This is a genomic window from Streptomyces sp. NPDC050263, assembly GCF_040655955.1.
GTDB lineage: Bacteria > Actinomycetota > Actinomycetes > Streptomycetales > Streptomycetaceae > Streptomyces.
In genome coordinates this window covers 1-56,908 of record NZ_JBFAKW010000048.1, presented here as the reverse complement: position 1 = coordinate 56,908, position 56,908 = coordinate 1, and the positions used below count along the sequence as shown (strand labels likewise).

At 70.8% G+C, this 56,908-nt stretch carries 51 protein-coding genes and 1 pseudogene (1 of these 52 cut by a window edge); 15 read left to right on the top strand and 37 right to left on the bottom strand.

What is annotated here, in order from left to right; translation table 11 throughout:
* Positions 1–1,256, bottom strand: partial view of a glutamine synthetase family protein gene (locus AB0J04_RS22240; RefSeq protein ID WP_363170272.1) — the 5' portion only. It extends 115 nt beyond the left edge of the window; only the first 1,256 of its 1,371 coding nucleotides appear in the window; it begins with the start codon at positions 1,254–1,256; the stop codon falls past the left edge of the window.
* Positions 1,257–1,351: 95 nt separating this feature from the next.
* On the opposite strand from AB0J04_RS22240, the gene AB0J04_RS22235 reads away from it, so the two are divergent.
* Complete coding sequence (locus tag AB0J04_RS22235) at positions 1,352–2,098, top strand: FCD domain-containing protein (RefSeq protein ID WP_363170271.1); 747 nt, start codon at positions 1,352–1,354, stop codon at positions 2,096–2,098.
* An 83-nt stretch (positions 2,099–2,181) separates the two neighbouring features.
* Positions 2,182–2,934: a gamma-glutamyl-gamma-aminobutyrate hydrolase family protein gene (locus tag AB0J04_RS22230; protein ID WP_363170270.1), complete on the top strand. Its 753-nt coding sequence runs from the start codon at positions 2,182–2,184 to the stop codon at positions 2,932–2,934.
* Positions 2,935–3,038: 104 nt separating this feature from the next.
* Here AB0J04_RS22230 and AB0J04_RS22225 read toward each other — a convergent pair whose 3' ends face one another.
* Entirely contained in the window at positions 3,039–4,013 is a 975-nt protein-coding gene (locus tag AB0J04_RS22225; protein WP_363170269.1) for a LysR family transcriptional regulator, read from the bottom strand.
* Positions 4,014–4,083: 70 nt separating this feature from the next.
* Here AB0J04_RS22225 and AB0J04_RS22220 point away from each other — a divergent pair, with 70 nt between their 5' ends.
* Complete coding sequence (locus tag AB0J04_RS22220) at positions 4,084–5,220, top strand: TDT family transporter (RefSeq protein ID WP_363170268.1); 1,137 nt, start codon at positions 4,084–4,086, stop codon at positions 5,218–5,220.
* On the opposite strand, the gene AB0J04_RS22215 is transcribed toward AB0J04_RS22220, so the two are convergent.
* From AB0J04_RS22215 to AB0J04_RS22200, 4 genes are all read right to left on the bottom strand, one after another.
* Entirely contained in the window at positions 5,120–5,857 is a 738-nt protein-coding gene (locus tag AB0J04_RS22215; protein WP_363170267.1) for a helical backbone metal receptor, read from the bottom strand. The two genes, AB0J04_RS22220 and AB0J04_RS22215, sit on opposite strands and share 101 nt — an antisense overlap.
* Positions 5,857–6,459 carry an XRE family transcriptional regulator gene (locus tag AB0J04_RS22210; protein WP_363170266.1) on the bottom strand — a complete coding sequence of 201 codons (603 nt, stop codon included), beginning with the start codon at positions 6,457–6,459 and terminating at the stop codon, positions 5,857–5,859. The genes AB0J04_RS22215 and AB0J04_RS22210 overlap by 1 nt, the downstream gene beginning before the upstream one ends.
* Positions 6,460–6,875: 416 nt before the next feature.
* Positions 6,876–8,696, bottom strand: a complete 1,821-nt coding sequence (locus AB0J04_RS22205; protein WP_363170265.1) for an ABC transporter permease/substrate binding protein — start codon at positions 8,694–8,696, stop codon at positions 6,876–6,878.
* Positions 8,689–9,789, bottom strand: coding sequence for a betaine/proline/choline family ABC transporter ATP-binding protein (locus AB0J04_RS22200; protein ID WP_363170264.1), 1,101 nt, complete (start codon positions 9,787–9,789; stop codon positions 8,689–8,691). Before AB0J04_RS22200 ends, AB0J04_RS22205 begins: the two co-directional genes overlap by 8 nt.
* Positions 9,790–10,011: 222 nt before the next feature.
* On the opposite strand from AB0J04_RS22200, the gene AB0J04_RS22195 reads away from it, so the two are divergent.
* Together AB0J04_RS22195 and AB0J04_RS22190 are read left to right on the top strand one after the other, a co-directional pair.
* Entirely contained in the window at positions 10,012–10,950 is a 939-nt protein-coding gene (locus AB0J04_RS22195) for a 5'-3' exonuclease (RefSeq protein WP_363170279.1), read from the top strand.
* A gap of 148 nt (positions 10,951–11,098) precedes the next feature.
* Positions 11,099–11,944: a siderophore-interacting protein gene (locus tag AB0J04_RS22190; RefSeq protein ID WP_363170263.1), complete on the top strand. Its 846-nt coding sequence runs from the start codon at positions 11,099–11,101 to the stop codon at positions 11,942–11,944.
* A 114-nt stretch (positions 11,945–12,058) separates the two neighbouring features.
* On the opposite strand, the gene AB0J04_RS22185 is transcribed toward AB0J04_RS22190, so the two are convergent.
* The 3 genes from AB0J04_RS22185 to AB0J04_RS22175 all read right to left on the bottom strand — a co-directional run bounded on the left by AB0J04_RS22185 (position 12,059) and on the right by AB0J04_RS22175 (position 14,655).
* The gene (locus AB0J04_RS22185) at positions 12,059–12,835 is read right to left on the bottom strand and encodes an ABC transporter permease (RefSeq protein ID WP_363170262.1); all 777 of its coding nucleotides are present in this window, start codon (positions 12,833–12,835) and stop codon (positions 12,059–12,061) included.
* Complete coding sequence (locus AB0J04_RS22180) at positions 12,832–13,860, bottom strand: ATP-binding cassette domain-containing protein (RefSeq protein WP_363170261.1); 1,029 nt, start codon at positions 13,858–13,860, stop codon at positions 12,832–12,834. Before AB0J04_RS22180 ends, AB0J04_RS22185 begins: the two co-directional genes overlap by 4 nt.
* A 171-nt stretch (positions 13,861–14,031) precedes the next feature.
* Positions 14,032–14,655, bottom strand: coding sequence for a PadR family transcriptional regulator (locus tag AB0J04_RS22175; RefSeq protein WP_363170260.1), 624 nt, complete (start codon positions 14,653–14,655; stop codon positions 14,032–14,034).
* A 226-nt stretch (positions 14,656–14,881) separates the two neighbouring features.
* Between AB0J04_RS22175 and AB0J04_RS22170 the strand changes: the two genes are divergently transcribed.
* The gene (locus AB0J04_RS22170) at positions 14,882–16,408 is read left to right on the top strand and encodes an amino acid permease (protein WP_363170259.1); all 1,527 of its coding nucleotides are present in this window, start codon (positions 14,882–14,884) and stop codon (positions 16,406–16,408) included.
* A gap of 30 nt (positions 16,409–16,438) precedes the next feature.
* Here AB0J04_RS22170 and AB0J04_RS22165 read toward each other — a convergent pair whose 3' ends face one another.
* Positions 16,439–17,020, bottom strand: a complete 582-nt coding sequence (locus AB0J04_RS22165) for a GNAT family N-acetyltransferase (protein WP_363170258.1) — start codon at positions 17,018–17,020, stop codon at positions 16,439–16,441.
* 221 nt (positions 17,021–17,241) lie between these two features.
* Here AB0J04_RS22165 and AB0J04_RS22160 point away from each other — a divergent pair, with 221 nt between their 5' ends.
* The gene (locus AB0J04_RS22160) at positions 17,242–18,213 is read left to right on the top strand and encodes an RluA family pseudouridine synthase (RefSeq protein ID WP_363170257.1); all 972 of its coding nucleotides are present in this window, start codon (positions 17,242–17,244) and stop codon (positions 18,211–18,213) included.
* A gap of 21 nt (positions 18,214–18,234) precedes the next feature.
* Here AB0J04_RS22160 and AB0J04_RS22155 read toward each other — a convergent pair whose 3' ends face one another.
* From AB0J04_RS22155 to AB0J04_RS22130, 6 genes are all read right to left on the bottom strand, one after another.
* Entirely contained in the window at positions 18,235–19,734 is a 1,500-nt protein-coding gene (locus AB0J04_RS22155) for a cytochrome P450 (RefSeq protein WP_363170256.1), read from the bottom strand.
* A gap of 59 nt (positions 19,735–19,793) precedes the next feature.
* Positions 19,794–20,414 (bottom strand): ATP/GTP-binding protein, encoded by a 621-nt coding sequence (locus tag AB0J04_RS22150; protein ID WP_351908097.1) that lies wholly within the window; start codon positions 20,412–20,414, stop codon positions 19,794–19,796.
* Positions 20,395–20,799 carry a DUF742 domain-containing protein gene (locus AB0J04_RS22145; protein ID WP_351908099.1) on the bottom strand — a complete coding sequence of 135 codons (405 nt, stop codon included), beginning with the start codon at positions 20,797–20,799 and terminating at the stop codon, positions 20,395–20,397. Before AB0J04_RS22145 ends, AB0J04_RS22150 begins: the two co-directional genes overlap by 20 nt.
* Positions 20,796–21,203: a roadblock/LC7 domain-containing protein gene (locus AB0J04_RS22140; RefSeq protein WP_351908101.1), complete on the bottom strand. Its 408-nt coding sequence runs from the start codon at positions 21,201–21,203 to the stop codon at positions 20,796–20,798. Before AB0J04_RS22140 ends, AB0J04_RS22145 begins: the two co-directional genes overlap by 4 nt.
* Positions 21,200–22,825, bottom strand: coding sequence for an ATP-binding protein (locus tag AB0J04_RS22135; RefSeq protein WP_363170255.1), 1,626 nt, complete (start codon positions 22,823–22,825; stop codon positions 21,200–21,202). Before AB0J04_RS22135 ends, AB0J04_RS22140 begins: the two co-directional genes overlap by 4 nt.
* Positions 22,826–23,106: 281 nt before the next feature.
* Positions 23,107–23,733: a helix-turn-helix domain-containing protein gene (locus tag AB0J04_RS22130; protein ID WP_363170254.1), complete on the bottom strand. Its 627-nt coding sequence runs from the start codon at positions 23,731–23,733 to the stop codon at positions 23,107–23,109.
* Positions 23,734–23,891: 158 nt separating this feature from the next.
* Here AB0J04_RS22130 and AB0J04_RS22125 point away from each other — a divergent pair, with 158 nt between their 5' ends.
* The 4 genes from AB0J04_RS22125 to atzF are packed head-to-tail and all read left to right on the top strand — an operon-like array spanning position 23,892 to position 30,535.
* On the top strand, positions 23,892–24,719 hold the full coding sequence (locus tag AB0J04_RS22125; protein WP_363170253.1) for an urea amidolyase associated protein UAAP1: 828 nt from the start codon (positions 23,892–23,894) through the stop codon (positions 24,717–24,719).
* A complete protein-coding gene (locus AB0J04_RS22120; RefSeq protein WP_363170252.1) occupies positions 24,716–25,330 on the top strand; it encodes an urea amidolyase associated protein UAAP2 in 615 nt (204 codons plus the stop codon). The genes AB0J04_RS22125 and AB0J04_RS22120 overlap by 4 nt, the downstream gene beginning before the upstream one ends.
* A complete protein-coding gene (locus AB0J04_RS22115) occupies positions 25,327–28,863 on the top strand; it encodes a 5-oxoprolinase/urea amidolyase family protein (RefSeq protein ID WP_363170251.1) in 3,537 nt (1,178 codons plus the stop codon). The genes AB0J04_RS22120 and AB0J04_RS22115 overlap by 4 nt, the downstream gene beginning before the upstream one ends.
* A gap of 22 nt (positions 28,864–28,885) precedes the next feature.
* On the top strand, positions 28,886–30,535 hold the full coding sequence (atzF, locus tag AB0J04_RS22110) for an allophanate hydrolase (RefSeq protein WP_363170250.1): 1,650 nt from the start codon (positions 28,886–28,888) through the stop codon (positions 30,533–30,535).
* A gap of 6 nt (positions 30,536–30,541) precedes the next feature.
* Here atzF and AB0J04_RS22105 read toward each other — a convergent pair whose 3' ends face one another.
* The 11 genes and pseudogenes from AB0J04_RS22105 to AB0J04_RS22055 form a co-directional block, all read right to left on the bottom strand.
* Complete coding sequence (locus AB0J04_RS22105) at positions 30,542–33,394, bottom strand: DEAD/DEAH box helicase (protein WP_363170249.1); 2,853 nt, start codon at positions 33,392–33,394, stop codon at positions 30,542–30,544.
* Between the two features lie 197 nt (positions 33,395–33,591).
* On the bottom strand, positions 33,592–34,551 hold the full coding sequence (gene tatC, locus AB0J04_RS22100) for a twin-arginine translocase subunit TatC (RefSeq protein ID WP_363170248.1): 960 nt from the start codon (positions 34,549–34,551) through the stop codon (positions 33,592–33,594).
* 47 nt (positions 34,552–34,598) lie between these two features.
* Positions 34,599–34,889 (bottom strand): Sec-independent protein translocase subunit TatA, encoded by a 291-nt coding sequence (gene tatA / locus AB0J04_RS22095; RefSeq protein ID WP_363170247.1) that lies wholly within the window; start codon positions 34,887–34,889, stop codon positions 34,599–34,601.
* 281 nt (positions 34,890–35,170) lie between these two features.
* On the bottom strand, positions 35,171–35,365 hold the full coding sequence (locus tag AB0J04_RS22090; RefSeq protein WP_363170246.1) for a hypothetical protein: 195 nt from the start codon (positions 35,363–35,365) through the stop codon (positions 35,171–35,173).
* A gap of 20 nt (positions 35,366–35,385) precedes the next feature.
* On the bottom strand, positions 35,386–35,676 hold the full coding sequence (locus AB0J04_RS22085; protein WP_363170245.1) for a hypothetical protein: 291 nt from the start codon (positions 35,674–35,676) through the stop codon (positions 35,386–35,388).
* Positions 35,673–36,710: a WYL domain-containing protein gene (locus AB0J04_RS22080; protein WP_363170244.1), complete on the bottom strand. Its 1,038-nt coding sequence runs from the start codon at positions 36,708–36,710 to the stop codon at positions 35,673–35,675. The genes AB0J04_RS22085 and AB0J04_RS22080 overlap by 4 nt, the downstream gene beginning before the upstream one ends.
* 18 nt (positions 36,711–36,728) lie before the next feature.
* The gene (locus AB0J04_RS22075) at positions 36,729–37,706 is read right to left on the bottom strand and encodes a WYL domain-containing protein (protein ID WP_363170243.1); all 978 of its coding nucleotides are present in this window, start codon (positions 37,704–37,706) and stop codon (positions 36,729–36,731) included.
* A 155-nt stretch (positions 37,707–37,861) separates the two neighbouring features.
* On the bottom strand, positions 37,862–38,233 hold the full coding sequence (locus tag AB0J04_RS22070; RefSeq protein WP_351908129.1) for an FKBP-type peptidyl-prolyl cis-trans isomerase: 372 nt from the start codon (positions 38,231–38,233) through the stop codon (positions 37,862–37,864).
* A gap of 61 nt (positions 38,234–38,294) precedes the next feature.
* Positions 38,295–39,299, bottom strand: a complete 1,005-nt coding sequence (locus AB0J04_RS22065; protein ID WP_363170242.1) for an FKBP-type peptidyl-prolyl cis-trans isomerase — start codon at positions 39,297–39,299, stop codon at positions 38,295–38,297.
* 125 nt (positions 39,300–39,424) lie between these two features.
* Positions 39,425–40,786 (bottom strand): Pup--protein ligase, encoded by a 1,362-nt coding sequence (pafA, locus tag AB0J04_RS22060; protein WP_153291526.1) that lies wholly within the window; start codon positions 40,784–40,786, stop codon positions 39,425–39,427.
* Positions 40,787–40,795: 9 nt separating this feature from the next.
* Positions 40,796–42,063, bottom strand: a pseudogene (locus tag AB0J04_RS22055) (MFS transporter).
* A 132-nt stretch (positions 42,064–42,195) separates the two neighbouring features.
* Here AB0J04_RS22055 and AB0J04_RS22050 point away from each other — a divergent pair.
* Positions 42,196–43,212, top strand: coding sequence for a LacI family DNA-binding transcriptional regulator (locus AB0J04_RS22050; protein ID WP_363170241.1), 1,017 nt, complete (start codon positions 42,196–42,198; stop codon positions 43,210–43,212).
* Between the two features lie 75 nt (positions 43,213–43,287).
* Here the strand turns inward: AB0J04_RS22050 and prcA are convergent, their stop codons facing one another.
* From prcA to arc, 6 genes are all read right to left on the bottom strand, one after another.
* A complete protein-coding gene (gene prcA, locus AB0J04_RS22045; protein ID WP_363170240.1) occupies positions 43,288–44,025 on the bottom strand; it encodes a proteasome subunit alpha in 738 nt (245 codons plus the stop codon).
* Between the two features lie 62 nt (positions 44,026–44,087).
* Positions 44,088–44,933: a proteasome subunit beta gene (gene prcB, locus AB0J04_RS22040; RefSeq protein ID WP_351908141.1), complete on the bottom strand. Its 846-nt coding sequence runs from the start codon at positions 44,931–44,933 to the stop codon at positions 44,088–44,090.
* Positions 44,885–45,490 carry an endonuclease VII domain-containing protein gene (locus AB0J04_RS22035; RefSeq protein ID WP_363170239.1) on the bottom strand — a complete coding sequence of 202 codons (606 nt, stop codon included), beginning with the start codon at positions 45,488–45,490 and terminating at the stop codon, positions 44,885–44,887. Before AB0J04_RS22035 ends, prcB begins: the two co-directional genes overlap by 49 nt.
* Positions 45,491–45,540: 50 nt before the next feature.
* Positions 45,541–45,759, bottom strand: a complete 219-nt coding sequence (locus AB0J04_RS22030; protein WP_266723537.1) for a ubiquitin-like protein Pup — start codon at positions 45,757–45,759, stop codon at positions 45,541–45,543.
* 188 nt (positions 45,760–45,947) lie between these two features.
* Positions 45,948–47,459 (bottom strand): depupylase/deamidase Dop, encoded by a 1,512-nt coding sequence (gene dop, locus AB0J04_RS22025; protein WP_363170238.1) that lies wholly within the window; start codon positions 47,457–47,459, stop codon positions 45,948–45,950.
* A gap of 233 nt (positions 47,460–47,692) precedes the next feature.
* On the bottom strand, positions 47,693–49,459 hold the full coding sequence (gene arc, locus AB0J04_RS22020; RefSeq protein WP_351908148.1) for a proteasome ATPase: 1,767 nt from the start codon (positions 49,457–49,459) through the stop codon (positions 47,693–47,695).
* 243 nt (positions 49,460–49,702) lie between these two features.
* Between arc and AB0J04_RS22015 the strand changes: the two genes are divergently transcribed.
* The gene (locus AB0J04_RS22015) at positions 49,703–50,008 is read left to right on the top strand and encodes a ferredoxin (RefSeq protein WP_363170237.1); all 306 of its coding nucleotides are present in this window, start codon (positions 49,703–49,705) and stop codon (positions 50,006–50,008) included.
* A 57-nt stretch (positions 50,009–50,065) separates the two neighbouring features.
* On the opposite strand, the gene AB0J04_RS22010 is transcribed toward AB0J04_RS22015, so the two are convergent.
* From AB0J04_RS22010 to AB0J04_RS22000, 3 genes are all read right to left on the bottom strand, one after another.
* On the bottom strand, positions 50,066–50,647 hold the full coding sequence (locus tag AB0J04_RS22010; RefSeq protein ID WP_363170236.1) for a hypothetical protein: 582 nt from the start codon (positions 50,645–50,647) through the stop codon (positions 50,066–50,068).
* A gap of 192 nt (positions 50,648–50,839) precedes the next feature.
* Positions 50,840–51,742, bottom strand: a complete 903-nt coding sequence (locus AB0J04_RS22005; RefSeq protein WP_363170235.1) for a tRNA (adenine-N1)-methyltransferase — start codon at positions 51,740–51,742, stop codon at positions 50,840–50,842.
* A gap of 44 nt (positions 51,743–51,786) precedes the next feature.
* On the bottom strand, positions 51,787–53,250 hold the full coding sequence (locus AB0J04_RS22000; protein WP_363170234.1) for a site-2 protease family protein: 1,464 nt from the start codon (positions 53,248–53,250) through the stop codon (positions 51,787–51,789).
* A 188-nt stretch (positions 53,251–53,438) separates the two neighbouring features.
* Between AB0J04_RS22000 and AB0J04_RS21995 the strand changes: the two genes are divergently transcribed.
* Together AB0J04_RS21995 and AB0J04_RS21990 are read left to right on the top strand one after the other, a co-directional pair.
* Positions 53,439–54,410 (top strand): RecB family exonuclease, encoded by a 972-nt coding sequence (locus AB0J04_RS21995; RefSeq protein WP_363170233.1) that lies wholly within the window; start codon positions 53,439–53,441, stop codon positions 54,408–54,410.
* A gap of 14 nt (positions 54,411–54,424) precedes the next feature.
* On the top strand, positions 54,425–55,096 hold the full coding sequence (locus AB0J04_RS21990) for a response regulator transcription factor (protein WP_020141342.1): 672 nt from the start codon (positions 54,425–54,427) through the stop codon (positions 55,094–55,096).
* A 68-nt stretch (positions 55,097–55,164) separates the two neighbouring features.
* On the opposite strand, the gene AB0J04_RS21985 is transcribed toward AB0J04_RS21990, so the two are convergent.
* The gene (locus AB0J04_RS21985) at positions 55,165–56,751 is read right to left on the bottom strand and encodes an ABC transporter substrate-binding protein (protein ID WP_363170232.1); all 1,587 of its coding nucleotides are present in this window, start codon (positions 56,749–56,751) and stop codon (positions 55,165–55,167) included.
* Positions 56,752–56,908: the final 157 nt, after the last annotated feature.

Here is a 56,908-nt window from a genome sequence, read left to right as displayed (position 1 = left end):
GCCCCGGCGATCGGGCTGGCGGACCACAGCTCGGCGGCCTCGCGCAGGGTGGTGGGGACGTGCGCGTAGTCGGCGGCGTAGGCGTTGCCCGCGCAGGCCTCGGGCAGCTCGAGCTTCTGCTCGATGCCGTACAGACCGGCCGCGACCAGGCCCGCGACGGCGAGGTGCGGGTTGACGTCGCCGCCCGGCAGCCGGTTCTCGAAGCGCATGGAGCGGCCGTGGCCGACGATCCGCAGCGCGCAGGTGCGGTTGTCGTAGCCCCAGGCGACGGCGGTGGGGGCGAAGGAGCCCGGCTGGAACCGCTTGTAGGAGTTGATGTTGGGGGCGTAGAGGAGGGAGAAGTCGCGCAGCGCGGCGAGCTGTCCGGCGAGGAAGTGGCGCATGACGGCGGACATGCCGCCGGGGTCGTCGGCGGTGCCGGCCATGACGTTCGTGCCGTCGGCGTCGGTGAGCGAGAGGTGGATGTGGCAGGAGTTGCCCTCGCGCTCGTTGTACTTCGCCATGAAGGTCAGCGAGACGCCCTCCTGGGCGGCGATCTCCTTGGCGCCGGTCTTGTAGACGGCGTGCTGGTCGCAGGTGACGAGGGCCTCGTCGTAGCGGAAGGCGATCTCGTGCTGGCCGGGGTTGCACTCGCCCTTGGCGGACTCGACGGTGAGGCCGGCGGCGGCCATCTCGTTGCGGATGCGGCGCAGCAGCGGCTCGATGCGGCCGGTGCCGAGGACCGAGTAGTCGATGTTGTACTGGTTGGCCGGGGTGAGTCCGCGGTAGTTCGCGTCCCAGGCGGCCTCGTAGCTGTCCTTGAAGACGATGAACTCGAGTTCCGTGCCGACCTGGGCGGTGAAGCCGTGCTCGGCGAGGCGCTCCAGCTGGCGGCGCAGGATCTGGCGCGGGGCGGCGACCACGGGCGAGCCGTCGTTCCAGGTCAGGTCGGCGATCAGCATGGCGGTGCCGTCGTTCCAGGGCACGCGGCGCAGGGTGGCCAGGTCGGGGCGCATGGCGAAGTCGCCGTAGCCGCGCTCCCAGGAGGACATGGCGTATCCGTCGACGGTGTTCATCTCCGTGTCGACGGCGAGGAGATAGTTGCAGCCCTCGGTGCCGTGCTGGAGGACGTCGTCGAGGAAGAATCCGGCGGCGAACCGTTTGCCCTGGAGCCGCCCTTGCATGTCGGGGAAGGCCAGGACGACAGTGTCGATCTCACCGCTCGCGACGAGGGCGTGCAGCTCCTCGACGCCGAGCGGGGGTGTGCGGTCTGCCACGGGGACGGCCTCCTTCGGCTTCCTCGGCTGCTTGGGGCGGCCGGGAGCCATAAGGTATTGCGGAGAACCATTGCTTGGGAAGGGGGCACGGCCAGATGTCGGTGGACGCTGACGGCGGACCGGACGACCGGCTGACGCCGGTGCTGCGGCCGGTGCGGGCCGGGAACGGCTTCGAGGAGGCGCTGGAGCAGATCCTCCAGGTGGTCCGGCTGGGCCTGGTACCGGGGGGCGAACGGCTGCCGGCGGAGCGGGACCTGGCGGAGCGGCTCGGGATCAGCCGGGTGACGCTGCGCGAGGTGCTGAAGGTCCTCCAGGACCAGGGGCTGGTCGAGTCCCGCCGGGGCCGGTACGGCGGAACGTTTGTGCTGCCGCGCGCGCTGCCGCGCGCGGACGCCGACGGCGAGGACGAGCTGCGGCGGCGGATCGCGGCGACCGACATCGAGGACGTGCTGCGCTTCCGCGAGGTGCTGGAGGTGGGCGCGGCCGGGCTGTGCGCCGCGCACGGACTGACCGACGAGCAGGCGGTGCGGCTGCGCGAGGCCCTGGCCGCCACCGCGGACGCGCCGCTGGCCGACTACCGCCGCCTGGACACGATGCTGCACCTCACCCTGGCCGAGCTGTGCGGCTCCCCCTCGCTGACCGCGCGGTACGCGGCGGTCCGGGCCACGGTGAACGACCTGCTCGACTGCATCCCGCTGCTCGTCCGCAACCTCGAGCACTCGCAGCGGCAGCACACCGCGCTGGTGGAGGCGGTGCTGGACGGGGACGCGGACGGCGCGCGGGAGATGATGCGGGAGCACTGCGCGGGGACGGCGGCCCTGCTCAGGGGCTTCCTGACGTGAGGTCGACCATGCGAAGCTAAAGGTATGCATGAAGTCCATTGAGTCGATCTCTTGAGTCGATCCATTGAGGGGCGGGAGAGCGCATGGCGAGCGGCAGGCCGCTGATCGGCGTCAGCACGTATCTGGAGTCCGGGACGCGCTGGGGCGTGTGGGAGCTGGAGGCGGCGCTGCTGCCCGCCGGGTACCCACGGCTCGTGCAGCGGGCCGGCGGGCTGGTCGCGATGCTCCCGCCGGACGCGCCCGAGCACGCGGCGGCGACCGTGGCCCGCCTGGACGGCCTGGTGATCGCGGGCGGCCCCGACGTCGAGCCGGTCCGCTACGGCGCCGAGCCCGACCCGCGCACCGGGGCGCCTGCCCCGCAGCGGGACGCGTGGGAGCTGGCCCTGATCGACGCGGCGCTGGCGGCGGACGTCCCGCTGCTCGGCATCTGCCGCGGCATGCAGCTGCTGAACGTGGCCCTCGGCGGCACCCTCACGCAGCACATCGGCGGACACGCCGAGGTCGTCGGCGTCTTCGGCCACCACCGCGTCAAGCCGGTCCCCGGGACGCTGTACGCGGAGGTCGTCGAGGAGGAGACGCCCGTGCCGACCTACCACCACCAGGCGGTGGACCGCCTCGGCACGGGCCTGGTCCCGTCGGCGTACGCGGCGGACGGCACCGTCGAGGCCGTCGAACTGCCGTCCGCCGGCTGGGTGCTGGGCGTGCAGTGGCACCCGGAGATGGGCGAGGACGTCCGCGTCATGCACGCCCTGGTCACGGCGGCTTCCCGCCCGCGGCCCGAGCGGAGGGTCGCCGTGCCGCCAGGCCTGCGCGCCGCCGGACCCCCTTCGGCCTGAACGGTTTCGGCCTCGAACTCCCCTGGAGGGGGCACCCCCAGACGGGCTGGAATGCTGTGACCGGCGCGAGAGAGTCCGCGCGCCCTACCCCCGGGTGAGCCGCCCTACCCCCGGGTCAGCGTCAGCAGTTCCCGGGCCGGGCCCGTCGGGCGGTGGCCCGTCGGCCATACCGCGCGCAGGTCGCGGGCCAGGGAGACTCCCTCGACCGGTATGTCGACCAGGCGGCGCAGCGCCAGTTCGTCGCCGACCGCCAGCTCGCTCAGCACCGCCGGGCCGGCCCCGCTGACCGCCGCCGCCTTCACGGCCGTCGTCGAGGAGAGCTCGATCAGGGGGCGGGCCAGACCGCCCAGCGCCGTGTCGAGGACCTGGCGGGTCCCCGAGCCCTCCTCCCGCAGGATCAGCGGCGTGGACGCCAGCTCGGACGCGGGCAGCGGGCGTCGGCGGCGGGCCCACGGGTGGGCGGGCGCGACGACGACGATGAGGTGGTCGTGGGCGATCACGGCGGAGTCCAGGCCGGGCGGCACCGTCAGCCCTTCCACGAAGCCGAGGTCCGCCTCCCCGGTCAGCAGCCGCTCGGCCACCGCCGCCGAGTTGCCCGCCAGCAGCGACACCGCCGTGTCCGGCCGGCCGGCCCGCAGTGCGAGCAGCCAGCCGGGCAGCAGGTACTCGGCGATCGTCATGCTCGCCGCCACCCGCAGCCGCGAGTCCCGGCGGTCGCGCAGCGCCTGCGCGCCCGCGTCGAACGCCTGCGCCGCCTCGACGATCCGCCGCGCCCAGTCCGTGACCAGCGCGCCGGCGTCGGTGAGCCGGGAACCGCGCGGCGAGCGGTCCACCAGGGCCACCCCGAGCTGGCGTTCCATGGAACGGACCCGGCTGCTCGCGGCCGGCTGCGTGATGCCCAGCTCGCGCGCGGCGGCGCCCAGACTGCCCAGCCGGGCCACGGCCAGCAGCAGCTCCAGCGCGCCCAGGTCCGGGACGCGGTGCGCGATCGAGCCACCGCCGCCGCCGGGCCGCTGTTCCTCCGCACCGGCCGCACCGGCCGCACCGCCCGCGCTCGTCACGCTCTCCTCGCTGCCCATAAGCCCAGTTTATGTCCCCATAGAGTCGTCCTCCCTGGTCGCGGACGCGGCCCCACGCGACCGTGGAGTCATGGTCACCACCGTCCGTCACCTCGGCCCGAACTGGTACGCCACCGTCATGGGCACCGCGATCGTCGGCACGGCGGGAGCCGCCCTCCCGGTCCGGCTCCCGGGGCTGCGGACGCTCTGCGCGGCCTTCTGGGCGCTCTCCCTCGCCCTGCTGCTCGCCCTGCTCGCCGCCCGCGCCCTGCACTGGCGTCACCACCGCGACCAGGCCCGCACCCATCTCCTGGACCCGGCGACGGCCCCGTTCTACGGCTGCCTGGCGATGGCGCTGCTCGCGGTCGGGGGCGGCGCGCTCACCGTCGGCCGGGACTGGATCGGCGTCCGGGCCGCGGTCGCGCTGGACGCCGTGCTGTTCGGCGCCGGCACGGTCGTCGGGCTCGTGGCCGCCGTCGCCGTCCCGTATCTGATGGCCGTACGCCATCGGGTGGAGGCCGCTCAGGCCACGCCGGTGTGGCTGCTGCCGCTCGTCGCGCCCATGGTGTCGGCCGCGCTCGGGCCGCTGCTGGTGCCGTATCTGCCGGCCGGGCAGCCACGGCAGACCCTGCTGCTCGCGTGCTTCGCGCTGTTCGGGCTGAGCCTGCTCGCCACGTTCGCCATGCTGCCGTCGGTGTTCGGGCGGCTGCTGACGGGCGGGCCGCTGCCCCTCGTGCTCACCCCGACCCTCTTCCTCGTCCTGGGCCCGCTCGGGCAGTCCACCACCGCCGTCGGGAACTTCGCGCACTTCGCTCCGGGGGTCGTCTCCGGGCCGGTCGGCCGCGGTCTCGCCGTGCTCGCGGTGCTGTACGGGGTGCCGGTCATGGGGTTCGCGCTGCTCTGGCTCGCCCTGGCCACCGCGCACCTGGTGCGGGCCCGGCGGCACGGGATGCGCTTCGCGATGACCTGGTGGGCGTTCACCTTCCCGGTCGGCACCTGTGCGACCGGCGCGGCGGCGCTGGCCCGGCACACCGACCTGGTCGTCTACGAGGTGCTCGCCTGCGCGCTGTACGGCGTCCTCGTCGCCGCCTGGACGGTCGTCGCCGCGCACACCGCGCGCGGGCTGCTCAGCGGTGCGCTGCTCGCCGCGCCTCGGCCAGCGCCTCGCCCAGCGCCTTCGGCGCTTCGGCCAGCGACGGCCCGTACCACGTCAGGTGCCGTCCGCTGACGAGCGCGCAGGGCAGGCCGGGGAAGGCCTCCGGGCCGTCGTCGGCGGTGAAGCGGTAGGGCTCGTCCGGGAGGACGACCAGGTCCGGTGCGGCCGCGCGCAGTTCGTCGAGCGGGATCCGCGGGTAGCGCTCGGCGTGCCCGGCGTGGTGGTGGTCGACGCCCAGGCGGGCCAGCACGTCCCCGGCGAAGGTGTCGCGGCCCAGCACCATCCACGGGCGGCGCCAGATCGGCACGACGGCCGTGCGGCGGTCGTGCTCGGCGAGACGGGGCAGCGCGGCCCATGCCTCCTCCGCCTCCGCCAGCCAGCCCGGGCGCGCGGGCGCCCCGCAGGCCCGGAGCACGCGTGCCAGTTCGCGGAAGGCCTGCGGGACGTCCCGAACCTCCGTGACCAGCACGTCGAGGCCGGCCGCGCGCAGCGCGGCGAGGTCCGGCTCCCGGTTCTCCTCCTCGTTGGCGATCACCAGATCGGGGGCGAGGGCGACGATCCGGTCGACGTCGGGGTTCTTGGTTCCGCCGATCCGGGTGACGTCGAGGTCCGCCGGGTGGGTGCACCAGTCGGTCGCGCCGACCAGGGCGCCGGGCACGGAGACGGCCACGGCCTCCGTGAGCGACGGCACCAACGAGACGATCCGCACTAGCGCTTCCGGCCCCGGTCGCGGTCCCGTACCGCCTCGATGTGCTCGGCCACCGCGACGACGATCACCCGGGTGTCCGGCACGGTCGCCCGCCAGCGGTGGCGGACCCCGCCGGTGAGGTACAGGGTGTCGCCGCGGCCGAGGCGGTAGGCGCGGCCCTCCGCCTCGATCTCCACCGCGCCGTCGGCGACGTACATCAACTGGTCGTTGCGGTACTGGAATTCACGGCCGGCGTCGTGGTCGCCGGTGAACTCGGAGGCGTGCATCTGGTGGTGTCCGCGCACCAGGGAACGGGAGCGGGGTTCCGGGGCCGGGACCGGTCCGGCGCCCGGACCCTGTTCGGTGACCTCGGCGCGTACGACGTCGACGCTGCACGCCGGATCGGCGGCGGCGAGGAGTTCGACGGCCGTGGTGCGCAGGGCGTCGGCGACCTTCTCCAGGGAGCTGGTGCTGGGCCGCGCGCGGTCGTTCTCGACCTGGCTGAGGAACGGCACCGACAGGCCGCTGCGCTCGGCGACGACGGCGAGGGTGAGCTCCAGGGAACGGCGCCGGCGCCGCACGGCCGCGCCCACCCGCAGGGGCTGTTCTTTGTGGTCGCCCATCGCTCCGGCTCCCTCCTTCGCTCGCTGTCGCCCTGACTGTTCCGCCAAGTCCTCTTGAGTTCTCTGCACCCTACGCATGTTCGGCAAACCGTTTCATGGGCCCGTCACATCGAGGACACACGGCGTGACACCGGACCTCACAGATCGCGCCAGTCGATCACTGCCCGGAGAGGCCGGGCGTCGGCCCGCCCTCCGCCTTTCCGGTTCAATGCGCGAACGGCCGTGAGTGTTCCCGCTCGTCCCCGGCTTCGCCGCGACTTCGGCTCGGGCCTGGGCGTAGCTCTCTGTGGTTGGCCGGATCCTTGCCATGGGCGCACGGGGGGCGCGCAGGGAGCACGAGGGGCGGGCCCCGTCGCAGGCCGTGGAGGCCTTGCGTCGGTGCCCGCCCCTCGTCGGACGGTCGCGGTGCTGTCAGGTCACCGGGCCGCTCGGCTTTCCTGCCCCGAATCCGCCACCGGTACCCACTTCTCGAGCAACGACGGGTTCTCCTTCAGCCAGGTCCGGACCGCGTCCTGCTCCTTGCCCTTGCCGGCCTTCTGGATCCGCGCCTCCAGGCCCGTGAGCTGCTCCTCGGTCATCTTGAAGTCCTTGAGCCACTTGCCGACCTCGGGGTTGTCGGCGGCGAAGCCCTCGCGGGCGAGGGTGTGCACGCCGTCCCCCTTGCCCCAGGCGCCCTGGGGGTCCTTCAGCTTCTTGAGGGAGTAGTCGCTGTACGCCCAGTGCGGCGACCAGAGCGTGACGACGATCGGCTTCTTCGCCGCGTAGGCCCGCTCGAGTTCGGCGAGCATCGCCGGGGTGGAGCCGTCGACGACCGTGTAGGAGCCGTCGAGGCCGTATTCCTTGAGGACCTTGTCCTTGAGCAGGCCCATCATTCCGGCGCTGGGCTCGATGCCGGTGATCTTGCCGCCGAACTCGGAGGCGTGGCTCTTCAGGTCCGCCAGGGAGTCGACGCCCTTCACGTACGAAGGGACGGCGAGCTCCAGGGAGGTGGGGCCGTACCAGGAGCCGAGGTCCTCCATCCGGTCGCCGTGCTTCTTCCAGTACTCGGCGTGGGTGGTGGGCAGCCAGGCGTCGGTCTGGAAGTCGATCTGACCGGTGGCGACGCCGGTGTAGAGGGGGCCGGCCGCGTACTGGGTGGTCTTCACCTCGAAGCCGCGTTCCTCCAGGAGTTCCTTCCAGAGGAAGGTGGAGGCGATGCCCTCGTCCCACGGGATGTAGCCGATCTCGATCTCCCGGCCCTTGCCGACGTCCGAGCCGGAGGACGCGGCGGTGGAGGAAGAGGAAGCCGAGCCGAAGACGTTCATGCCGCCCGCTACCAGGGCGAGGACCACCACGCCGACCACGGCGACGACCGGGCGCGGTCGGTACGTCCACACCGTGCCGCGGGCCTTGGCGGCGGCCCGGCGGCCGAGCGGGGAGATCCGGGCGCCGAGGGCGCCGGTCATCCGGTCCAGGTAGACGGCGAGGACGACGATGCCGAGGCCCGCCTCGAAGCCGAGGCCGATGTCGAGCTGTCCGATGGCCTCGTTGACGGCGCCGCCGAGGCCTCCGGTGCCGACCATGCCGGCGATGACGACCATCGACAGGCCCAGCATGATGACCTGGTTGACGCCCGCCATGATGGTCGGCAGCGCGAGCGGCAGCTGCACGCGCAGCAGGGTGTCGCGGGGTGACGTCCCGAACGCCTCGGCGGCCTCGACGAGTTCGGGGTCGACCTGACGGATGCCCAGCTCGGTCATCCGGACGCCCGGGGCGAGCGCGAAGATCAGGGTGGCGACGACGCCCGCGGGGACGCCCATGCCGAAGAACAGGATGGCCGGGATCAGCAGGACCATCGACGGCATCGTCTGGAGCAGGTCCAGGAGGGGCCGCAGGGTCGCGCTGACGGCCTTGGAACGAGCCGCCCAGATGCCCAGCGGAACGGAGACCACCAGGGCGATCATCGTGGCGACGAGCACCAGGGACAGCGTCGACATGGCGTCGTCCCACAGGGCGAGGGAGTCGATCAGGGCGAATCCGGCGAAGGCGAGGACGCCCGCGACGAGACCGCGCAGCCACCAGGCGAGCACCGCGAGGATGCCGGCGAGGAGCAGCGGCTCGGGGGCGGTGAGGACGGCGTCGATGCCGTCGTACATGCCTTCCACGACCGCCTTGACAGCGTCGAAGAGCCAGGACAGGTGGGTGACGAGCCAGTCGACGCCGGAGTCGACCCGGTCGCCGAGGTGCAGCCTAGGCACGGGCGGTCACCTTCCTCCCGTCGGCCTGCGAACCCTCGCAGGCGATCGCCTCGCCCGCGCCTTCGCCACCGTCGCTCTCGCCGATGCAGCCGACGAGGCGCTGCCGGGACACGACGCCGACGAGCTCCCGTTTCCCGTCCAGGACGGCGACCGGGTGAGGCAGCCGGGCGCTGAGCGCGCACAGGGCGGTGAACGGGGTGTCGGGGGTCGCCGTCCGGCAGTCGCAGTCGGCCTCGTCGCCGCGGACGTCGGTGTCCATGACAGCGGAGGCGGTCAGCACGCGGGAGCGGTCGACGTCCTGGATGAAGGAGGCGACGTAGTCGTTCTCGGGGCGGATCAGGATGTCCTCCGCCGTGCCGGTCTGGACGATGCGGCCGTCGCGCATGACGGCGATGCGGTCGCCCAGCCGCATGGCCTCGTTGAGGTCGTGGGTGATGAAGACGATGGTCTTCTTCAGCGTCTGCTGGAGCGTCAGGAGCTGGTCCTGCATGTCACGGCGGATCAGCGGGTCCAGCGCGCTGAACGACTCGTCCATCAGCAGCAGGTCGGCGTCGGTGGCGAGGGCGCGGGCCAGGCCCACGCGCTGCTGCATGCCGCCGGACAGCTCGTCCGGCCAGGACTTCTCCCAGCCGGCCAGCCCGCACAGCCGCAGCGCCTCGGCGGCGCGCTCCTCGCGTTCGCGGCGGGGTACGCCCTGGACGGCGAGGCCGTAGGCGGCGTTGTCGAGGACGCTGCGGTGCGGGAAGAGCGCGAAGTGCTGGAAGACCATGCTGATCTTGTTCGCCCGGACCGCGCGCAGCTCGCGGTCGGCGAGGGCGGTGAGGTCCTGCCCGTCGAAGAGGACGCGGCCGGCGGTCGGCTCCAGCAGTCCGTTGAGCATGCGCAGCAGGGTGGACTTCCCGGATCCCGACAGGCCCATGACGACGAAGATCTGGCCGGGCTCCACCGTGAAGGAGGCGTCGATGACGGCGGCTGTGGTGCCGTCGGCGCGCAGCTCCTCCCGGTCGGCTCCGGCGCGCAGTCGTTCGACCGCCTGCTGGGGTCGTCTGCCGAACACCTTGTGCAGATGCTCGGCCTCTAGCCTGGAAGACACGCGTACCTCTCGATCGGGGACGGAGAACGTCGGGACAGGGAACGGAGCGCTCGGCAACAGCAAACAGTTGAAAGCGCAACCTCGGGCTGCTCCGAGGCCGCGCCTGCCCTGGCCCCACCGGGGCAAACGTGCGAGTGGTTCAGTTCACAGCAGGTCAACAGATGGTTTACGCGTGCCACGGGAGTGAATTCCCACCGGTCGCACAGGTCCGGGTGCGGCATGATGCGAGGCGTGACCGGACGACTGATGCTCCTCGACACCGCCTCGCTCTACTTCCGCGCCTACTTCGGCGTCCCGGACTCCGTGAAGGCGCCGGACGGCACCCCGGTGAACGCCGTGCGCGGACTGCTGGACTTCATCGACCGGCTGGTGAAGGACCACCGGCCGGACGAACTGGTCGCCTGCATGGACGCCGACTGGCGCCCCCAGTGGCGGGTCGACCTGATCCCCTCCTACAAGGCGCACCGCGTCGCCGAGGAGCGGGCGGCCGGGCCGGACGAGGAGGAGGTGCCGGACACCCTCGCGCCGCAGGTGCCGATCATCGAGACGGTTCTGGACGTGCTCGGCATCGCGCGCGTGGGCGTCGTCGGCTACGAGGCGGACGACGTGATCGGCACGTTCACCGGGCGGGCGAAGGGGCCGGTCGACATCGTCACCGGCGACCGCGACCTCTACCAGCTGGTGGACGACGCGCGCGGGGTGCGGGTGCTGTACCCGCTGAAGGGCGTCGGCACGCTCCAACTCACGGACGAGGCGTGGCTGCGGGAGAAGTACGGCGTCGACGGGCGCGGGTACGCGGATCTGGCGCTGCTGCGCGGCGACCCGAGCGACGGTCTGCCGGGCGTGCCGGGCATCGGGGAGAAGACCGCGGCCAAGCTGCTGGCCGAGTTCGGCGATCTGGCCGGGATCATGGCGGCGGTGGACGATCCGAAGGCGAAGCTGACGCCGTCGCAGCGCAAGAGGCTGGACGAGGCGCGGCCCTACGTGGCCGTCGCGCCGAAGGTGGTCAAGGTCGCGGACGACGTGCCGCTGCCGGAGGTGAGCACCGCGCTTCCCCGTTCGCCGCGGGACGGGGAGACACTGGAGGCACTGGCGGAGCGCTGGGGACTCGGCGGGTCGTTGCAGCGACTGCTGACGACGCTGGCGGCCCGGCCCGCGTGAGCATTGTTCTCGCATCAGGGAATGACATTCACCCCAGGCGAGATCCACCCTCTGAAAGAGAGGTGATTCAACCTCTCGAACGGGGAGCATCGCCGGGGGAGGGATGCTAGCTTAGGTAAACCTAACCATATCGACATGGGAGGCCGCCATGGCAGAACGTCCGGCACGGCAGCCGCGGAAGCCGCACTCCGCGCAGGTCGTCCGCACCGAACGGCTCACCCCGCACATGCAGCGCGTCGTGCTCGGCGGCGAGGGCCTGGCGGAGTTCGCGGCGGGAACGTGCACCGACCACTACGTCAAACTGCTCTTCGGCCCCGACGGCGTGAGCTACCCGGAGCCGTTCGACCTGGAGCGCATCCGGGCCGAGTTCCCCCGCGAGCAGTGGCCCGTGACCCGGACGTACACCGTGCGCTACTGGGACGCCGAACACCGTGAGCTGACCCTGGACTTCGTGGTCCACGGCGACGAGGGCCTGGCCGGACCGTGGGCGGCCCGCGTCCAGCCGGGCGAGACCGTCCACTTCATGGGTCCCGGCGGCGCCTACGCCCCCGACCCGAGCGCCGACTGGCATCTGCTGGCCGGCGACGAGAGCGCCCTGCCCGCCATCGCGGCCGCCCTGGAGTCGCTGCCCGCCGGGGCCGTCGCCCACGCCTTCATCGAGGTGTCCGGGCCCGAGGAGGAGCAGAAGATCGAGTCGGACGTGGCGGTCGTCTGGCTGCACCGCGGCGACCGGCCGGTCGGCGAGAGCCTCGTCGAGGCCGTCCGGGCGCTGGAGTTCCCCGAGGGCCGCCCGCACGCGTTCGTGCACGGCGAGGCGGCCTGCGTGAAGGAGCTGCGCAAACTCCTGCGCGTCGAGCTCCAGATCCCGCGCGAGGACCTGTCGATCTCCGGCTACTGGCGGCTCGGCCACAACGAGGACGGCTGGCAGGCCTCGAAGCGGGAGTGGAACGCACGGGTGGAGGCGGAGCAGGAGGGCGCGACATCGGCCGCGTAGCGGGAGGCAGCGGCCCGCACCCGTGGGGCGGGCCGCCCGAGGACTCCTGCCGCCGCGCCGACCGGCCGCGGCACCGGCCTGCCTCCGCAGGCCTGTCTCCGTACCGGCCTGCGGCTACACCGACCGCTGGTACGACCTGAACGTTCTGATCGACAGCCACACGGCCGCCACCGCGAGCGCGAGCAGCGCGCCGCCGCGGACGAGCACCGCGCCCCAGTCGGGGTCGGCGGACAGCGCCGAACGACCCGCCGTCATCGCCCAGTCCAACGGGTTGAAGCGGGCCACCTGCCGTATCCAGCCGGGCATCCGGTCCGGCGCCATGAACGCGCTGGACAGGAAGGTCAGCGGCAGCATCAGGAACGTGTTGACGCCGATGATCGACTCCCGCTCCCGCACCAGCATGCCCAGGGCGTTGGACAGCGCCCCGAAGACCGTGCCCAGCAGCACCGAGGCGACGACCAGGACGACGACGCCCGCGACCCCGCCCGGGTAGTCCGCGCCGCCCGCCAGCCCTAGCAGCACGATGACGGCCGACTGCAGGGCGGTGACGATGCCGTTGTGGACGACGTTGCCGTTCATCAGCGCGGCCCGGCTGACCGGGGTGGTCAGGAACCGGTCGAGAGTGCCGCGCTGGATCTCCTCCAACGTGCCCATGCCCGCCCACAGGTTGGAGGCGAGCGCGCTCATCACGACCACGCCCGGCACCAGGTAGTCGAGGTAGGAGGTCGTGCCGAAGCCGCCCAGCTCGACGACGCTCTTGAAGAGGCCGCCGAACAGGAACAGCCAGATCACCGGCTGGATCAGGGTGATCACGGCATACGCGGGCTGCCGGGCGAACACCATCAGTTGGCGTTGCGTCAGGTACCAGGTCTGGGCGATCGCGGCGCTCATCGCGCACCCCCGGCGAGCACGAGGGCGTCGGCCGCGGCGAGTTCGCGCCCGGCCTCGGCCTCGGCGTAACGGCGGCCCGTGTAGCGCAGGTAGACGTCGTCGAGGGAGGGCCGGGCGACGGTCGCGGTGGCGACGGCGACCCCGGCCCGCTCCAGCGCGCCGAGCAGCGCGGGCACCGTCGCCGCCCCGTCCTGCGCGCGCACGCTCACCCGCGGCCCGTCGAACACCACCTCGTACACGCCCGGCAGTTCGCCGAGGGCGTCCGCCAGCCGCGCCCGGGCGCTCTCGCCGAGCGCGCTACGGAGCTCCATGTGCACGGCGTCGCCGCGGAGTTCGCCCTTGAGGGCGTCGGGGGTGCCCGTGACGACGATCCGGCCGCGGTCGACGACGGCGACGCGCCCGGCGAGCTGGTCGGCCTCCTCCAGGTAGTGCGTGGTGAGCAGGATGCTCAGCCCCTCCTCGCCGGCCAGTCGGCCGATCTCCTCCCACATCGCGGTGCGGGCCTCCGGGTCCAGACCGGTGGTGGGCTCGTCGAGGAAGAGCACCTCGGGGCGGTGCACCAGGCCGAGCGCGACGTCGAGCCGCCGCCGCATGCCGCCCGAGTAGCCCTTGACCGGGCGCCGGCCGGCCTCGGCGAGCGCGAAGCGTTCGAGCAGGTCGTCGACCCGGCGGTCGAGCGCGGCGCCCTTCACGCCGTAGAGCCTGCCCTGGAGGCGGAGGTTGTCGCGTCCGGTGGCGACCGGGTCGGCGCCGGAGTTCTGGGCGACCACCCCGATCGCCCGGCGGACCCGGTCCGGGTGCCGCAGCACGTCGTGGCCTGCGACGACGGCCGAGCCGGAGTCGGGGCGGGCCAGGGTGGTGAGGATCTTGACGGCGGTGGACTTGCCGGCTCCGTTGGGGCCCAGCAGCCCGAACACGGTGCCGGGTTCCACGGTGAGGTCGAGGCCGTTCAGCGCGGTGACGCCGCCCGGGTAGGTCTTGACGAGTTGACGCGCCTCCACTGCGGGCGCACGAGTCTTGCTCATGGCGAAGCTGCTCTCCTGTGTGAGCGGAAACAGGACTGCTGATCCGCCGGAGAAGCACCGGGCTATCCTGGGTGTGCCGCACCTCGATCGCCTGGAACTGCCTCACGGCGGGTTCAGCTCGGGGTTCGAGACCCCGGCGGGACTGCTGCAACAGTCACGCCGGGGTCTTCTTCATGATGTGAGCTCTTCGGGCAACTCCCCCGTCTCGTGGAACCGCCGCCATCCCTGCACACCGGGCAGCGAGCCGCTCCTGACCTCCTCGAGGAAACCGCCGACCCACTCCGCCTGCGCCTCGACCATGTGCAGCTGGTACTCGACCTCGACGAGGAAGAGCCTCGGCAGCGTCTCGTAGAGCTTCTCGAGCGCGCCCCGGCCGCTGGCCACCTGGACCTCCAGGGAGCTCAGCCGCGTCTCCAACAGCCGCACCACGTCGCCGGGAGGCAGCGCCGCCATCAGCGAGAGCGCCGTCTCGAAGATCGGGTACTCCTTCGCGGGAATGGCGATCAGGTCGGACAGCCACTCGGCCATCTCCTCGCGCCCGGCCTCGGTGAGCCCGTAGACCGTGCGCTCGGGGCGATTGCCCTGCCGCTCCACACCGGTCACCTCGACGAAGCCGTACTTCTCGAGGTTCTGCACGACGGTGTAGAGCGAGCCGTAGTTCGTCTTCGTGCTCGTGTCCTTGCCCTGACTGCGCAGGGTCTGGGCGATCTCGTACGGGTGCATCGGCTTCTGCCAGAGCGTGGTCATCACGGCGAGTGCCAACGGGTTGCTGAGCTTGCGGCGTTTCCTCGCCACGATGACCACCTCGCCTCCGAATATCCGTAGCCGAACATATCGCGAGTCGGCGACCCCTGGCAAGAGACGCGACGTAACGCGATCGGGTGAAGTCGGGAGCGAGTTGAGGGCGTGAGGACTTGGGCCCGCCCCGGACACGGCGGCGTGACGCGCACGAAACAGCGCGTCCCTAATTTCTGTCGCCCGACAGGAATTACGTTCTCTCTGGGCCAAGGCAGGTTCCGCCGTGACGACAACGACATCCTCCGACGTACGCCCCGACCCACCGCACTCCCCCGACGCCGGACACGGCGACGGCTCCCTCGCCGAGTTCGGCTACCACCAGGAACTCCACCGCAGCCTGGGCCGGTACGCCTCGTTCGCCGCCGGGTTCTCCTTCATCTCCGTCCTGACGACCGTCTTCCAGTTCTTCGCCTTCGGGTACGCCTTCGGCGGCCCGGTCTTCTTCTGGGCCTGGCCGGCGGTGCTGGTCGGGCAGCTGCTGGTGGCCGCCTGCTTCGCGGAGCTGGCCGCGCGCTATCCGATCTCGGGCGCGATCTACCAGTGGTCGTCGCGGCTGTCGACGCCGTCGTTCGGCTGGTTCGCCGGCTGGATCATGGTGATCGGGCAGGTCGTCGTGGTCGCCGCGGCCGCGCTGGCGCTGCAGATGGTGCTGCCGGCGATCTGGTCGGGCTTCCAGCTGATCGGCACCGACCCGGCGCCCACCTCGGCCGACGGCGCGGCCAACGCGGCGCTGCTCGGCGTGGTCCTGCTGGTCCTCACGACGATCGTGAACATCCTCGACAACCGCGTGATGTCCGTGATCAACCGGGTCGGCGTCACCGCCGAGATCATCGGCGCGGTGCTCATCGTCGTCCTGCTGCTCACCCACTCCGAGCGCACCCCGAGCATCACCTTCCACACCGAAGGGGCCGCGCAGAACGGCCTGTTCGGGGCGCTGCTCGTCGGCTCGTTCACGGCCGCCTATGTGATGATCGGCTTCGACAGCGCGGGCGAGATGAGCGAGGAGACGCACCATCCGCGGCGCACCGCGCCCCGCACCATCCTCACCGCGCTCGGCGCGGCCGGCCTCCTCGGCGGCCTGATCGTCCTGGGCGGCCTGCTCGCCGCCCCCAGCCTCACCGACGGCCGACTGGGCGTCGACGGACTCTCCTACGTCCTCACCAGCAGCCTCGGCGACGGCGTCGGCAAGGCGCTGCTGGCGGACGTGGTCGTGGCGATCGCGGTGGCGACGCTGGCCATCCAGACGGCGGCCTGCCGGATGCTGTTCTCCATGGCCCGCGACGGACAGCTCCCGTTCTCCGCCCGCCTCGCGCGCGTGCACCCGCGCACCGGCATGCCGAGCGCACCGGCGCTGGTGGTCGGCGGCCTCGCGGCGGCCCTGCTGCTGCTCAACTTCGCCTCGCCCGAGGCGTTCCTGGCCATCGGCACGACCTGCATCGTGATGCTGTACCTGGCGTACGCGATGGTCACCGGCCCGCTGCTGGTGCGCCGGCTGCGCGGCGGCTTCTCCTCGGCCGGCGTCGACGAGACGGGCGCCCCCTTGTTCTCCCTGGGCCGCTGGGGCGTCCCGGTGAACGCCCTGGCCCTCCTCTACGGCCTGCTGATGGCGGTCAACCTGGCCTGGCCGCGCGCGGCGGTGTACGACCCCGCGGGCGGGCACTGGTACTTCCAGTGGTTCACCGTGCTGTTCCTCGGCGCGACCGTCGCGGTCGGCGTGGCCTACCGGGCGTACCGTCGGCGGGCCGTCTGAAGAGAGGGCCTCGGCAGGGGAGGCGGGCGGTCAGTCGCCCTGCACGCGCGCGTGCAGGTGCATGTCGTGCCAGCCGTCCTGGTGGAGGACGGCACTGCGCTTGGTGCCCTCCAGGGTGAAGCCGGCCTTCTCGGCGACCCGGCAGGAGGCCTCGTTGGCGGTGGCGTGCGACAGCTCCAGGCGGTGGAAGCCGATCTCGTCGAAGGCCCAGCGCGACAGGGCGGCCGTGGCCCGGGATGCGACGCCCCGGCCGCGGGCCGCCCCGGTCGTCCAGTACGCGACCTCGGCGAGGCCCTCGCCGAGCTGGATGCCGCGCAGCGCCACCCGCCCCAGCAGCACGTCGGTGTCCGCGTCGACGACGGCCCACTGGGCGCTCTGCTCCCCCTCCCAGGCCTGCTGCCACTCCGCTATCCAGCCCGCCACCTCCTCCTCGGAATCGGCGGCCCTGATGTGCCACTGGTGTATCAGCGGGTCCTGGAAGGCGGCGTGGACGGCGGGGGCGTCCTCGGCCCGCCACGGGCGCAGGACCAGTCCGTCTCCGGTGGGGAGCACGGGCTGCGGGGCGCTCGACAGGGTTCCGGCGGGCAGGACGAGGCCTGCGGTGTAAGGCATGATCAGCATCCTGCCAACGGGCCTCGAGGAGTCAACCGGGTTTCCCACCGCCCGCCCGCCCGCCCTGCCCCTGCCCCTGCCCCTGCCCAAGCTCCGGCTCCGGCTCCGGCTCCGGCTCCGACCCAGGCCCAGGCCCAGGCCCAGGCTCCTGCTCCTGCTCCTGCTCCTGCTCCTGCCCAGGCTCCGACCCAGGCTCCGGCTCCGCCGTACGCTTGACCGCGATGAGACGTCGTACCCCTCCCCCGCCCTCCCCCCTGCCGCAGCGCGACGGGATCGACCCCGTGCGGGTGCGGCTGCCGGGCGAGGGCGCCTGGGCCACCGTTCGGGAGCACCTGGTGGAGCGGCTGGGCGCGGCGCGTGCCGGGATCGTGGACGGGATGCTGGCGGCCGGGCTCGTCGTGGGCGCGGACGGTGCGGCGGTGGCGCCGGACGCGGCGTACGTGCCGGGGATGTTCGTGTGGTTCCACCGCGAGCTGCCGTCCGAGGCGCCCGTGCCGTTCCCGCTGGAGATCGTGTACCGCGACGAGCACATCGTCGTCGCCGACAAACCGCACTTCCTGGCCACCACCCCGCGCGGCAGTCATGTCACCGAGACCGCGCTGGCCCGGCTGCGGCGGGAGCTGGGCATTCCCGCGCTCGGCGCCGCGCACCGGCTGGACCGGCTCACCGCCGGGCTCGTGCTGTTCACGGTGCGTCCCGAGGAGCGTGGCGCGTACCAGGCGCTGTTCCGCGAGCGCCGGGTGCGCAAGGTGTACGAGGCGCTCGCGCCCTACGACCCCGGGCTCGCCCTGCCGCGGACGGTGCGCAGCAGGATCGTCAAGGAGCGGGGCGTGCTGGCCGCCTACGAGGTGGCGGGCGAGCCGAACGCGGTGAGCCGCGTCGAGCTGGTCGAGCACCGGGCGCCGGGGCTCGGCCGGTACCGGCTGCTGCCCGCCACCGGGCAGACCCATCAGCTGCGGGTGCACATGAACACGCTCGGCGTGCCGATCCTGGGCGATCCGCTCTATCCCGAGGTGGCCGCCCCCGAGCCGGCCGGGGAGTTCCGGCGCCCGCTGCAACTGCTGGCGCGGGAGCTGGAGTTCACCGATCCGGTCACGGGGACGGAGCACCGGCTGCGCAGCGGGCGGGAGCTCGAGGCCTGGGCGTCCTACGACCGTTGGGCCGCCGCTCCCGCCCGTCCTGCCGTTCCGTAGCCGGAGGGGACCGGCGATCTCTCAGTAGCCGCGCACCCAGATCACGAAGCGCCGCCAGACGTTGGGCCTGCGGGCGGGCTGCGTCGGCTGCGCGGCGGGCGGCGCGGCCACCGGCTCGGCGGCGGCCGGCGTCGTCGTCGGCGCGGTCGGCGCGGTCGGCGCGGGCCGCGGCGCAGTGTTCAGCGGCGGCGTCATGCGCTGCGGCGGGATCGCGGAGGGGCTCGGCTTGTGCCTGACGTCCTGCTGGGGCTTCGGCTCGAACCGGACCGGCAGGGCCACCAGGTGCCGTGAGGCGATCGACGCCGTCCAGCGCAACTCGTCCTCGTCGCAGTCGAGTTGCACGTCCGGCAGCCGCATCAGCAGCGCGTCGACGCCGACGTCGGCGATGGCGCGGCCGATGTCCTGGCCGGGGCACTCGTGCGGGCCGCCGCTGAAGGCGAGGTGCGAGCGGTTGCCCATCATGTGGGCGGAGAGGTCGGGGCGCACCCGGGGGTCGACGTTGCCCGGGGCGGGTGCGAAGAAGAGGCCGTCGCCCTGGCGGATGCGCTGACCGCCCAGCTCGGTGTCCTGCTTGGCGAAGTAGGCGAAGACGGTGCTGAACGGGGGCTCGTCCCACAGGGACTGCTCGACCGCTTCCGGCACTGTCATCTGGCCGCCGTTGAGCTGGGCGAGGAACCGCGGGTCGGTGAGGACCGTGCGCAGCGTGTTGGAGAGCAGGTTGGAGGTGGCCTCGTAGGCGGCGAAGAGCACCAGGCGCAGGTGTTCGGTGATCTCGCGGTCCGAGAGCCCCGCCGGGTGGTTGACGAGGTGGCTGGTGAAGTCGTCCTCGGGCTGGGCGCGGCGGCGGTCGGTGAGCCGGGCCAGCGCCTCGATGACGTAGGCGTGGTTGGCGATGGCGGTCTCGGAGCCCTTGAGCGCGTCGCGGGCGCAGTGCACCATGCGGTCGTCGTACTCCTCGGGCATGCCGATGACATGGCACACCACGGCCATCGGCAGGTGCTCGGCGAACTGGCCGACCAGGTCGGCCCGGCCCTCCTCGCAGAAGCGGTTGACGAGGCGCTGTGAGGAGCGGTTGATGAAGCGGCGCAGGCTGCGGTCGTCGATGGTCGCCATGGCCGCGGTGACCGCGCCGCGCAGCCGCAGGTGCTCGTCGCCCTCGACGTGGGCGGCCATGGGCTGGAAGGCGATGTGCGGCATGAGCGGGTGGTCGGGCCTGACCTTGCCCTCCACCCACGGCGACCAGATCCGGCTGTCCTTGCAGAACTGCGAGGGCGTCCGCACCATGTGCAGGTTCTCGGCGTGCCCGAGGACCATCCACATCGGCAGGTCGTCGTGGATCAGCACCGGCGCCACGGGGCCGTACTCCTCGCGGAGTTGCTCGTACAGTTCGCCGAGGTTCTCCGCGCCGGGGCCGTAGAGCCGGGTCAGTCCCCCGGGGCCTCGGCCGTGCGCGGGGCAGCCGGGCGGCGGGTCCAGGGCGAGGTCGCTCGGGCCGGTCGGGGTGGGGTGTTCGGGAGTCACAGGGTCGCTCCGAAACTTCGCTGTGTGCGGTGTCTGGGGGGGGAGGGGCGGTACGGGTGTCAGATGAGGCTGCGGCTCAGGGCCAGTTCGTGCAGGAAGCGCATCAGGGTCATCAGGACGTCCCGGCTGGAGGCGCGGCGGCGGACGTCGCACTCCACGATCGGGATCTCGGGCGGCAGGTCGAGCGCGGCCCGCAGGTCCTCGATGGGGTAACGGGGCCCGTCGGGGAAGGTGTTGACGGCGACGACGAAGGGCACACCGCCCTCCTCCAGCCGTCCCATGACCTCGAAGCTGACCTCCAGGCGGCGGGTGTCGACCAGGACGACCGCGCCCAGCGCGCCTTCGAACAGCCCGTTCCACAGGAACCAGAAGCGTTCCTGGCCGGGCGTGCCGAACAGGTAGAGCACGACCTGCTCGGTGATGCGGATCCGGCCGAAGTCCATGGCCACGGTGGTGGCTGTCTTGGTCTCGGAGCCGTAGTTGTCGTCGACCCCGATACCCGCCTGGGTCATGGTCTCCTCGGTGGTCAGCGGCCTGATCTCGCTGACGGAACCGACCATGGTGGTCTTGCCGACGCCGAAGCCGCCCACGATGACGATCTTCGCCGCGGCCGTGGTGGTGTGCGGCAGATGATCCTCGGCCCGTGGTCCGGGAATCGTGTCAGAGCCGTTGAAGTCCATGCATCACCGCTTCGAGAAGGGAACGGTCGGGGACCTGCTGCCGGACGATGGGGGCGCGCGCCTGCACGAGTTCGGCCGCCAGCATCTCGGTGAGCAGCACGGTCACCACGCTGAACGGGAGCCGGAGGTAGGCCGACACCTCGGCCACCGACAGCGGTGCGGCGCACAGGCGCAGCACCGCCCGCTGTTCCGGGGTGGCCGACGAGGGCGGGTCGGCGCGCGCCACGATTAACGTGACGAGGTCGACGGGCGCGCGCTCGCCGTCCGCGCCCGTGATGGTGTAGAGCCGCTCCAGGTTCTTGTCCTCCCCCTCCTTCGGGGGCTGCGAAAACGGCGGGGGCGGCTCGGGCAGGGGTTGTCGCCGTCGGCGTTGCGGAGGCGTCATACGCTCTGCCCGTTGCGGCGGGGCGGGCTGGTCAGGTGGGCGCCGATGCGGACCACGAGGTCGCGCATCATGCCGCTCATCCGGCCGGCCTCGCAGCGCACGTCGGACAGGACCGCGAGGTAGGCGTTGGCGCCGGCGGCCATCAGGTAGAAGTAGCCGCCGTCCATCTCGATCATGAGGAGGTTCATCTCGCCCTCGACGGAGGGGATCTCCTCGGCGACCGCGCCGGCGAGGCTCTGCATGCCCGCGCAGGCGGCGGCGACCCGGTCCGCGGCGTCGGGGTCACCCGCGTAGCGGGCGATGCGCAGACCGTCGGCCGAGAGCACGACGATCATCTCGATGCCCGGAACGCCGTCGTAGAGCTCCTTGAGCAGCCAGTCGAAGTTTTGGCGCTGCTGGATCACGTGAGGTCCCCTTCATCGTCGGCCTCGGGTACGGCCTTGTCTTCGAGCAGGTACAGATAGGCGGTGGGGTTGCGGGTGAAATCGGTCGGGTGCGTGCCCTCGGGGATGCCCTTCTTCAGGCCCTCCCAGAACGCCTCGAAACCCACCCCGGGCTCGGCCTTCTTCTTCTTGGGCGCGGGCTCCGGCTCGGGGCGCGCGAACGGGTCCGGCTCGCCCCTGCGCGCGGCGTCCTGGGCGGCGTACGCCTCCTGGTAGCGCTGGACGATGGAGATCGTCTGCTTGCTGCGGCGCTGCGGCAGGCCCTGCTCGGTCCACTCGGTGACCTCGGGCACCTCGTCGTCGGTCAGGGAGACCCCGGCCGGGATGCGCGGCCTCGTGGGACGGCGCTTCTTGGGCGGACGCTTGGGGCCCTCGCCGATCTCGCTCAGGTCGATCTGCGGCACGGCGGTGGCGCCGATGCCGTGCGCGAAGCCGGGGGCGGGGTCGGTGGTCTGCATCTCGCGGGGCACGACGAGGACGGCCCGGACGCCGCCGTACGCCGACTTGCGCAGCGAGACCTCGAGGTTGAACGAGGTGCACAGGCGGCCGACGACCGCGAGGCCGAGGCGGGGGGTGATCCCGACGTCCTGGATGTCGACGCCGGCCTTGGCCTGCTCCAGCATGAGCTCGGCCTTGGCGCGGGTCTCCTCGCTGAGGCTGACGCCGGCGTCCTCGATCTCGATGGCGATGCCGGTCTGCACCTCGACGGCGTTGACGTGCACCTTGCTCGTAGGGGGCGAGTAGCGGGTGGCGTTGTCGAGGAGTTCCGCGATCGCGTGGAGCAGCGGCTCGACGGAGAGGCCGCGGATGTTGACCTTGGCGATGGAGTCCAGCTGGATGCGCCGGTACTCCAGGATCCGGGACATGGCGCCGCGCATCACGCTGTACAGCGGGACCGGCCGGGGCCAGTTGCGGCCGGGCCGGCCGCCGCCGAGCACACCGATGGAGTCGGCGAGCCGGCCGATCATCGAGGTGCCGTGGTCGACGCGCAGCAGGTCGTCGAAGACCTCGGGGTTGTGGCCGTGGTCCTCCTCCATCTCCCGCAGTTCGTGGGCCTGCTGGTGGACGATGGCCTGGATGCGGCGGGCGACGCTGACGAAGGAACGCTGGGCGGAGTCGCGCAGGGACTCCTCGTGGTCGACGATGTCCAGGATCTTCCGGACCACGGCGTGCTGTGCCGGGTCGAGTTCGCGGAACGAAGGATCACTCCCGCAGAGGTCGCGGATCACCTCCCTGGGGGAATTTCCGGCGCGCAGCCACGCCACCGCGTCGGGCACGTGCCGCTGGGCGAGGCGGACGTTCTCCTCCGCGTGGTCGGCTACGCGCGATTCCAGATAGACGATGAACTGGTCCTTCTCCAGGAGCAGTTCCCGGTGCCGCCTGTCGCGGCGTACCGAATCGACTCCCGCCGCGATCACCAAAAGGGTGGCGACGGCTCCGCAGACGCCGACGGCGAGCCGGGCATGCGTCGCCACCAGGGCGACGGCGGCTCCGGTCGCCGCGGCCGTCAGTATCGCGGGCACCAACAGCAGGCGCGCGAAGGAGACTTCTCGGCGACCGGGTGGGGACTGAACACTCACCATGTGGGCACCCTCTGTAGGGATCTGTCGGCATCTTCGGAACATTTGGGAACAAGCGCACGAATACGCCTCAACTCGGTGCGCCGCGGGCGAGCTTAGTCCGACAGGATCAACGCCGTGTCATATTCGGCAACCCCCTGAAACCGATCCCGTACGTGGAGTAACCTCAGCTCCATTTACACGCTGGGGATTCGATCGAACACGTTCCGTGACCATGGACGAGCGTGCGCATTACTTCACCGGGAAGAGTGAGGCGACCTCGCCCGGGCCGTCGCGGAGAGTGTTCAGTTCCCGGCGATGCGCAGCGCCGCGTCGGCGGTGGCGCGGGCGAACTCGGAGACGGAGCGGTCGGGATCCGAGCGGTGGACGAGGATGACGCCCTCGATGAGCCCGAAGACCAGGTCGGTGCGCAGATCGAGCGCACTCTTGGCGAGCACGCCGCCGGCCGCCGTCGCGGCGATCAACTGACGGTAGGCGTCCTTGAGTTCGGCGCGCACGGCATGGAAGCCGGCGAACCGCTCGGTGCGCACCTCGGGCAGCAGATAGAGGCCGCCGAGATTGTGCGAGCCGCCGCAGAGCAGCTCCACGTCGGTGCGGCACAGCTCCCACAGGCGGTCCTCGGCCGCTCGCGCGTCGTCCGCGAGCAGCTCACGGGCACAGGCCAAGGAGGGCGTGACCGTCGACTCCAGCAGCTCGGCGAGCAGCTCCTCCTTGCCGGAGACGTAGTGGTACATGGAGGCCTGGCGCATGCCGGCCCGCTCGGCGACGGCCCGCGTCGTGGTGGCGGCGTAGCCGCGCGTGGTGAACAACTCCGCTGCGGCCACCAGCAGTTCGGCGCGCGGCGCGAGCCCGCTGTCCGGGCGCTGCGCGACCCGGGGCCGACCCACTCGACGTCCGCTGCTCGTCCCCATGCGTTCGATCCTCGCACACGACGCCGGAAGGCGATCTTCGGGCGAACCCGGTGAGAAGTCGGTAACCGGCCCGCAACCCGAGAGCAACGGCGACGACCCGACCCGGACCTAATTTCTGTCGGGCGACAGAAATTAGACCGAGCTGCGGAGGTCCGCACATGGCGGCGACAGCGACCACTCACGGAGCACGCGCCCACGCCCGGGCCCAGGCGGGCGCCCGCGCCGAGAGCATGCCGGTCGTCCCGGCCCGGGACTGGCAGGACCCGCCCTGCGAGGCGGGCCTGCTGGTGTGGGCCGAGACGGTCGCGGGCGGCAACTACACCCACCGGGTCCTCGCCCGCGGCACCGAGCTGCGCCTGACCGACCTGCACGGCGACGCCTGCGCCCACCTGCTGCTGTACGTGGAGGGCCGCCCCTGGGAGCGGCTGAACGTGGCGGACACCGTCAAGGTCCAGTGGAACGCCTACCTCGGCGAGGGCGTGCTCCTCCTGTCGGACCAGGGCCGCGTCCTCGCCTCGGTCGTCACCGACACCGCCGGCCGGCACGACGCCCTGTGCGGCACCTCCACCCTCGTGCGCAACACCGAGCGCTACGGCGAGGGCGCCCCGCAGTCCCCCTCCCCGGCCGGCCGGGAGCTGTTCAAGCTGGCCGCCGCCAAGAACGGCCTGGAACCCCGGGACCTGCCGCCCTCCCTGTCCTTCTTCCAGGGGGTCGAGGTCCGCGAGGACGGCTCCCTCGACTTCACCGGCTCGGCGGGCCCCGGCGGCAGCGTCACCCTGCGCGCCGAGCAGGACCTGACCGTGCTGATCGCCAACGTGCCGCACCCGGCCGACCCCCGCCCGGACTACGTCAGCACCCCGCTGGAGGTCCTCGCCTGGCGGGCCGCGCCGACCCAGCCCGGCGCCCCCCTGTGGGACGCCACCCCCGAGGGCCGCCGCGCCTTCCTCAACACCGCCGAATTCCTCACCGCCAGGGGGCTCGCATGAAGACCGTCGTTCCCGCCCGGGCGGCCTGGTCGTCCGTCCTGCGCACCGGCGAGACGCTGACCATCACCGACCTGCACGGCAACCAGGCCGTCGACTTCCTCGTGTACGACGCCCACGACACGTCGGTGCGCTACAGCGCCCCCGACACGATCCACGCCCAGGGCGGCATCTTCCTCACCACCGGCAGTGTGCTCATGTCCAACGAGCACACCCCGCTGATGACGGTGACCGCTGATGCCGTGGGCCGCCACGACACCGTCGGCGGCGCCTGCTCCAAGGAGTCCAACACCCTGCGCTACGGCCACCACACCTTCGCGCAGCACGCGTGCGTGGACAACTTCCTCGCCGAGGGCGCCAAGCACGGCCTGGGCAAGCGGGACCTCGTCTCCAACATCAACTGGTACATGAACGTGCCCGTCGAGAAGGACGGCACCCTCGGCATCGTCGACGGCCTCTCCGCACCGGGCCTCGTCCTCACCCTGCGCGCCGACCGGGACGTCCTCGTCCTGGTCTCCAACTGCCCCCAGATCAACAACCCGTGCAACGGCTTCGAGCCGACGGCCGTGGAGATGACGATCACCGCTCCGGCCGACGGCGAGGACCCGGCATGAGCTTCGACAAGCCGCTGTTCGACAAGCCGCTGTTCGACACGCTGCTGATCGCCAACCGGGGCGAGATAGCCGTCCGCGTCATCCGCACCGCCCGCGCACTCGGCCTGCGCACGGTCGCGGTGTACTCCGACCCCGACCGCTGCGCGCCCCACGTCCGGCTCGCCGACGAGGCGGTACGGCTCGGCCCGGCGCCCGCCAAGGAGTCCTACCTCGACGCCGACCTGGTCCTGAAGGCGGCCGTGGACACCGGCGCGGGCGCGATCCACCCCGGCTACGGCTTCCTCTCGGAGGACGCGGAATTCGCCCGCCGCTGCGCCGACGCCGGGATCGTGTTCGTCGGACCGACGCCGGAGCAGCTCGAGCTGTTCGGCGCCAAACACACCGCCCGGGCGGCCGCGGAGGCGGCCGGGGTACCGCTGGCGCCAGGCACCGCACTGCTGGCATCCTTGGCCGAGGCACAGGAGAAAGCCCAGGTCATCGGCTATCCGGTCATGCTCAAGGCAACCGGGGGCGGCGGCGGGATCGGCATGTCCGCCTGCCGCTCCCCCGAAGAACTCGCCGACGCCTGGGAACGCGTCCAGCGCGTCGCCGCCGCCTCCTTCTCCTTGGCCGGCGTCTTCCTGGAACGGCTCGTCGAACACGCCCGCCATGTCGAGGTGCAGGTCTTCGGCGACGGCGAGGGCAAGGTCGTCACCTTCGGCGACCGCGACTGCTCCCTCCAGCGCCGCAACCAGAAGGTCCTGGAGGAGGCGCCGGCGCCCGGACTCCCCCCGCACATCCGAGAACGACTCGCCTCGAAGGCCCGCGACCTGTGCGCCGCCGTCGACTACCGCTCCGCCGGCACCGTCGAGTTCGTCTACGACGCGGCCCGGGAGGAGGCCTACTTCCTGGAGGTCAACACCCGGCTCCAGGTGGAGCACCCGGTCACCGAGGAGATCTACGGCGTCGACCTGGTCGCCTGGATGCTGCGCCTCGCGCGCGGCGAGCGGGACGTCGTCGTCGCTCCCGGCCCGCCCCGCGGCCACGCCGTCGAGGCCCGACTGTACGCGGAGGACCCGAGCCGCGAACACCGGCCCAGCGCGGGCCTGTTGACGCGCGTCGAGTTCCCGGCCGGGGTACGCGTCGACGGCTGGGTGGAGACCGGTACCGAGGTGACGACGTCGTACGACCCGATGCTCGCGAAGGTGATCGCCTACGGCCCCGACCGGGACCACGCGCTGCGACGCCTCGACGAGGCACTGGCCCGCACCCGCGTCGACGGCATCGAGACGAACCTGGGCCTGGTCCGGGCCGCGCTGACCGACCCGCGATTCGTGACGGCCTCGCACTCGACGGCCACGCTCGCCGAGGTGCACGACCCGACCCCGCGCATCGAGGTCGTCTCCGGCGGCACCCTCACCACCGTGCAGGACTGGCCCGGCCGCACCGGCCACTGGCAGGTGGGCGTGCCGCCGTCCGGCCCCATGGACGACCGCTCCTTCCGCCTCGGCAACCGCGCGCTCGGCAACCCCGAGGGCGCCCCGGGCCTGGAGTGCACCCTCCAGGGCCCGACCCTGCGCTTCACCCACGCCACCACGGTGTGCGTGACGGGCGCGCCGACGCCGGTCACCCTCGACGGCACGACGGTCGCGCAGTGGGAGCCGGTGACCGTCCCCGCGGGTTCCGTGCTGGCGGTCGGCGCGCCCGGCGAGCACGGCCTGCGCACGTACGTCCTGTTCGCGGGCGGCCTCGACGTCCCCGCCTTCCTGGGCAGCGCGAGCACGTTCACGCTGGGCCGGTTCGGCGGACACGGCGGCCGAACCCTGCGGACCGGGGACGTCCTGCACGGCGGCACGGTCGCCGAGGGCACGGGAGTCCTGGAGCGGCCGGACTTCACCTCCGTCTGGCACCTCGGAGCCGTCGAAGGCCCGCACGCCGCACCGGAGTTCTTCACCGAGGACGACATCCGCGACTTCTACGCCGCCGACTGGAAGGTCCACTTCAACTCGGCCCGCACCGGAGTGCGCCTGATCGGGCCCAAGCCGCGCTGGGCGCGCACCGACGGCGGCGAGGCGGGCCTGCACCCGTCCAACATCCACGACACCCCGTACTCGGTCGGCGCCGTCGACTACACCGGCGACATGCCGGTGCTGCTCGGCCCGGACGGGCCCTCGCTCGGCGGGTTCGTGTGCCCGGCGACGGTGCTCAGCTCCGAGCGCTGGAAGCTGGGCCAGCTCCGCCCGGGCGACACGGTCCGCTTCCGGCCCGTGGACGTGGACGGCGCGGCGCGCGCGGAGATCGTCGACGGGGGCGTGCTGGCCCGGGACGGCGACATCACGTTCCGCCGCAGCGGCGACGACAACCTGCTGGTCGAGTTCGGCCCGATGCAACTGGACCTGGCCCTGCGGATGCGCGTCCACGCCCTGATGGAGGCGGTGACCGCGGCGGACCTGGAGGGCGTCACCGACCTCACCCCGGGCATCCGCTCGCTCCAGATCCAGACCGACCCCGGCCGCCTCCCCCAACGTGAACTCCTCGCGGCCGTGCGGGAGATGACGGCGGCCCTGCCGCCCACCGGCCAGCTGGTCGTCCCCTCCCGCACCGTGCACCTCCCGCTGTCCTGGGACGACCGGGCGACCCGCGAGGCCATCGCCCGCTACATGGCGGGCGTCCGCGACGACGCCCCCTGGTGCCCGTGGAACATCGAGTTCATCCGCCGGGTCAACGGCCTGGAGTCGGTCGCGGACGTCTACGACACGGTCTTCGACGCGGAGTACCTGGTCCTGGGCCTCGGGGACGTCTACCTGGGCGCCCCGGTCGCCACCCCCCTCGACCCGCGCCACCGGCTCGTGACGACGAAGTACAACCCCGCGCGCACCTGGACGGCCGAGAACTCGGTGGGCATCGGCGGCGCCTACCTCTGCGTCTACGGCATGGAGGGCCCCGGCGGCTACCAGTTCGTGGGCCGCACGACCCAGGTGTGGTCGCCGTGGCAGCAGCGCGGCGCGTTCGAGCCGGGCTCGCCCTGGCTGCTGCGGTTCTTCGACCGGATCCGCTGGTATCCGGTCGACGCGGACGAACTCCTCGAACTGCGGGCCGACATCACCTCGGGCCGCTTCGTGCCGCGCATCGAGGAGGGCGCCTTCTCGCTCGCCGAGCACCAGGCCTTCCTGGCCGACCACGCGGACTCCATCGCGGAGTTCAGGTCCCGCCAGCGTGCCGCGTTCGCGACGGAGCGGGACGCGTGGGAGGCGGCGGGCGAGTTCGCCCGGGCGCAGGACACGGCAGCTCCGTCAGCTCCCCCGGCCGAGGTCACCGTCCCGGCGGGCGGTCGGCTGGTCGAGGCCGAATTCGCCGCGTCCGTATGGCAGTTGAACGTGTCTCCCGGCGACGAGGTGACGGCGGGCCAGCCGCTGCTCGCGCTGGAGGCGATGAAGATGGAGTCCAGGGTGCACGCGCCGGTCGACGGCGTGGTGGCGCAGGTCCTGGCCCGCCCCGGCGACCAGGTCGAGGCGGGGACGGCCCTGCTCGTCCTGGCCCCGGCCACGGCCTGAACGAGGAACGAGGAACAACGCGATGTCCAGCACTCTCTCCCGAGTCCGCGCCGCCTACGCCCGCATCGAAGCGGTCGACCGCCCGGAGATCTGGATCGATCTGCGCCCGCAGGACGACGTCGAGGCGGAGGCCCGCTCGCTCGACGAACGCGTGGCGCGGGGCGAGCACCTGCCGCTGGCCGGCCGGCTGTTCGCCGCCAAGGGCAACATCGACGTGGCGGGTCTGCCCACCACCGCGGGCTGCCCCGCGTACGCCTACCGTCCCGCGACCGACGCCCCGGTGGTCGCCGGGCTGCGTGCGGCGGGCGCCCTGCTCCTGGGCACGACGAACCTGGACCAGTTCGCGACCGGCCTGGTGGGCACCCGCTCCCCGCACGGCGCGGTCCGGGGCGCCCTCGACCCGGCGCGGATCAGCGGCGGCTCCAGCTCCGGCTCGGCCGTCGCGGTGGCCCTGGGCATCGTCGACCTCGCTCTCGGCACGGACACGGCGGGCTCGGGCCGGGTCCCGGCCGCCTTCAACGGCATCGTCGGCCTCAAGCCCACCCGCGGCCTGGTGCCCACCGAGGGAGTCGTCCCGGCCTGCGCGTCCCTCGACTGCGTGACGGTGTTCGCCCGCACCCTCCCCGAGGCGGAACGGGCCATGGCCCATATGACGACCGGCACGGCCGCGCCGTCCGTCCCCGGCCGGGCCCCCGGCCCGTGGCGCATCGCGGTCCCGCCCCTGGCCCAGCTCGGCGAGCTCGACGAGGGCTGGCCCGAGGCGTACGAGGCGGCGGTACGGCAGCTCGCGTCGGCCGGGGCCGAGATCCGCACCCTCGACCTGACCCCGTTCACCGAGGCCGCCGCGATGCTCTACGAGGGCGCGTTCGTCGCCGAGCGGTACACGGCGGTGGGGAGCTTTGTCGACAAGTTGCTGTCGGAGGGCGGTGCGGGCCTGGATCCGACGGTCGCCGGCATCATCACCCGTTCCCGCGACATCCCGGCCCACCGCCTCTTCGCGGACCAGGACCGCCTGACGGCCCTGCGCACCCGCGCCCTGACCGAACTGGCCGACGCGGACGCCCTGCTCCTGCCCACCGCCCCCGGCCACCCCACCCTCGCCGAGGTCGCCGCCGATCCGCTGGGCGCCAACGCCCGCCTGGGCCGCTTCACCAACTCCACGAACCTCTTCGACCTGGCGGCGGTCGCCGTCCCGGCCGGCGAGGTGAACGGCCTGCCCTTCGGCGTGATGCTGATCGGACCGGCCCACACGGACGAGCGGCTGGCGGGGATCGCGCCCTTGCTGCAACCGCAGGCCTGCCTGGCCGTGGTGGGCGCCCATCTGACCGGCCAGCCCCTGAACCCCCAACTCCTGTCCCTGGGTGCAACCTTGGACCGCACGACCACAACGGCCCCGGTCTACCGTCTGCACGCCCTGCGCACGACCCCGCCGAAGCCGGGCCTGGTGCACGTGGGAGAAGGAGGCGCAGAAATCGAAACGGAGATCTGGCGCCTCCCGGCAGAGGGCCTGGGCCGACTGCTGACGGCGCTCCCCCGCCCGATGACGCTGGGCAGCGTGCAGCTGAAGGACGGCACCGCCGTCCCCGGCTTCCTGTGCGAACCAGGCGCACTGACGGACGCCGAGGACATCACCGGGTACGGAGGCTGGCGCTCATATCTGGACAGGTCTTAGGGGGACTCACCCGACGGACGAGTAGGCGACAACCCCCCGCAGCAACTGATCGACAGCCTTACGAGCAGCCTTGGCCACGGTCGACCCCTCCGCGGCGGACGCCGCGGAAATCTGCCCCAGCACGTCGATCACCTGCTTGCACCACCGCACGAAGTCCCCGGCCGGCATCTCCGCCTCCCGAAGCACCTCGTCCAGCCCCTTCCCCGAGGCCCACATATACGCGGACCAGGCGAAGCCGAGATCGGGCTCGCGCTGTCCCACGCCCTCGGTCTGGCTGATCCGGAAGTCCTCCTCCAGGGCGTCCAACCGCCCCCAGATCCGGACCATCTCGCCGAGCGCGGCCTTCGCCTTGCCCGAGGGCAGCTTCGGCGCCATCGCGTCGTCGCTGGCCCGCGCCTCGTACACCAACGTCGAGACGCAGGCGGCGAGTTCGGCGGGGGCGAGCCCCTCCCACACGCCCGCGCGCAGGCATTCGCTGGCGAGCAGGTCGAGCTCACCGTAGAGACGGGCGAGCCGCTTGCCGTGTTCGGTGACCTCGTTGCCGCGCAGATAGTCCAGTTCGGTCAGCAGCGCGACGATCCGGTCGAAGGTGCGGGCGATGGTGTTCGTCCGTCCCTCGATCCGTCGCTCCAGCTGCGAGGTGTCGCGCAGCAGCCGGTGGTAGCGCTCGGCCCAGCGGGCGTGGTCCTCGCGGTCGGTGCAGCCGTGGCAGGGGTGCGCGCGGATGGCCGTCCGCAGCCGGGCGATCTCGCGGTCGTCCGCGGCCTGGGCGCGCTGCTTGCGGGCCCGCTCCGGCGGGATGTGCCCGGCCTTCGTGCGCAGCGCGGAGGCGAGGTCACGGCGGGACTGCGGCGAGCGCGGGTTGAACGTCTTGGGGATCCGCATCCGCTCCAGCGCCTCGACCGGGACCGGGAAGTCCATCGAGGCCAGCCGCTTGACCTGGCGCTCGGCGGTGAGGACCAGGGGACGCGGCCCGTCGTGCTGGTCGAAGCCGCGGTGGCCGTTGGCGCGGCCGGCGGGCAGGCCGGGGTCGAGGACCAGCGCCAGCCCGGCGTACCTGCCGGTGGGCACATGGATGACGTCACCGGGCTTGAGCTTCTCGAGCGCGACGGCGGCCTCGGCGCGCCGCTGGGCCGCGCCCTGCTTGGCCAGCTCGGTCTCGCGGTCCTTGAGGTCGCGGCGGAGCTGCGCGTACTCGTCGAAGTCGCCGAGGTGGCAGGTCATGGAGGCCTTGTAGCCCTCCAGACCCTCCTCGTTGCGCTGGACCTGCCGGGAGATCCCGACCACCGACCGGTCGGCCTGGAACTGCGCGAACGACGTCTCCAGCAGCTCGCGCGAGCGGTGCCGCCCGAACTGCTCGACCAGGTTGACCGCCATGTTGTACGACGGCTTGAAGCTGGAGCGCAGCGGGTAGGTGCGGGTGCCCGCGAGCCCGGCGAGGTGGTCGGGGCTCATGGCGCGCTGCCACAGCACGACGGCGTGCCCCTCGACGTCGATGCCACGCCGGCCCGCGCGCCCGGTGAGCTGGGTGTACTCGCCGGGGGTGATGTCGGCGTGCTGCTCGCCGTTCCACTTGACGAGCTTCTCCAGGACCACGGACCGGGCGGGCATGTTGATGCCGAGCGCGAGGGTCTCCGTCGCGAAGACGGCCTTGACCAGCCCACGCACGAACAGCTCCTCGACGACCTCCTTGAACGTCGGCAGCATGCCCGCGTGGTGGGCGGCGATGCCCCGCTCCAGGCCCTCCAGCCACTCGTAGTAGCCGAGGACGTGCAGGTCCTCGTCGGGGATGGAGACGGTGCGCTCCTCGACGAGGGCGCGGACTTCGGCCCGCGCCTCCTCGTCGTTCAGCCGCAGCCCGGCGTACAGGCACTGCTGGACGGCGGCCTCGCAGGCGGCGCGGCTGAAGATGAACGTGATCGCGGGCAGCAGCCCTTCGGCGTCGAGCCGCTCGATGACCTCCGGCCGCCCCGGCGTCCACACCCGCGACCGCTGTCTGCGCTCCCGCTCGCGGTCGGCCTCGCGCATGTTGCGGCCGCGTCTGCGGTCCTGGTAGGAGGGCCTGCTGGCCTCCATCCTGGCCAGCCGGGCGAGGTCGGGGTTGACGGCTCGGCGGTTGCCCTCGCCCTCCTCGAAGAGGTCGTACATCCGCCGCCCGGCGAGCACATGCTGGAACAGCGGCACCGGCCGGTGCTCGGACACGATGACCTCGGTGTGCCCGCGTACGGTGTCCAGCCAGTCGCCGAACTCCTCGGCGTTGGAGACGGTCGCGGACAGGGAGACCAGGGTGACCGACTCGGGGAGGTGGATGATCACCTCTTCCCACACGGCGCCCCGGAAGCGGTCGGAGAGGTAGTGCACCTCGTCCATCACCACGTATCCGAGGCCCAGGAGCGTCTGCGAGCCGGCGTACAGCATGTTCCGCAGCACCTCGGTGGTCATCACGACCACCGGGGCGTCGGAGTTGACGCTGTTGTCGCCGGTGAGCAGGCCGACCTTGTCGCCGCCGTAGCGGCGGCACAGGTCGGAGTACTTCTGGTTCGACAGCGCCTTGATGGGTGTCGTGTAGAAGCACTTCTTGCCCTGCTGGAGGGCGAGGTGGACGGCGAACTCGCCCACGATCGTCTTGCCCGAGCCGGTGGGGGCGGCCACCAGGACGCCCTTGCCCGCCTCGAGTGCCTGGCAGGCCTCGATCTGGAAGGGGTCGAGACCGAAGTCGTACATCTCGCGGAAGGACGCGAGCGCGGTGGCCTGCTCGACAGCGCGCTTACGGGCTGCCGCGTACCGCTCGGCCGGTGAGAGATCGTCTGTCATCGTGCTTTCGAGCGTACCGGGCCGCACTGACAACAGGACGATCATTATCCGGATCTCCTGCCACAACACCTGGGTACGCCCAGCTCACGGGCGCACAGGGGGCACAGAGGGCACCCGCCGCACAGCCTCGTGACACGCACCGCGCCCCGGGGTGAGCCGAAAGGCACTCCCCGGGGCGCGACGGAAGTCATGGCCGGTCGTTCATGGCCGGCGGGACGACCCCACGGGCTCGGTGACGATCGTCAGGTCACGTCGTCGTAGCCGTTGACGCGGTCCGTGCTCGTCTGCTCCGGCACCGTGCCGCCGGCGGAGACGGTCTCGACCTCGCCGATGTCCTCGGGGGTGAGGTCCAGGTCGGAGGCCTCGTCGTCGTCGGGGCCCTCGGCCTCGCGGCGGCGTCGACGACGGTCGTTCAGCACGGAGAAGCCGGTCGCGCCGAAGTACAGGATCCAGATCGGTCCGGCGAGCGCCAGCATCGAGACCGGGTCGGTGCTGGGCGTGGCCACGGCGGCGAACACCGTGATGCCGATGATCATGGCCCGCCACCAGCCGAGCATGCGCGTGCCGCTGACCATGCCGGTCAGGTTGAGCATGACCAGCAGCAGCGGCAGCTCGAAGGAGAGGCCGAAGACGATGACCATGCGCGTGACGAGCTGGAGCAGGTCGTCGAGCGGCAGGAGGTTGCTGACCCCTCCCGGGGTGAAGTCGATCAGCACCTTCGCGGTGGTCGGCAGCACCGCGTAGGCGAAGTAGCCGCCGCCCAGGAACAGCGGGACGCCGGTGCCGACGAACGCGTAGGCGTACCTGCGCTCGTGGTTGTGCAGGCCCGGCGCGATGAAGGCCCACAGCTGGTAGAGCCAGACCGGCGAGGCGAACACGATGCCGGCCATCAGGGAGACCTGAAGGGCCAGCGTGAAGGGCGCGAGGAGGCCGTTGATCGTGATGCTCGCGCACTTGTTGGTGGCGTCACCCGAATTCAGCTGGCTCGCGATCTCTTCGAAAGTCTTCCCACAGCCGACCGAGTCGAGAATCGGCTTGGTGAGGAAGTTGATGATGTCGTTGTAGAAGAAGGCGGCTACGACCGTCACGACGACGATGGCCAGCATCGCCTTCGCGAGCCGGTTGCGGAGCTCACGAAGATGATCCGCGAGGGGCATCCGCCCCTCGGGGTCCTTCTCCTGCTTGCGGGCAGACTTCAGCAACCCACGTTCCCATCTCGTGCGGCGGGCCGGAGGTCACCGGCCCTGCGTCAGCGCTTGGTCGTGTCCGTCGGCTCCGTGACCGGGCGGGAGCTGGTCACGTCGCCGGGGGCGGCCTGGATGGTGCGCTGCGCCGGGGGCTGCTCGCCGGGGGTGGGCGGGGCGGCCGGAGCGGCCGCGTTGTTGCTGCCCTCGTCCTTCATCGCCTTGGCCTCGCTCTTGAGGATGCGCGCGGACTTGCCGAGCGAGCGGGCCATGTCCGGAAGCTTCTTCGCGCCGAACAGCAGGATGATGACGACGAGGATGAGAATGATCTCGGGGGCTCCGAGCCTTCCGAACATAAGTTTTTACCTTCTCACCGAGGCGGCTGGGTGGGGTGCTGTCCGATCGGTCGGACAAGTGTCCGAAGGATCGTGCTCGCAGCGATCGTAACGCTCAGGGGTAAACGTGAGGCAATCCCCGTGCGTACTCCCGGTCAGCGGTCCGGGCCTCGTTCTCCGAGCCGCGTCAGCAGCGTACCTGCCCCCGCCAGCTGCGCGGGAGGGCGAAGTAGCCCAAAACGCATGAGCCGCTCGACTCACAGGACCGCCACAGCGCTCGGCGAAGCTCACCACAGCAGCTGTCACAGGGTGTCCACAGCCCGGGCCGCGCTCACCGCCGCCCGCTCCAGCTCCTGAGCCGCCCGGTCGATGCGACGCGCGGACTCCGCGACCTGCCGCCCCAGCCGCTGCGCCTCCAGGAAGACCCGCACGGCGAACACCCCGAGAACGGCAAGACCCACAAAACCCACGACAACCGCGAACATCGGCCAGAACATAGCCGCGAGCCTAGACCCCGCTACGGAGTGTGCAGCCGCAGGGTGCGGACGCCGCCGCCGGTGAGGAGTTCGACGATCCGCTCGCCGGCCGGCTTGCGCACGGCCGCTCCGCAGTCGGGGCAGGTGAAGGAGTAGAACGTGGTGCGGCTGGAGGCGCCGATCGCCAGCATCAGGGCCCCGGCCGCGAGCTCGAAGTGCGCCCGGCAGTCCGGGCAGCCCGCTCTGAACCGGACCGGGGCCACGCTGCGCATGCCCGCGAACGCGGACGCCACCGACACGTCCCGCACACCAGAGGTCACCGACTCGCTCAAAGCCCCTGCTCCCGCCCCTCGAACCGACCGTCGTCGCCCGCCCCCCGCACCGCTGTCCCGTCGTACGCCGCCAGCGCCTCGCGGGCGGCCCGACGGGCGCTGTCGGCGAGCTCCGGCGGCGACACGATCCGGCCGTCGCGGCCGAGCCGCAGCGCCAGCCGCCGCAGCGACGCCGGGTCGGGCGTGCGCAGAGTAATACGCAGTCCGCCCTCCGGAAGCTCATCGGCACTGTCGTGCGGGTAGTACTCGGCGACCCAGCGGCCGCCCGGATCGACCTCGACCACGACCTCCGGATCCTCGGCGGCCGGCTGCACCAGCCCCTCCGACAGATCCCGCAGCTCGATCTCGGGCGGCGCCGACGGCTCGTCGAGGATCCTGATCTCGGCGACCCGGTCCAGCCGGAACGTGCGGCGTGCCTCCGAGCGGCGGCACCAGGCCTCCACATACGTGTGCCCGACACTGACCAGCCGGATGGGGTCGATCTCGCGCTCGGTGACCTCGTCCCGAGCCGGCGAGTAGTAGCGGATCCACAGCCGGCGCCGCTCCGAGATCGCCCGGTCGACGTCCGCGAAGACCCCGCCCTCGGACTCGAACGTCACCGACAGCCGCGCGCTCGCCCCGGCCGCCTCACCGGCCGCGGCCTCCACCTTCGCCGTCGCCCGCAGCAGCGCCTGCCGGTCGCCCTCGCGCAGACCGGGCAGCGTGGCCACCGCCCGCGCCGCCACCAGCAGCGCCGTCGCCTCGTCGGCCGCCAGCCGCAGCGGCTCGGCGGCCTCCGCGCCGAGCGCGGCCGGGTTGTGCCACCAGATGCGCTCACCGTCGGTGTCGATGTCGAGCAGATCGCCGCCCCGGAAGCTGGTGCCGCACATGGGCAGCACGTCGAGGTCCGAGACCAACTCGTCCTCCGTGATGCCGAAGGCGCGCGCCACGTCCTCGATGCGCGCGCCGGGGCGCTCCCTGAGATACGTCACCAGGGAGAGCATCCGCCGGGTCTGGTCGATCGCGTTCGCCGGCCTGACCGGTTTGCCTGCCACTGTGTTGCTCGCTCCCCCTCAGCCCTTGGCCACGGCCCGCAGCCGGTCCACGACGTCCGCCCGCAGCTCCGCGGGCTCCAGGACCACCACGTCCGGCCCGAACTCCACCAGCCAGGCGTCCAGCCCGTGGCCGTACGGAATCTCCAACTCGTCCCAGCCGTCCCCGAGTTCCCGCACCGAGCCGGCCTTCGCCCGCAAGGGGTATCCCGAGCCCGCCCGCAGCCGGATCAGCGCGGTGCGGTCGGCGGTCTCCCCCGCCCAGCTCGCGACCGTCTCCCGCACGGTGACCACATCGGGCACCGGCGCCGTGAAAGCCGCCCCGCGCGAACGCACCCTGCCGGTGATCCGCGACAGCCTGAAGACCCGCTCGGCGCCCCGGTCCCGGTCGAAGCCCGCCAGATACCAGTGGCCGCGCCAGCACTCCAGCGCCCACGGCTCGACATGCCGCGGCTCCGGGTGCGCGGCGGTGGCCTTGCGATAGTCGAACACGACCGGCCGACGGTCACGGCAAGCCAGCATCAGCGGCTCGAAGGCGGCCTCGTGCACCGGGATCCGGGGCTCCAGCGCACCATGCGCCTCGTACGGGTCGACGTCCTCGGGAAGCCCCGCCGCGCGCAGCTTCTGCAGGGCGCCGCTCGCCGCCCCGGCCAGCCGGGCCTGCTGCCACACCTTGGCGGCCAGACCCAGCGCCGCCGCCTCCTCGGCGTCGAGCGTGATCGCCGGCAGTCGGTTGCTGTCCCGCCGGGCCAGGTAGCCGATCTCGCCGTCCAGGCTCTCCACGGTCTCGATGACCAGGCCGAGCTCCCGCAGATCGTCCTTGTCCCGCTCGAACATCCGGTTGAACGAGTCGTCCGACCCCGTCGCACCGCTGCCCGGCCGGAAGGTCTCGACGTACGCCTCGATGGAATCGCGCAGCTCGCGCTTGCTGAGCGGCCGCCGCGTCCCGAGCAGACACAGCGCCAGGTTCATCAGCCGCTCGGCCTTGGCAATGGCCATCGACGCCCTTCGCCTCCCCTATGGTGCTTACGATCGTCGACCGTACCGCCCCGCGGTGCCCGGACAAAGCCGAGGGCCCACGCCCGGGCGGGCATGGGCCCCAGATGATCGACACCGGTCGCACGGCGATCGGCGCGGACCGGCTCCTTCGACGATCAGACCCCGAGCAGGTCCACCACGAAGATCAGCGTCTCACCGGGCTTGATCGCCGGGGTCGGGCTCTGGTTGCCGTAGGCGAGGTGGGCCGGGATGGTCAGCTGCCGACGGCCGCCGACCTTCATGCCCTGCACGCCCTGGTCCCAGCCCTTGATGACCCGGCCGCCACCGAGCGGGAAGCGGAACGGCGTCCCACGGTTCCAGCTGGCGTCGAACTCCTCACCGGTGCTGAAGGCGACACCCACATAGTGGACGGAGACGGTCTGACCGGCCTGCGCGACCTCGCCGTCGCCCTCCCAGATGTCCTTGATCTCGAGGTCCGCCGGGGGCGCGCCTTCGGGGAAGTCGATCTCGGGCTTGTCGATGCTCACGTCACTGCTCCTGCATGTCTCACGGAAAGGCAACACGGACAGTCTTACACCTCTGGCGGCCTCACATCTTCGCGAGGATGTCCACCGAGAACACCATCGTCGAGTCCTTCTCGATACCGCTGCCGCTCGGCGGGCGGTCCCCGTAACCCAACGACGGCGGAACCACGATGACGACCCGACTGCCCACCTTCTTGCCGGCCAACCCCTGCGCCCAGCCCTTCACCACCTGCTGCAACGAGAACGACGTGAGCTCGCTGCGCCCGTACGTCGAGTCGAACTCCTTGCCCGTGTCCCACACGACGCCCTTGTACTGCACCAGCACACTGTCGTCCGCCGCCACGACCGCGCCGTCGCCCTCGAGGACGTAGTTCGCCACCAGCTTCGTCGGCGGGTCCGCCTTGGGAATCTCGATCGAAGGCGCCTTGCCGTCGGTGTTCGTGCCCACCTTCGGCAGATCCGCGTCGCTCTGCGCCACCTTCTCGCCGTCGGCGGAACTCTTGGCGTTGAAAGTGCCCTTGATGTCGAAAACGAACACCAGCGTGTCGGTGCCCGTCACCCCCACCTGCGAATTGCCCTCCTTGCCGAAACCCCAGGTCGGCGGCACCGAGAACAGAACCCTGCTGCCGGTCTTCTTGCCCGTCAGCGCATAACGCCAGCCTTCGAGAGTCGTGCCCTGCGCAATCTGGGTGACCAGCGGCACCTTACGGTCGTAGGAATTGTCCAGCACCTTCGCACTGGCCCAGATCTGCCCCAGATAGTCGGCCTGGATGTAGTCCTTCTCCGCGACGGGCTTACCACCGCCCGCGATCACCGTCTTCACCGCCAACTGGTCCGAAGGCTCACCCGTGCCCTTGGCGATCGTCGGCTTCTCACCGAACTTCACCCCCGCGGTGATCGCCGGCAACGGACCGTCGACGATCTTCGGCGCAGGCGCCGCGGACGGGCCCGAAGCCGACGGCGACGCACTCTCGCTCACCTTGCTCGAGTCGGACTTTTCATCACCGCACGCGGAAAGAGTGACCAGTCCCGCGGGTACGGCGGCAAGAATGAGTGAGCGTCGGCGCACGGTGAAAGCCTCGTAATCGGTCGATCTTCTGATGGCGTGCGCGCAACTCTACGACGTGAAACGGGCACCGTACGGAAAACGTACGGTGCCCGTGTTGCGTTCCGTGCCTCTGCGGAACACGACCCTCACATGCCGGCGATCAGCTTCTCCACCCGGTCGTCCACCGACCGGAACGGGTCCTTGCACAACACCGTGCGCTGCGCCTGGTCGTTGAGCTTCAGATGCACCCAGTCCACCGTGAAGTCCCGGCGCTGCTCCTGCGCACGGCGGATGAAGTCACCGCGCAACCGCGCCCGAGTCGTCTGCGGCGGCACCGACTTGCCCTCGAAGATCTTCAAGTCGTTGCAGATCCGCGCGGCTTGACCCTTGCGCTCCAGCAGGTAGTACAGACCACGACGACGGTGGATGTCGTGGTACGCGAGGTCTATCTGCGCCACCCGCGGATGCGACATCGTCATGTTGTGCTTGGCCCGGTACCGCTCGATGAGCTTGTACTTCATCACCCAGTCGATCTCGGTGCCGATCCGGTCGAGATCCTCCGCCTCGATCGAGTCCAGCACCCGGCCCCACAGCTCCAGGACCTGGTCGACCGTGCCGGTGCGGATCCCACGACGCTCGACGAAGTCCACGGCCTTCTCGTAGTACTCGCGCTGCACCTCCAGCGCCGAGGCCTCCCGACCGCTGGCCAGCCGCACCTTGCGCCGGCCCGTGATGTCATGACTGACCTCACGGATCGCCCGGATCGGGTTCTCCAGCGTCAGATCCCGCATCACCGTGCCCGCCTCGATCATGCGCAGCACCAGGTCGGTCGCACCGACCTTCAGCAGCATGGTCGTCTCGGACATGTTCGAGTCGCCCACGATGACATGCAGTCGGCGATACCGCTCGGCGTCCGCGTGCGGCTCGTCACGCGTGTTGATGATCGGCCGCGAGCGGGTCGTCGCCGAGGAGACGCCCTCCCAGATGTGCTCGGCCCGCTGACTGACGCAGTAGACCGCCCCACGGGGCGTCTGCAGCACCTTGCCCGCGCCGCACAGCAGCTGCCGGGTCACCAGGAACGGGATCAGGATGTCCGCGAGCCGGGAGAACTCCCCGTGCCGGGCCACCAGATAGTTCTCGTGGCAACCGTAGGAGTTGCCCGCCGAGTCCGTGTTGTTCTTGAAGAGGTAGACGTCGCCCGCGATTCCTTCCTCGTGCAGGCGTCGCTCCGCGTCCACCAGGAGTCCTTCGAGAATGCGCTCGCCGGCCTTGTCGTGGGTGACCAACTCGGTCACGTTGTCACATTCCGGTGTCGCGTATTCCGGATGCGATCCCACGTCAAGATAGAGACGGGCGCCGTTCCGCAGAAAGACATTGCTGCTTCGGCCCCATGACACGACACGGCGGAAGAGGTACCGCGCCACCTCGTCGGGAGACAGTCGACGCTGTCCCCTGAACGTACATGTGACGCCGTACTCGTTCTCCAGCCCGAAAATGCGGCGGTCCATGACTGAACATTACGCCCGATCCCCTGAACTGAAACGGGGTTCGGCAGCACGGTTTGGATCATTTTCCGATGAAGCCGCAACCATCCCACCCCCGGCCGGAACTGCGAGTACCCGCCCCGTGGCCAGCAAAACCACCAATGACACGGCACCCGCGACACCCGGCACCGCGAACCCCCACAGCGCCCCGCCCGCCTCCACGACCGGCCCCGCAAGCCCCGTTCCCACCGACGCGCCCACCGTGAACATCGTCACCAGCCACGAGAACGCCTCGGTCACCGTCCCACGCGGCGCATGCCGGTCCACGATGACGAACGCACAGGCCAGCACCGGCGCCAGGAACAACCCCGCCAACGTCGCCAACGCCACCATGGCCACCGCGCCCGGCATCAGCATCAGCGGCAGATAACACACCGCCAGAAACGCCACCAGCACCCGCAGTCGCCGCTCCGGCGCACCCACCCAGTGCCGCGCCCCGTACGCCATACCTCCGACCAGCGCCCCCAGACCCAGCGCCGCCATCAACCACCCGTACACCGCGTCACCGCCGTTGTCGTCCGCGTAAGGCACCGCCGCCACCGTGATGGACCCCATGGCGACCCCGACGAAGAGCAGCGCACCCAGAAGCACCAACAGCCCGGGCGAGCGCAGCGCGCCCAGCCAGTGCGCCTCGCGCGCAGCGGACCGCCACGCGCGCGAGGGCGGCGACAGCACCACCGACAGCGCCCCGAGCACCCCCACCCCGTTCAGCACCAGCAGCGCCGCCCGCTCCGACCACACCGACGTGCACAACGTCACCAACAACGGCCCGACCGTGAACATCACCTCCTGCGCCACCGCGTCCATCGCGTACGCCGTCGGCACCTGGTCCTCCCGGCGCAGCACCGAGGGCCACAACGCCCGCAGACCGCCCTCCAGGGGCGGCGTGAAGAGCCCGCCGACCACCATCGCGACATACGCCACCGGCAGCGGATCCGTGCCCGCGAACGCGAAGAACCCCATCGCCAGCGCCGACACCGACGCGGCGGGCAACTGGACCCGCGGCTGCCCATACAGATCCACCAGCCGCCCCAGCACCGGCTGACCCACCGCACTCGCCACGCCGTACACGGACACCAGCGCGCCCGCCAGGTGTACGAGGCCCCCTCCGCCCGCACGAACAGCACGATCGCGATCGCGGAGGTGGCGTTCGGCAGCCGGCCGACCAACGTGCCGGTCAGCAGCCGGGCGGCGTGCTTCGCCCTCAGGATCTCCAGGTATCCCGCGTATCCCCCGGCCAATGTCCCGCCTCCATCGCGTCCGCCGTCGGCTCGCCCGAGGCAGTGGGCCACCCCGAGGTTTTACGTATAACGTCTCTTGTCATACGTACCATGTGCGCTGTTCACCAGTCCAGACGAAAGAGCAGGCCCACGGTGCCACGAGGTAGCACGCGCCCGACGAGCCGCGACGTCGCCCAGGCCGCGGGAGTCTCCCAAGCCGCCGTCTCCCTCGTCCTCGGCGACAAATGGCGCGGCCGCGTCTCCGAGACCACCGCCGAACGCGTCCGCGAAGCCGCCCGCGACCTCGGCTACCGCCCCAACCTCGCCGCCCGCAACCTCCGCCTCGGCCGCACCCGCACCGTCCTCCTCGTCGTCCCCGTCCTCACCACCGAATTCTTCGCCGGCGTCTACACCGGCGCCGCCCGCGTCGCCGCCGACCACGGCTTCGGCGTCGTGCTCTACCCCTCCCCCGAAGGCGTCGGACCGGCCCGCGACCCGTTCGCCTCCGCCCAAGCAGCCCTGGACGGCGTCCTCGCCTCCTCCATGGCCGCCGACGCCCTCACCACCATCCGCGGCGACCAACTCCCCCTCGTCATGCTCGACAGCGACCCGGCCGGAAGCCTCGGCGCCGCCACCGTCAACCTCGACATCGCCGACGGCGTACGCCAGGTCGCCGACCACCTCCTCCACCTCGGCCACCGCCGCTTCCTCCACCTCGCCGCCGACATCCCCTCCTGGACCTTCGACGTACGCGCCCGCGAACTCGCAGCACGCCTCACCGCCGTACCCGGCACCACCCTGCGCACCGCCCCCGCCCCCATCTCCATCGACGAAGCCCGCACCGCCGCCGAGGCCGCCCTCAACGCCCCCGGACCCCGCCCCACCGCCATCGTCTGCGACGACGACAAACTCGCCGCCGGCGCCTACAAAGCCCTCCGCCGTCTCGGCCTGCGCATCCCCGACGACATCTCCGTCACCGGCCTCGACGACCTCGCCCTCGCCACCGCCCTCGACCCCGAACTCACCACCGTACGACTCGACGCCGAACTCTTCGGCGAACGCGGCATGCAAGCCCTCCTCGCCGTCCTGGACGGCCGAACACCGGACAGCGGAGACATCCCCGTCCACCTCGTCGTACGAGCCTCCACGGCCCCGCCCAGCCCCTCCTGAAACGCCCTGTGCCCCGGCCGACGACTCGACCGGGGCACAACAGGGATGAGCAGCGAAACCGACAGCGCGGACGACCTACTCCTCGTCGGCGCTCTCCGCCTCCGTCGACGCACCGTCCGTCTCCAGCAGACGACCCAGCTGACGACCCACGATCCGCTTGAACTTCCGCGCCTGCGGCCGCGTACGATCCAGCACCGCCACCTCAAGCCGCTCCGCCGGAATCTCCCGCTCAGAGCCGTTCGTGTCCCGCGACAACGCCTGAACAGCCAGCTTCAACGCCTCAGCCAGGCTCATCCCGTCCTGATGACGCTGATCCAGATAACTGCTGATCGCCTCGGCATTACCGCCCACCGCCACCGAACCGTGCTCATCCACGATCGAACCGTCGTGCGGCAACCGATAGATCTGATCACCGTCCGGAGTCTCACCGACCTCCGCCACCACCAGCTCCACCTCGTACGGCTTCTCACCCGCCGAAGAGAAGATCGTGCCCAACGTCTGCGCGTACACGTTCGCCAGACCACGCGCCGTCACATCATCCCGGTCATAGGTGTAACCACGCAGATCCGCGTACCGCACACCACCGATCCGAAGATTCTCGTACTCGTTGTACTTACCGGCGGCCGCGAAACCGATCCGGTCATAGATCTCGCTGAACTTGTGCAGCGCACGGGACGGATTCTCACCGACGAACACAATGCCGTCGGCATACTGCAGCACAACCAGGCTGCGACCACGCGCGATGCCCTTCCGCGCATACTCCGCGCGGTCCGCCATCGCCTGCTGGGGTGAGACATAGAACGGCGTCGACACCGGTTATCCGTCCCTTTCTGTCGAAATCACTGCATCACCTGGGATAAGAACGGGACCGCCGACTACAGCAGAGCGGCACGCGGGCCGTCCGGCTGCTCCAGACGACGCTCCAGAATCGAACGCGCGATCTCCGACGACTCCTCGTCCGTCAACCGACGGAAACCGTCCTCGGTGATCACCGTGACGATCGGATAGATCCGACGCGCGACATCCGGACCACCCGTCGCCGAATCGTCGTCCGCCGCGTCGTAAAGCGCCTGCACCACCAACATCGTGGCCTCGTCCTCGGTCAGATCACCGCGGAACAGCTTCTTCATCGCCCCACGCGCGAAGATCGAACCCGACCCCGTCGCCGCGAAGTGATGCTCCTCGGAGCGACCGCCCGTCACGTCGTAGGAAAAGATCCGACCCCGGTCGCGGTCGACGTCGAACCCGGCGAACAGCGGCACGACCGCCAAGCCCTGCATGGCCATGCCCAGATTCGAACGGATCATCGTCGAAAGACGGTTCGCCTTGCCCTCCAACGAGAGCTGCGCCCCCTCGACCTTCTCGAAGTGCTCCAGCTCCAGCTGGAACAGCTTCACCATCTCCACGGCCAGACCCGCCGTGCCGGCGATGCCGACGGCCGAGTACTCGTCCGCCGGGAACACCTTCTCGATGTCCCGCTGCGCGATGACGTTGCCCATCGTGGCCCGACGGTCACCGGCGAGCACGACGCCCCCGGGGAACGTGACGGCCACGATCGTCGTCCCGTGCGGCGCCTCGATCACACCCTGCGTGGGCGGCAGCTGCCGCTTGCCGGGCAGCATCTCCGGCTGGTGGTCGGAGAGGAAGTCCATGAAGGACGAGGACCCAGGCGTCAGGAAGGCAGCTGGTAGACGCCCGGTGCTACGAGTGTTGGCTTCCACGCGTTTCCTTCCACGTATGCAGCAGCCCGCCTTATGGCATCGGGCCGATCTTTGAACTGCCCCAGTGCAGCGTTGCAGCTGAAGCACAGTACGCCTCGGACCCTACCCGTCTTGTGGCAGTGATCCACATGTGCGGCCGGAGCTGACAAACATGTGCAGCAGAGGCCGCGCTGGGAGGCGATCAACTCGTCACGCTCGGCTTCGGTCATGCCGTATTGGCGCTTCAGATGGTCCTGCCGCCCGCGCTCGGCCCGACAGGCCTTGCAGCGCGTCGACAGGCCGTCCGAAGCAGTCGCGTTGCGATGCCATTCGCCGTGAGGCTTGACCTCGCCACAGGTCCTGCAGAGCTTGTGGCCGACCGGGACATCAACTTTGTCCCGGACCGACTTGCCCAGGGCCTCCCGGCGGCGCCGGTAGTGCGCGGCGCTGTACTCCGCCACGCACTCCCGGCAGTGCACCTGGAGGCCGTCACACCGATTTTTGTCCCGCGCAAATGCGGCGAGAGGCAGGCCTCTTTTGCATTTCCTACATTGCTTCTCGTTCGGTTCGCCAGCCACCCTCAACCCCCGCCACCTTCAATTCGAAGGAAGAAGTAGCCCGGCAGCCCTCACTCTCCACCTTTTTGCACGAAGGAGCGCACGAAATCCTCGGCGTTTTCCTCGAGTACATCGTCAATCTCGTCAAGAACCGAGTCCACGTCGTCGCTCAGCTTCTCCTGACGCTCCTTGAGGTCCTCCGACCCCTGAGTCTCGGCCGCCTGCTCCTCGACCTCCTCCGTGGAGCGCGTCGCCTTCTGCTGGCCGCCGCCGGTGTCCTTGGTCGCCATAACCCTCACCCCGCTCTTTCGCCCGACATGGTCGACAGGTCGGCATTCCTGCCGATCGGTGATGATCAGACCCTACAAGCCGGGTCCGACATCGGCCCCGCAGTTGCTTCAACGTACGGGGGCCACCTCGATGATTCCCGGACAGGGGACTTTCCACCCCGTCCGGCAGGTTCCGTCCGGGTAACCGTTCAGCCGCCCGAAAGGACCCTGACCAGGTCTTCTGCGGTGCGGCAGCGGTCCAGGAGCTCCTTGACGTGATTTCGCGTTCCGCGAAGTGGTTCGAGGGTTGGGACGCGCTGGAGCGAATCGCGGCCCGGCAGATCGAAGATCACCGAGTCCCAGGAGGCCGCGGCGACGTCGTCGGCGTACTGCTCCAGGCAGCGGCCGCGGAAGTAGGCGCGGGTGTCCTCCGGAGGCGTCGTGATGGCCCGCTCGACCTCGTTCTCGTCCAGAAGGCGCTTCATGCGCCCGCGGGCCGCGAGACGGTTGAAGAGGCCCTTCTCGGCCCGTACGTCGGCGTACTGGAGGTCGACGAGGTGGAGGCGGGCGGCGTCCCAGTCGAGGCTGTCGCGGCGCCGGTAACCCTCCATGAGTTCCCGCTTGGCGACCCAGTCGAGTTCGCCGGCGAGGCTCATGTGGTCGTTCTCCAGGCGCGTGAGGGTGTCCTCCCAGCGCGCCAGCACGTCCTTGGTCTGGTCGTCCACGTCGGCGCCGAAGCGCTCCTCCACGTACTTGCGGGAGAGCTCGTAGTACTCCATCTGCAGTTGGACCGCGGTGAGCGTGCGGCCGCTGCGGAGGGTGACGAGTCGTTTGAGGGTGGGGTCGTGGGAGACCTGGTGGAGGGTGCGTACGGGCTGGTCGACGGCCAGGTCGACGGCGATGAAGCCGTCCTCGATCATGGACAGGACCAGGGCGGTGGTGCCCAGCTTGAGGTAGGTCGAGATCTCGGAGAGGTTCGCGTCGCCGATGATCACGTGGAGGCGGCGGTATTTCTCGGCGTCGGCGTGCGGCTCGTCGCGGGTGTTGATGATGGGGCGCTTGAGGGTCGTCTCGAGGCCTACTTCGACTTCGAAGTAGTCGGCGCGCTGGCTGAGCTGGAAGCCGTGTTCGTGGCCGTCCTGGCCGATGCCGACGCGGCCTGCGCCGGTGACCACCTGGCGCGAGACGAAGAACGGGGTGAGGTGGCGCACGATGTCCGAGAAGGCGGTCTCGCGCTTCATCAGGTAGTTCTCGTGCGTGCCGTAGGAGGCGCCCTTGTTGTCGGTGTTGTTCTTGTAGAGGTGGATGGGCTGGGCGCCGGGGAGCGCGGCGGCGCGTTCGGCGGCCTCGGCCATGATCCGTTCGCCGGCTTTGTCCCAGAGGACGGCGTCGCGGGGGTTGGTGACCTCGGGGGAGCTGTATTCGGGGTGTGCGTGGTCGACGTAGAGGCGGGCGCCGTTGGTGAGGATGACGTTGGCGAGGCCGATGTCCTCGTCGGTGAGCTGGCTGGAGTCGGCGGCCTCGCGGGCGAGGTCGAAGCCTCGCGCGTCCCGCAGCGGGTTCTCCTCCTCGAAGTCCCAGCGGGCCCGGCGGGCCCTGTGCATCGCCGCCGCGTAGGCGTTGACGATCTGGGACGAGGTGAGCATGGCATTGGCGTTGGGGTGGCCGGGGACGGAGATGCCGTACTCCGTCTCGATGCCCATTACTCGCCGTACGGTCATGCGGCCCTCCTTGCCCGGCGGCACCCTCGGTCGTGGGCGCCGCTCAGATACCGGTGGTGCTCCGGTGCGTGTGCGGTGCCCGTCCCCGCAACTCGCGACCCGGCGGTACGGAAGAGCCTAGAACGCCTCTGCGCTGGTGGGGAGATCATTTGCGTCATTGCCTTGCTCCAGCCGTGGCCTGGAAAGCAGTCGGCTGCGGGTACCCGTGGTGGGCACCCGCAGCCGCCCTGTTTTTACAGGTACTGTCCGGTGTTCGCCACCGTGTCGATGGAGCGTCCGGTGTCCGCGCCCTGCTTTCCGGTGATGAGGGTACGGATGTAGACGATCCGTTCGCCCTTCTTTCCGGAGATTCGGGCCCAGTCGTCGGGGTTGGTGGTGTTGGGCAGGTCCTCGTTCTCCTTGAACTCGTCCACGCATGCCTGGAGGAGGTGGGAGACGCGCAGGCCCTTCTGGTTCTTGTCGAGGAAGTCCTTGATGGCCATTTTCTTGGCGCGGCCGACGATGTTCTCGATCATGGCGCCTGAGTTGAAGTCCTTGAAGTAGAGGACTTCCTTGTCGCCGTTGGCGTAGGTGACTTCCAGGAAGCGGTTTTCCTCGGTTTCGGCGTACATGTGTTCCACGGCCGTCTGGATCATGCTCTGGACGGTGGTGGTCTTGTCGCCGCCGTGTTCGCCGACGTCCTCGGAGTGGAGGGGGAGGCGTTCGGTGAGGTACTTCTGGAAGATGTCCTTGGCCGCTTCGGCGTCCGGGCGCTCGATCTTGATCTTCACGTCGAGGCGGCCGGGGCGCAGGATGGCGGGGTCGATCATGTCCTCGCGGTTGGAGGCGCCGATGACGACCACGTTCTGCAGGCCTTCGACGCCGTCGATCTCGGCGAGGAGCTGGGGGACGATGGTGTTCTCGACGTCGGAGCTGACGCCGGAGCCGCGGGTGCGGAAGAGGGATTCCATCTCGTCGAAGAAGACGATGACGGGGGTGCCCTCGGATGCCTTCTCGCGGGCACGCTGGAAGACGAGGCGGATCTGCCGCTCGGTCTCGCCGACGTACTTGTTGAGGAGCTCGGGGCCCTTGATGTTGAGGAAGAAGCTCTTGCCGGTGGCTTGGCCGGTGACTTCGGCGACCTTTTTGGCCAGTGAGTTGGCGACGGCCTTGGCGATGAGCGTCTTGCCGCATCCGGGGGGTCCGTAGAGCAGGACGCCCTTGGGCGGGCGGAGCTCGTGCTCCTTGAAGAGGTCGGGGTAGAGGTAGGGGAGCTCGACGGCGTCGCGGATCATCTCGATCTGGCCGCCGAGGCCGCCGATCTGCTCGTAGCCGATGTCGGGGACCTCTTCGAGGACGAGTTCTTCGACCTCGCTCTTGGGGACGACCTCGTAGACGTAGCCGGAGCGGGGTTCGAGCAGGAGGGCGTCGCCGGGGCGGATGACGACGTCGAGGAGGGGTTCGGCGAGCCGGACCACTCGTTCTTCGTCGGTGTGCCCCTGCACGAGGGCGCGTACGCCGTCCTCGAGGATCTCCTTGAGGGTGACGATGTCGCCGACGCTCTCGTACTCCATGGCCTCGACCACGTTGAGCGCTTCGTTGAGCATTACTTCCTGGCCGCGTCGGAGCTCTTCGAGCTCGACGCTGGGGCTGACGTTCACGCGGAGTTTGCGGCCTCCGGTGAAGATGTCGGCCGTGCCGTCCTCGTTCGCCGTGAGGAAGACACCGAAGCCGGCCGGTGGCTGTGCGAGCCGGTCGACTTCTTCCTTGAGGGCCACGATCTGGTCGCGGGCCTCACGGAGTGTGTTGGCGAGTCGCTCGTTCTGGGCGGACACGCCGGCCAGGTTTGTCTGCAGCTCGACGATCCGCTCTTCGAGAATCCTCGTGTGTCGCGGAGAGTCGGCGAGCTTGCGTCGCAGGACGGCGATCTCCTGCTCAAGGTAGGCAATCTGCCCGGACGGGTCGTCGGACCCTCGTCCCGGGCGGATGCCGCGGTTCATGTCGTCGTCGTGGGCTGCCACGGTCCTCACCTCCTCCAAGGGGAGCTGGACGCTTCCAGACCCTACCTGGGTGGGTGTCGATTGAAACCCCTAGATCACAAAGACGGTCGGGGTGTGTCCGATCTTCACCCTTGCGCTCTCCCTCACGCCAGGGGAATACCCACCGAACATGATTGGGAAGCGGCCGAGGGTAGGGTCGAACTGTTCAACACCCGTCAGAGCCTGCATCGTTCCCTTGCGGCTCGACAGTAAACGGCAGGAGTCATGGGCGTGCAGCAGGAGGCCGGTGTCGGCGGCGAGGCTCTGGAGGTCTGGATCGACCAGGATCTCTGTACCGGCGACGGGATCTGTGTGCAGTACGCGCCCGAGGTGTTCGAGCTGGACATCGACGGTCTGGCGTATGTCAAGAGCGCGGATGACGAGCTTCTGCAGGCCAAGGGGTCCACGACGCCGGTGCCGTTGCCGTTGTTGCCGGACGTGGTGGACTCGGCGCGGGAGTGTCCGGGTGATTGCATTCACGTGCGGCGGGTTTCGGACAGTGTCGAGGTCTACGGTCCGGACGCGGAGTGAGCTCACGGTTGCGCCCTGTGATGTCTGTCTGATTTCTCACAGGGCGGGTGGCCTGGATCAGACGCTGTGGGCGCCTGCGGGTGTCGAGCGGATGAACGTGTTGTCCTTCCACTGCCACTTGGCGCTGTCCTTGACGTCGGGGCAGCAACTGGGTACGTCGGCCGTGGAGTAGCCGAGGAGGGTCGCGAGGACGGCTCCGTCGGTGATGGTGAGGCTGGTGACGGTGGTGCGGTCCTTGGGGTCGACGAGGGTGGCGACCACGCGTGCGTGGGTGCTGTCGGCGCCTTGGGTGAGGACGTAGACGGCGTCGGGCGGGGTTCCCATGGCGGCGTCGCAGTGGACGACGGCGACGGTTTCCGGGCGGCCGTCGCCGTCGAGGTCGCCGGTGGCCTTCTTGACGACGAGGGCCTGGACGGGGCCGCATTCGAGGGGGAAGTCGACGCCGGTGGTGGCGGGGGCCGCGGTGCTGGTGGGGGCGGCGGGTCTGGCGTCCGGTCCGGCGGTCTGGGCGGCTGTCGCGGATCTGGGCTGCAGGAGCGAGGAGAGGGCGATGACGCCGGCGAGGGCCGTGGCGGTCGCTACCCAGTGGATCGGCCGGGTGTGGGTGTGTGCCAGTTCCGGGACGGCGGGTTGCTGCACTAGGAGCGTCTCCTGTGATGGCTGTGCCGGTGGGGGTGGGGGGTGGCCAGCATCGTGCCACACGTCACAGGGTGGGGGAACGGCGGGGTGCGGGTTGTGCGGTGTCAACGGCAAGGCGCCGTGGTCGAGTTCCGGTGGTGGGTTCGGGAACTCGGTCACGGCGCCGTGTCGTTGGGTGTGGTGCGGGCCGGGTCAGCGGCCGGCGCCTCTGTCTGCGTTGGGGCCGTCGTAGTCGTCTCCGTAGGCGCCCTTGGCGGGGCGGCGGCGGCGCATGGGCGGTTCGACGCCGTCGGCGAGGCGGCGGGCGGTGAGCAGGAAGCCGGTGTGGCCGATCATCCGGTGGTCGGGGCGGACGGCCAGGCCTTCGACGTGCCAGTTGCGGATCATCGATTCCCAGGCGGTGGGCTCGTTGAAGGAGCCGATCTCGCGGATGGACTCGACGGTCCGGGCGAGCTGGGTGGTGGTGGCGACGTAGCAGCAGAGGATGCCGCCGGGGACGAGTGCCTTGGAGACGGCTTCGAGGCATTCCCAGGGGGCGAGCATGTCGAGGATGACGCGGTCGACGTCGGTGTCGCTCAGGTTGTCCTGGAGGTCGCCGACGGTGAGCTGCCAGGCGGGGTGGGGGCCGCCGAAGTAGCGTTCGACGTTCGCCTGGGCGATCTCGGCGAAGTCCTCGCGGCGCTCGTAGCTGTGCAGCATGCCCTGGTCGCCGATGGCGCGCAGCAGGAAGCTGCTGAGCGATCCGGAGCCGACGCCGGCTTCGACGACGCGTGCGCCGGGGAAGATGTCGGCGAAGGCGAGGATCTGCCCCGCGTCCTTGGGGTAGACCACGGCGGCGCCGCGGGGCATGGACAGGACGTAGTCGGGGAGCAGGGGGCGCAGCGCGAGGTAGGCGACGTTCCCGGTGGTGCGGACAACGCTGCCCTCGGGTGCGCCGATCAGTTCGTCGTGCGGGAAGGAACCCTTGTGGGTGTGGAAGTTCTTCCCGGCTTCGAGCGTGAACGTGTAGTGGCGGCCCTTGGGGTCGGTCAGCTGAACCTGGTCCCCGACCTTGAAGGGCCCGCGCCTGCGGGCGGCACCGGTCGGTTCGGACATGTGAACAGCCTACCGGCGTTTGCGGGGGCCGCCGACCACGGTGGTCAGCTGGGGCGGGCCATGGCTTTGACGAAGGCGCGTTCGACGTCGGCGGCGGAGAGGACGCCGAAGATCTCGCCGGTCTCCTCGACGACGAGGTATTCGGTGGCGGGGGTGGCGCGCAGGACGTCGAGGAGGTCTTCGCCGGCGAGTTCGGCGGAGATGCGCATGCCGTCGGTGATGTCCTGGGCGAGGCCGCTGACGGCGACCCAGGGGCGGCGGTGTTCGGGTACGCCGACGATGGCGGCCTCGCGGACGAGGGAGAGGGGTTCGCCGTGGGCGTCGACGACGACGAGGGCGCGGGCGCCGGCGTCGTTGGCGCGGCGGAGGGCTTCGGAGAGGGGGGTGGCGGTCTCGACGGGGACGGCGCGGCGGGTGAGGGTGCGGGCGCGCAGGTCGGGGAGGTGTTCGCGCAGGCGCGCCATGCGCAGGCTGTTGCCGGCGCCGGTCCAGATGATGGCGGCGAGGATGGCGGCGAGGAGTGCGTCGGTGACGGTGTCCATGCCGACGCTGTCCTCGGCGCTGGAGCCGAGGGCGCCGGACTGGGTGAGGAGGGGGAGGCCGACGAGGACGGAGACGGCGAGGGCGCGGCCGACCCAGGCGGCGGCGATGGTGCCGCTCATGGGTTTGCCGGTGATCTTCCAGACGACGGCGCGGAGCATGCGGCCGCCGTCGAGCGGGAGGCCGGGGAGGAGGTTGAAGATCGCCACGATGAGGTTGGAGATCATCAGGCCGGCCAGCAGGACGCCGGGGACGGTGCCGCGTTCGACGGGCTGGAGGGCGAGGTAGAAGAGGCCGGAGAGGATGAGGGAGAGGAGGGGGCCGACGAAGGCGAGCCAGAACTCGCGGCCGGGGGTCTCGGCTTCTTTCTCGATTTCGGAGACGCCGCCGAAGAACTGGAGCTGGATGCGGCGGACGGGGAGTTTGAAGCGGAGGGCGGCGATGGTGTGGGCGAGTTCGTGGATGAGCACGGAGGCGTAGAAGGCGACGGCGAAGAAGAGGGAGACGAGGTAGCGGGCGGCGCCGAGTTCGGGGAGTACGCGGTCGAGCTGGTTGCCGAAGACCCAGGTGATGAGGGCGGCGACGAGGAACCAGCTGGGGGCGACGTAGACGGGTACGCCGAAGGGGCGGCCCATGAGGAGGCCGCCGCGGGGCTGCTCCGGGGGGCGTGGGGGTGGGGGGCCTTTGGGGAGGGTGGGGGTGGGGGGTGCGGTGGGTTCGGCTTCGGTTTCGGCTTCGGCCTTGTCGTTCCCACCGTCGGCGTCGGCCCCGGTGCCGGCGTGGGGCCCGGCATCCGGGTCGGTGCCGGTGTCGTCGGCGCCGGTGTCGTCGGTGCCGGTGTCGTTCTCGGGTTGTGGCTCGTCCGGGGTCTTCGCGAGGTCGGTGGCCGGAGACGCAGGTGTCGCGGGGTGCTCGGCCGACTGTTCGCTGTCCGGCCGCGGTCGCCCGCTCCCGCCGCTTTCCACCACGGTGTCCCCTCGTTCGATGCGTCTCCCGCTCGTGTCGCGCGGGAGGGTCTGTGACCGATGGTATGCGGCGGTCGTGGTGTGTTCCGCCCCGGCACCCCCTGTGTTTTCCCGGCTCGTCGCCGGTGTCGGGGACGAGCCGGGGTGCGTGGCTGGGTCACTGTCGGTGGTGGGTCGTAAGGTCTGGAGTCATGGAGAGCAGCAGCGAGGGGGTCGCCCGGGTGGGCGACGGCGGTGTCGTGGAGGTTCCGGCGCAGTCGGGGGCGGTCGTGCCGGAGGCGGTGGCGGCGGAGGTCGTCGCCATAGCCCCCACTTCGCTGTCGCCGTCGCGGGCCGGTGATTTCATGCAGTGTCCGCTGTTGTACCGGTTCCGGGTGATCGACCGGTTGCCGGAGAAGCCGAGTGCGGCGGCGACGAAGGGGACGTTGGTGCACGCGGTCCTGGAGCGGCTGTTCGACGCGCCGGCGGCGGAGCGGACGGCGCCGCGGGCGAAGTCGCTGATTCCGGGCCAGTGGGACCGGCTGCGGGAGTCGCGGCCGGAGGTCGTGGAGCTGTTCGCGGACGATCCGGAGGGCGAGCGGCTCGCGGGCTGGCTGGCGGAGGCGGAGCGGCTGGTAGAGCGCTGGTTCACGCTGGAGGATCCGACGCGGCTGGAGCCTGCCGAGCGGGAGCTGTTCGTGGAGACGGAGCTGGAGTCGGGGCTGCGGCTGCGCGGGATCATCGACCGGGTGGATGTGGCGCCGACCGGTGAGGTGCGGATCGTCGACTACAAGACGGGCAAGGCGCCGCGGGCGGAGTACGCGGACGGTGCGCTGTTCCAGATGAAGTTCTACGCGTTGGTCGTGTGGCGGTTGAAGAACGTGGTGCCCCGGCGGCTGCAGCTGGTGTACCTGGGCAGTGGTGACGTGCTGACGTACGACCCGGTCGTGGCCGATCTGGAGCGGGTGGAGCGCAGGCTGCTGGCGTTGTGGGAGGCGATCCGGCTGGCCACGGAGACGGGTGAGTGGCGGCCACGGCCGACGAAGCTGTGCGGTTGGTGCGATCACCAGGCGCACTGTCCGGAGTTCGGGGGCACTCCCCCGCCGTATCCGTTGCCGGTGGTGCCGTCGGTGAGGGCGGCCGAGTCGGAAGGTGGGGCGCAGGGCAGAATGGGCCCGGGCTAAAAAAGGAGATCCACGTGGCCATCCGTGTCCTACTGGTCGACGACCAGCCGCTGTTGCGCACGGGCTTCCGCATGATCCTGGAGGCCGAGCAGGACATCGCGGTCGTCGGCGAGGCCGGAGACGGCCTGCAGGCTCTCGACCAGGTGCGGGCGTTGCAGCCCGATGTGGTGCTGATGGACATCCGCATGCCGCGGATGGACGGGGTGGAGGCGACCCGGCAGATCACCGGTCCTGGTCGGGACGGTCCGGCGAAGGTGTTGGTGCTGACGACGTTCGACCTCGACGAGTACGTCGTGGAGGCGCTGCGGGCCGGGGCGAGCGGGTTCCTGTTGAAGGACGCGCCGGCGAACGAGTTGGTGCAGGCGATCCGGGTGGTGGCCGCCGGTGAGGCGATGCTGGCGCCGAGCATCACGCGGCGGCTGCTGGACAAGTACGCCACGCATCTGCCGTCGGGCGACGAGCCGGTGCCGGACACCCTGCACACTCTCACCGACCGTGAGGTGGAGGTGTTGAAGCTGGTGGCGCGGGGGTTGTCGAACGCCGAGATCGCCGCCGATCTGTTCGTCAGCGAGACCACGGTGAAGACGCATGTGGGGCATGTGCTGACGAAGCTGGGGCTGCGGGACCGGGTGCAGGCGGCGGTGTACGCGTACGAGAGCGGTCTGGTGCGCCCGGGCGCGCAGTAGCGTGCGGGAAGGGTGCCTCTCTCCGCTTCGGCCGGAGAGGGGCGCCCTTTGCGTGTGCCGTGCGGCGGTCAGGCCTTGCTGAGTTCCCAGAAGCGGAACACCGTCGAGGCGTCGAGGCAGCTCTCGAGGCCGTAGACGTTCTCGCTGACGACGGCGTACTGCTTGGCCTGCCAGACGGGCAGGACGGGCAGTTGCTCGGCGACGATGTCCTGGAGACGTCCGTAGTCGGTGTCGGTGGCGCTGCGGTCGCTCTGGGCGGCGGTGCGCGGGATGAGCGTGCCGGTGATGGTGGTGTTGCTGTAGTTGTTGCTGAGCACGTTGCCCTCGCCGAAGAAGGGCGAGGTGAAGTTGTCGGCGTCGGGGTAGTCGGGCACCCAGCCCTTGACGTAGACGCCGTACTTGCCGTCTGCGATGTCCTTCTCGTACTGGTCGAAGGCGACGGACCGGACGTCGGCGTCGAAGAGGCCGCTGGCGTTGAGCTGGGCCGCGATGGTCTCGAGTTCCTGGTCGGTGGCCGGGCCGTAGCGGGACGGGGTGGACCAGAGGGTGAGTTTCACCTTGTCGGTGATGCCTTCGTCGGCGAGCGCGTCGGCGGCCTCGGCCTTCGAGGGGCGGGCGCCGTAGCGGTCGAAGAAGGCGGTGTTGTGGCCCGTGATGCCGGCCGGGATGATCGAGTAGAGGGGGTCGGCGGTGCCCTGGTAGACGTCCTTGATGAGGGCTTCGCGGTCGATCAGGTGGGCGATGGCCTGGCGGACGCCGAGTTTGCCGGCGACGGGGTCGTTCATGTTGAAGACGAGGTGCTGGACTTCGGCGCTGCTGCCTTCGACGACCTCGACGGCCGTGTCGGCGTCGGTGCTCTGCTGGATGCCGGAGATGTCGTCGGCGGTGAGGCCTCGGTAGGCGATGTCGACGTCGCCGGCGAGCAGGGCCTTCTTGAGGGCCTTCTGGTCTCCGCCGAAGAACTTGAGGGTGACGCCGGTGTTGCGGGCGTCGGCGGCGGTGCCCCGGTAGTTCTCGTTGACGGAGAAGACGGCTTCGTCTTCGCCGAAGGAGTCCAGCTTGTAGGGGCCGGAGCCGACGGCGCCGCCGTCCTTGCGCAGGCCGTCGACGTCGTACTCCTTGTGGTCGACGATGGAGCCGGCGCCCGAGGCGAGCTTGCTGGGGAAGGTGGCGTCGGCGCTCTTGAGGCGGAAGACGACGGTCTTGGCGTCGGGGGTCTCGACCTTGTCGAGCATGGGGAACATGATCGCCGGCCCGGCGTCGTCGTTGATCTTCAGCATGCGGTCGAAGGAGAACTTGACGTCCTCGGAGGTGAGCGCGTCGCCGTTGCTGAACTTGAGGCCGTCCTTCAGCGTGCACGAGTAGACCTGGGTCTTCGTGTCGGTGAAGGAGCATTCCTCGGCCGCGTCGGGCTCGGGTTCGGTGCCGCCCTTGGGGAAGCTGAGCAGCGACTGGAAGACGTTGTTGAACAACAGCCAGGAGCCGGGGTCGTAGCCGGCGGCGGGGTCGGTGCTCAGGACGTCGTCGGACATGCCCAGGACCACGGAGGAGGCGTCGCCGCCCGAGCCTCCGCTCTGGGTGCCGCAGCCGGTCAACAGGCCGGAGGCCAGCCCCGCCACGATCGGCAGGACCGGCCACTGGTTACGCATGTTCACGAAAATGCCTTGTCGTCGTTTCTCGTCGCACCGGGGCCGCCTTCCCTTGGCCCCGGCCGGGCCACTAGGGGGCTTCTGATGGATCTCCGTGGGAGAAGGAGCGGCGTTCGGTGCGTGCTCTCGGTGTGCCGGGCGAGAGTCCTCGTAGCGGAGCTAC

What these genes read in the sequence shown, in the direction of transcription:
- AB0J04_RS22235 (WP_363170271.1), top strand. Translation starts at nt 1,352, where the DNA reads ATGTCGGTGGACGCTGACGGCGGACCGGACGACCGGCTGACGCCGGTG.
- AB0J04_RS22230 (WP_363170270.1), top strand. Translation starts at nt 2,182, where the DNA reads ATGGCGAGCGGCAGGCCGCTGATCGGCGTCAGCACGTATCTGGAGTCC.
- AB0J04_RS22225 (WP_363170269.1), bottom strand. Translation starts at nt 4,013, where the DNA reads ATGGGCAGCGAGGAGAGCGTGACGAGCGCGGGCGGTGCGGCCGGTGCG.
- AB0J04_RS22220 (WP_363170268.1), top strand. Translation starts at nt 4,084, where the DNA reads ATGGTCACCACCGTCCGTCACCTCGGCCCGAACTGGTACGCCACCGTC.
- AB0J04_RS22210 (WP_363170266.1), bottom strand. Translation starts at nt 6,459, where the DNA reads ATGGGCGACCACAAAGAACAGCCCCTGCGGGTGGGCGCGGCCGTGCGG.
- AB0J04_RS22195 (WP_363170279.1), top strand. Translation starts at nt 10,012, where the DNA reads ATGCGAGGCGTGACCGGACGACTGATGCTCCTCGACACCGCCTCGCTC.
- AB0J04_RS22190 (WP_363170263.1), top strand. Translation starts at nt 11,099, where the DNA reads ATGGCAGAACGTCCGGCACGGCAGCCGCGGAAGCCGCACTCCGCGCAG.
- AB0J04_RS22185 (WP_363170262.1), bottom strand. Translation starts at nt 12,835, where the DNA reads ATGAGCGCCGCGATCGCCCAGACCTGGTACCTGACGCAACGCCAACTG.
- AB0J04_RS22180 (WP_363170261.1), bottom strand. Translation starts at nt 13,860, where the DNA reads ATGAGCAAGACTCGTGCGCCCGCAGTGGAGGCGCGTCAACTCGTCAAG.
- AB0J04_RS22165 (WP_363170258.1), bottom strand. Translation starts at nt 17,020, where the DNA reads ATGCCTTACACCGCAGGCCTCGTCCTGCCCGCCGGAACCCTGTCGAGC.
- AB0J04_RS22160 (WP_363170257.1), top strand. Translation starts at nt 17,242, where the DNA reads ATGAGACGTCGTACCCCTCCCCCGCCCTCCCCCCTGCCGCAGCGCGAC.
- AB0J04_RS22150 (WP_351908097.1), bottom strand. Translation starts at nt 20,414, where the DNA reads ATGGACTTCAACGGCTCTGACACGATTCCCGGACCACGGGCCGAGGAT.
- AB0J04_RS22145 (WP_351908099.1), bottom strand. Translation starts at nt 20,799, where the DNA reads ATGACGCCTCCGCAACGCCGACGGCGACAACCCCTGCCCGAGCCGCCC.
- AB0J04_RS22135 (WP_363170255.1), bottom strand. Translation starts at nt 22,825, where the DNA reads ATGGTGAGTGTTCAGTCCCCACCCGGTCGCCGAGAAGTCTCCTTCGCG.
- AB0J04_RS22130 (WP_363170254.1), bottom strand. Translation starts at nt 23,733, where the DNA reads ATGGGGACGAGCAGCGGACGTCGAGTGGGTCGGCCCCGGGTCGCGCAG.
- AB0J04_RS22125 (WP_363170253.1), top strand. Translation starts at nt 23,892, where the DNA reads ATGGCGGCGACAGCGACCACTCACGGAGCACGCGCCCACGCCCGGGCC.
- AB0J04_RS22120 (WP_363170252.1), top strand. Translation starts at nt 24,716, where the DNA reads ATGAAGACCGTCGTTCCCGCCCGGGCGGCCTGGTCGTCCGTCCTGCGC.
- AB0J04_RS22115 (WP_363170251.1), top strand. Translation starts at nt 25,327, where the DNA reads ATGAGCTTCGACAAGCCGCTGTTCGACAAGCCGCTGTTCGACACGCTG.
- atzF (WP_363170250.1), top strand. Translation starts at nt 28,886, where the DNA reads ATGTCCAGCACTCTCTCCCGAGTCCGCGCCGCCTACGCCCGCATCGAA.
- AB0J04_RS22105 (WP_363170249.1), bottom strand. Translation starts at nt 33,394, where the DNA reads ATGATCGTCCTGTTGTCAGTGCGGCCCGGTACGCTCGAAAGCACGATG.
- tatA (WP_363170247.1), bottom strand. Translation starts at nt 34,889, where the DNA reads ATGTTCGGAAGGCTCGGAGCCCCCGAGATCATTCTCATCCTCGTCGTC.
- AB0J04_RS22090 (WP_363170246.1), bottom strand. Translation starts at nt 35,365, where the DNA reads ATGTTCTGGCCGATGTTCGCGGTTGTCGTGGGTTTTGTGGGTCTTGCC.
- AB0J04_RS22075 (WP_363170243.1), bottom strand. Translation starts at nt 37,706, where the DNA reads ATGGCCATTGCCAAGGCCGAGCGGCTGATGAACCTGGCGCTGTGTCTG.
- pafA (WP_153291526.1), bottom strand. Translation starts at nt 40,786, where the DNA reads ATGGACCGCCGCATTTTCGGGCTGGAGAACGAGTACGGCGTCACATGT.
- AB0J04_RS22030 (WP_266723537.1), bottom strand. Translation starts at nt 45,759, where the DNA reads ATGGCGACCAAGGACACCGGCGGCGGCCAGCAGAAGGCGACGCGCTCC.
- dop (WP_363170238.1), bottom strand. Translation starts at nt 47,459, where the DNA reads ATGACCGTACGGCGAGTAATGGGCATCGAGACGGAGTACGGCATCTCC.
- AB0J04_RS22015 (WP_363170237.1), top strand. Translation starts at nt 49,703, where the DNA reads ATGGGCGTGCAGCAGGAGGCCGGTGTCGGCGGCGAGGCTCTGGAGGTC.
- AB0J04_RS22005 (WP_363170235.1), bottom strand. Translation starts at nt 51,742, where the DNA reads ATGTCCGAACCGACCGGTGCCGCCCGCAGGCGCGGGCCCTTCAAGGTC.
- AB0J04_RS21995 (WP_363170233.1), top strand. Translation starts at nt 53,439, where the DNA reads ATGGAGAGCAGCAGCGAGGGGGTCGCCCGGGTGGGCGACGGCGGTGTC.